46 protein-coding genes are annotated in these 57,671 nt (G+C 68.0%); 25 read left to right on the forward strand and 21 right to left on the reverse strand.

Annotated elements, in window-relative coordinates:
• The first annotated feature begins 120 nt into the window (after positions 1-120).
• A complete protein-coding gene (locus OJA40_RS07110) occupies positions 121-1,011 on the forward strand; it encodes a PASTA domain-containing protein (RefSeq protein WP_263808786.1) in 891 nt (296 codons plus the stop codon).
• Here the strand turns inward: OJA40_RS07110 and pyrR are convergent.
• Both pyrR and OJA40_RS07120 read right to left on the reverse strand, forming a co-directional pair.
• Positions 1,008-1,520: a bifunctional pyr operon transcriptional regulator/uracil phosphoribosyltransferase PyrR gene (gene pyrR, locus OJA40_RS07115; protein ID WP_263789259.1), complete on the reverse strand. Its 513-nt coding sequence runs from the start codon at positions 1,518-1,520 to the stop codon at positions 1,008-1,010. The two genes, OJA40_RS07110 and pyrR, sit on opposite strands and share 4 nt — an antisense overlap.
• Before the next feature lie 277 nt (positions 1,521-1,797).
• Positions 1,798-2,826 (reverse strand): Kelch repeat-containing protein, encoded by a 1,029-nt coding sequence (locus tag OJA40_RS07120; protein ID WP_263808787.1) that lies wholly within the window; start codon positions 2,824-2,826, stop codon positions 1,798-1,800.
• A 291-nt stretch (positions 2,827-3,117) separates the two neighbouring features.
• On the opposite strand from OJA40_RS07120, the gene hemH reads away from it, so the two are divergent.
• Entirely contained in the window at positions 3,118-4,401 is a 1,284-nt protein-coding gene (hemH, locus tag OJA40_RS07125) for a ferrochelatase (RefSeq protein WP_208426166.1), read from the forward strand.
• A 58-nt stretch (positions 4,402-4,459) separates the two neighbouring features.
• Here the strand turns inward: hemH and OJA40_RS07130 are convergent, their stop codons facing one another.
• Entirely contained in the window at positions 4,460-5,536 is a 1,077-nt protein-coding gene (locus OJA40_RS07130) for an endonuclease/exonuclease/phosphatase family protein (RefSeq protein ID WP_263808788.1), read from the reverse strand.
• An 86-nt stretch (positions 5,537-5,622) separates the two neighbouring features.
• On the opposite strand from OJA40_RS07130, the gene OJA40_RS07135 reads away from it, so the two are divergent.
• A complete protein-coding gene (locus OJA40_RS07135; RefSeq protein ID WP_263810216.1) occupies positions 5,623-6,150 on the forward strand; it encodes a hypothetical protein in 528 nt (175 codons plus the stop codon).
• Here OJA40_RS07135 and OJA40_RS07140 read toward each other — a convergent pair.
• The 3 genes from OJA40_RS07140 to OJA40_RS07150 all read right to left on the reverse strand — a co-directional run bounded on the left by OJA40_RS07140 (position 6,120) and on the right by OJA40_RS07150 (position 9,232).
• On the reverse strand, positions 6,120-6,803 hold the full coding sequence (locus tag OJA40_RS07140) for an OmpA/MotB family protein (RefSeq protein WP_263789266.1): 684 nt from the start codon (positions 6,801-6,803) through the stop codon (positions 6,120-6,122). The two genes, OJA40_RS07135 and OJA40_RS07140, sit on opposite strands and share 31 nt — an antisense overlap.
• A gap of 38 nt (positions 6,804-6,841) precedes the next feature.
• Positions 6,842-7,747 carry a DUF368 domain-containing protein gene (locus tag OJA40_RS07145; RefSeq protein ID WP_208426719.1) on the reverse strand — a complete coding sequence of 302 codons (906 nt, stop codon included), beginning with the start codon at positions 7,745-7,747 and terminating at the stop codon, positions 6,842-6,844.
• Positions 7,748-7,822: 75 nt separating this feature from the next.
• Entirely contained in the window at positions 7,823-9,232 is a 1,410-nt protein-coding gene (locus OJA40_RS07150) for a tetratricopeptide repeat protein (protein ID WP_263789271.1), read from the reverse strand.
• A 180-nt stretch (positions 9,233-9,412) separates the two neighbouring features.
• On the opposite strand from OJA40_RS07150, the gene tmk reads away from it, so the two are divergent.
• On the forward strand, positions 9,413-10,078 hold the full coding sequence (gene tmk / locus OJA40_RS07155) for a dTMP kinase (protein ID WP_263808791.1): 666 nt from the start codon (positions 9,413-9,415) through the stop codon (positions 10,076-10,078).
• Positions 10,079-10,166: 88 nt separating this feature from the next.
• Positions 10,167-10,709, forward strand: coding sequence for a Fur family transcriptional regulator (locus tag OJA40_RS07160; RefSeq protein WP_208426717.1), 543 nt, complete (start codon positions 10,167-10,169; stop codon positions 10,707-10,709).
• A 234-nt stretch (positions 10,710-10,943) separates the two neighbouring features.
• Here the strand turns inward: OJA40_RS07160 and OJA40_RS07165 are convergent, their stop codons facing one another.
• The 5 genes from OJA40_RS07165 to OJA40_RS07185 all read right to left on the reverse strand — a co-directional run bounded on the left by OJA40_RS07165 (position 10,944) and on the right by OJA40_RS07185 (position 18,107).
• Positions 10,944-11,441 (reverse strand): protease complex subunit PrcB family protein, encoded by a 498-nt coding sequence (locus tag OJA40_RS07165; RefSeq protein WP_263808792.1) that lies wholly within the window; start codon positions 11,439-11,441, stop codon positions 10,944-10,946.
• 412 nt (positions 11,442-11,853) lie between these two features.
• Complete coding sequence (locus OJA40_RS07170; RefSeq protein ID WP_208426715.1) at positions 11,854-12,819, reverse strand: UDP-glucuronic acid decarboxylase family protein; 966 nt, start codon at positions 12,817-12,819, stop codon at positions 11,854-11,856.
• A 55-nt stretch (positions 12,820-12,874) separates the two neighbouring features.
• Entirely contained in the window at positions 12,875-14,263 is a 1,389-nt protein-coding gene (locus OJA40_RS07175) for a UDP-glucose dehydrogenase family protein (protein WP_263808793.1), read from the reverse strand.
• Positions 14,264-15,131: 868 nt separating this feature from the next.
• Entirely contained in the window at positions 15,132-15,776 is a 645-nt protein-coding gene (locus OJA40_RS07180) for a thioredoxin family protein (protein ID WP_263789280.1), read from the reverse strand.
• 99 nt (positions 15,777-15,875) lie between these two features.
• A complete protein-coding gene (locus OJA40_RS07185; protein WP_263808795.1) occupies positions 15,876-18,107 on the reverse strand; it encodes a protein-disulfide reductase DsbD family protein in 2,232 nt (743 codons plus the stop codon).
• Positions 18,108-18,808: 701 nt separating this feature from the next.
• Here OJA40_RS07185 and OJA40_RS07190 point away from each other — a divergent pair.
• The 3 genes from OJA40_RS07190 (at position 18,809) to OJA40_RS07200 (ending at position 22,720) form a co-directional block, all read left to right on the forward strand.
• On the forward strand, positions 18,809-19,045 hold the full coding sequence (locus tag OJA40_RS07190) for a hypothetical protein (RefSeq protein ID WP_263810219.1): 237 nt from the start codon (positions 18,809-18,811) through the stop codon (positions 19,043-19,045).
• 135 nt (positions 19,046-19,180) lie between these two features.
• Positions 19,181-19,492, forward strand: a complete 312-nt coding sequence (locus tag OJA40_RS07195; protein WP_208426710.1) for a hypothetical protein — start codon at positions 19,181-19,183, stop codon at positions 19,490-19,492.
• Positions 19,493-19,849: 357 nt separating this feature from the next.
• Positions 19,850-22,720, forward strand: coding sequence for a cadherin-like domain-containing protein (locus OJA40_RS07200; RefSeq protein ID WP_263808796.1), 2,871 nt, complete (start codon positions 19,850-19,852; stop codon positions 22,718-22,720).
• Between the two features lie 397 nt (positions 22,721-23,117).
• On the opposite strand, the gene OJA40_RS07205 is transcribed toward OJA40_RS07200, so the two are convergent.
• Together OJA40_RS07205 and OJA40_RS07210 are read right to left on the reverse strand one after the other, a co-directional pair.
• On the reverse strand, positions 23,118-23,888 hold the full coding sequence (locus OJA40_RS07205) for a M14 family metallopeptidase (protein ID WP_208426708.1): 771 nt from the start codon (positions 23,886-23,888) through the stop codon (positions 23,118-23,120).
• Positions 23,889-24,418: 530 nt separating this feature from the next.
• Positions 24,419-25,861 (reverse strand): MATE family efflux transporter, encoded by a 1,443-nt coding sequence (locus tag OJA40_RS07210; protein ID WP_263789291.1) that lies wholly within the window; start codon positions 25,859-25,861, stop codon positions 24,419-24,421.
• Between the two features lie 470 nt (positions 25,862-26,331).
• Here OJA40_RS07210 and OJA40_RS07215 point away from each other — a divergent pair, with 470 nt between their 5' ends.
• Positions 26,332-27,168 carry a hypothetical protein gene (locus tag OJA40_RS07215; RefSeq protein WP_263808798.1) on the forward strand — a complete coding sequence of 279 codons (837 nt, stop codon included), beginning with the start codon at positions 26,332-26,334 and terminating at the stop codon, positions 27,166-27,168.
• 146 nt (positions 27,169-27,314) lie between these two features.
• On the opposite strand, the gene OJA40_RS07220 is transcribed toward OJA40_RS07215, so the two are convergent.
• The 6 genes from OJA40_RS07220 to OJA40_RS07245 form a co-directional block, all read right to left on the reverse strand.
• On the reverse strand, positions 27,315-30,122 hold the full coding sequence (locus OJA40_RS07220; RefSeq protein WP_263808799.1) for an alpha/beta hydrolase family protein: 2,808 nt from the start codon (positions 30,120-30,122) through the stop codon (positions 27,315-27,317).
• A 245-nt stretch (positions 30,123-30,367) separates the two neighbouring features.
• Complete coding sequence (locus OJA40_RS07225) at positions 30,368-31,510, reverse strand: serine hydrolase domain-containing protein (RefSeq protein ID WP_208427330.1); 1,143 nt, start codon at positions 31,508-31,510, stop codon at positions 30,368-30,370.
• Positions 31,511-31,512: 2 nt separating this feature from the next.
• Complete coding sequence (locus tag OJA40_RS07230; protein ID WP_208427331.1) at positions 31,513-31,950, reverse strand: hypothetical protein; 438 nt, start codon at positions 31,948-31,950, stop codon at positions 31,513-31,515.
• A gap of 67 nt (positions 31,951-32,017) precedes the next feature.
• Positions 32,018-32,452 (reverse strand): DUF4019 domain-containing protein, encoded by a 435-nt coding sequence (locus tag OJA40_RS07235; RefSeq protein WP_208427332.1) that lies wholly within the window; start codon positions 32,450-32,452, stop codon positions 32,018-32,020.
• Between the two features lie 73 nt (positions 32,453-32,525).
• A complete protein-coding gene (locus OJA40_RS07240; RefSeq protein WP_263808800.1) occupies positions 32,526-33,917 on the reverse strand; it encodes an alpha/beta hydrolase family protein in 1,392 nt (463 codons plus the stop codon).
• A gap of 324 nt (positions 33,918-34,241) precedes the next feature.
• Positions 34,242-34,775, reverse strand: coding sequence for a hypothetical protein (locus tag OJA40_RS07245; RefSeq protein WP_208425820.1), 534 nt, complete (start codon positions 34,773-34,775; stop codon positions 34,242-34,244).
• Positions 34,776-35,432: 657 nt separating this feature from the next.
• Between OJA40_RS07245 and OJA40_RS07250 the strand changes: the two genes are divergently transcribed.
• The 13 genes from OJA40_RS07250 to OJA40_RS07310 all read left to right on the forward strand — a co-directional run bounded on the left by OJA40_RS07250 (position 35,433) and on the right by OJA40_RS07310 (position 50,585).
• The gene (locus OJA40_RS07250; protein WP_208425819.1) at positions 35,433-36,560 is read left to right on the forward strand and encodes a sensor histidine kinase; all 1,128 of its coding nucleotides are present in this window, start codon (positions 35,433-35,435) and stop codon (positions 36,558-36,560) included.
• Positions 36,553-37,290, forward strand: coding sequence for a LytR/AlgR family response regulator transcription factor (locus OJA40_RS07255; RefSeq protein WP_208425818.1), 738 nt, complete (start codon positions 36,553-36,555; stop codon positions 37,288-37,290). Before OJA40_RS07250 ends, OJA40_RS07255 begins: the two co-directional genes overlap by 8 nt.
• A gap of 131 nt (positions 37,291-37,421) precedes the next feature.
• Positions 37,422-39,542 (forward strand): TonB-dependent receptor plug domain-containing protein, encoded by a 2,121-nt coding sequence (locus tag OJA40_RS07260; RefSeq protein WP_263810222.1) that lies wholly within the window; start codon positions 37,422-37,424, stop codon positions 39,540-39,542.
• 40 nt (positions 39,543-39,582) lie between these two features.
• Positions 39,583-40,254 (forward strand): HmuY family protein, encoded by a 672-nt coding sequence (locus tag OJA40_RS07265; protein ID WP_263810223.1) that lies wholly within the window; start codon positions 39,583-39,585, stop codon positions 40,252-40,254.
• Positions 40,255-40,359: 105 nt separating this feature from the next.
• On the forward strand, positions 40,360-41,250 hold the full coding sequence (locus OJA40_RS07270; protein ID WP_263808804.1) for a heme/hemin ABC transporter substrate-binding protein: 891 nt from the start codon (positions 40,360-40,362) through the stop codon (positions 41,248-41,250).
• 6 nt (positions 41,251-41,256) lie between these two features.
• Complete coding sequence (locus tag OJA40_RS07275; protein ID WP_263810224.1) at positions 41,257-42,414, forward strand: FecCD family ABC transporter permease; 1,158 nt, start codon at positions 41,257-41,259, stop codon at positions 42,412-42,414.
• A gap of 63 nt (positions 42,415-42,477) precedes the next feature.
• On the forward strand, positions 42,478-43,743 hold the full coding sequence (locus tag OJA40_RS07280; protein WP_263810226.1) for a M20/M25/M40 family metallo-hydrolase: 1,266 nt from the start codon (positions 42,478-42,480) through the stop codon (positions 43,741-43,743).
• A 118-nt stretch (positions 43,744-43,861) separates the two neighbouring features.
• Positions 43,862-44,683, forward strand: coding sequence for a heme ABC transporter ATP-binding protein (locus OJA40_RS07285; RefSeq protein ID WP_208425815.1), 822 nt, complete (start codon positions 43,862-43,864; stop codon positions 44,681-44,683).
• A 21-nt stretch (positions 44,684-44,704) separates the two neighbouring features.
• Entirely contained in the window at positions 44,705-45,769 is a 1,065-nt protein-coding gene (locus OJA40_RS07290; RefSeq protein ID WP_208425814.1) for a hemin-degrading factor, read from the forward strand.
• A gap of 69 nt (positions 45,770-45,838) precedes the next feature.
• A complete protein-coding gene (locus OJA40_RS07295; RefSeq protein WP_208425813.1) occupies positions 45,839-46,258 on the forward strand; it encodes a hypothetical protein in 420 nt (139 codons plus the stop codon).
• A 39-nt stretch (positions 46,259-46,297) separates the two neighbouring features.
• Positions 46,298-47,002 (forward strand): class I SAM-dependent methyltransferase, encoded by a 705-nt coding sequence (locus OJA40_RS07300; protein ID WP_208425812.1) that lies wholly within the window; start codon positions 46,298-46,300, stop codon positions 47,000-47,002.
• Positions 47,003-47,410: 408 nt separating this feature from the next.
• Positions 47,411-49,963 (forward strand): S8 family serine peptidase, encoded by a 2,553-nt coding sequence (locus tag OJA40_RS07305; RefSeq protein ID WP_263810228.1) that lies wholly within the window; start codon positions 47,411-47,413, stop codon positions 49,961-49,963.
• Between the two features lie 13 nt (positions 49,964-49,976).
• Positions 49,977-50,585 (forward strand): hypothetical protein, encoded by a 609-nt coding sequence (locus OJA40_RS07310; protein WP_208425810.1) that lies wholly within the window; start codon positions 49,977-49,979, stop codon positions 50,583-50,585.
• A 39-nt stretch (positions 50,586-50,624) separates the two neighbouring features.
• Here OJA40_RS07310 and OJA40_RS07315 read toward each other — a convergent pair whose 3' ends face one another.
• Positions 50,625-52,547, reverse strand: a complete 1,923-nt coding sequence (locus OJA40_RS07315; protein WP_208425809.1) for a TonB-dependent receptor plug domain-containing protein — start codon at positions 52,545-52,547, stop codon at positions 50,625-50,627.
• Positions 52,548-52,757: 210 nt separating this feature from the next.
• Here OJA40_RS07315 and OJA40_RS07320 point away from each other — a divergent pair, with 210 nt between their 5' ends.
• The 3 genes from OJA40_RS07320 to OJA40_RS07330 all read left to right on the forward strand — a co-directional run bounded on the left by OJA40_RS07320 (position 52,758) and on the right by OJA40_RS07330 (position 56,539).
• Positions 52,758-53,099, forward strand: a complete 342-nt coding sequence (locus OJA40_RS07320) for a rhodanese-like domain-containing protein (RefSeq protein WP_208425808.1) — start codon at positions 52,758-52,760, stop codon at positions 53,097-53,099.
• 125 nt (positions 53,100-53,224) lie between these two features.
• Entirely contained in the window at positions 53,225-55,528 is a 2,304-nt protein-coding gene (locus OJA40_RS07325) for a TonB-dependent receptor (RefSeq protein ID WP_263810230.1), read from the forward strand.
• 45 nt (positions 55,529-55,573) lie between these two features.
• Positions 55,574-56,539, forward strand: a complete 966-nt coding sequence (locus OJA40_RS07330) for a DUF4249 domain-containing protein (RefSeq protein WP_208425807.1) — start codon at positions 55,574-55,576, stop codon at positions 56,537-56,539.
• Between the two features lie 37 nt (positions 56,540-56,576).
• On the opposite strand, the gene OJA40_RS07335 is transcribed toward OJA40_RS07330, so the two are convergent.
• Positions 56,577-57,398 carry a hypothetical protein gene (locus tag OJA40_RS07335; RefSeq protein WP_208425806.1) on the reverse strand — a complete coding sequence of 274 codons (822 nt, stop codon included), beginning with the start codon at positions 57,396-57,398 and terminating at the stop codon, positions 56,577-56,579.
• Between the last annotated feature and the right edge of the window lie 273 nt (positions 57,399-57,671).

The following is a 57,671-nucleotide window of genomic DNA, read 5'->3' on the forward strand; positions in this document are numbered from 1 at the left end:
GGAAACTGCAGGGGTGCACTCGTGTTACTCTGCCGTCACGCCGAGTAGGGGCTCCGGCCCGTCGTTCCGGGTCCCTGCCGCCCATTGCCTCCAGTGTCTCTCGCTACTTCCTCCCAAGCGATGCGCCTCCCTCCGTCCCTCCGGGCCCTGCTGTACTGGTTCCGCACCCTCCTCCGAAATACATACTTCTGGGGCGGGCTCGGCGGCCTTCTGCTGCTCGGCGTGGGCGCGTACTTCCTGGTCGACGCCCTCCTCATGCCGACGTACACCCGGCACGGGGTGTCCGTCCAGGTCCCCAACGTGGAGAGTCAATCGTTTCTGAAGGCCAAGAAGCGTATCGAGACCCAAGACCTGCAGGTCAAGCGGGAGGTGGGCCGCTTCAACCCGAACGTTCCCCGGGAGACGGTGGTGGACCAGAATCCTCCTCCCCACGCGGGCGTGAAGCCCGGGCGACGCGTGTACCTGACGGTGAACGCGGGAAAGGCCCCTGTGGTGAGCATCCCCGACCTCAACGGCATCTCGGTGCGGGAGGCCAAAAACCGGGTCTCCGCACTTGGCCTTGCCGTGGGTACGGTCGAGCCCGACTCGCTCCCCTCCCCCTATCCGAATACGATCACCCGGCAGCGCCCGGAACCGGGCGACTCCCTGAAAATGGGCGGCACCGTAGACCTTTGGTACAGCACGGGGCTCGGCACGGACACCGTTCAGGTCCCCAGCATCGCCGGACGGACGGTCGAACGGGCCCGGCGTCTGCTGCGGGCCCGGCAACTCCGGGCCGTCGTTCTGGACCCGCGCACAGCCGACCCGTCCGGCGCCCCCACCCAACCGTCCGACACATCGTCGTCCCGGCGTTTTGTCCAACGTCAGGGCCGCGCCCCAACCACAAAGGTGCGGGCCGGCACCGAAATTCGACTCTTCACGACCGACGACTCGACTGCGGTGCCCGAGCCGGGCTCCATCGCTCAGGACACCACGGCCGCGGGTGATGCCGACGAGGAAAAGGGCCTTTAGTCCTCTACATACACCGCACACTCGCCGTCGGCCTCCACGACCACCTCCTCGTCGTGCTTCGTCTGGAGGCGACGGCCGGTGAAGTCCGGCTGAATGGGATACTCCCGGTGCCCGCGATCAACGAGGACCACGAGCTGAATGCTGCGCGGGCGCCCGTACTGAAGAACAGCGTCGAGCGCGGCCCGCGCCGTACGGCCCGTGAATACGACGTCGTCGACGAGAATCACGTCCCGATCCGTCGCGTCCACGTCGTGGGGCGTCTCCTCAGGGGGGGCCAGATCGGGGCGGTCGTCCCGAAAGGGCGTCACGTCGAGGGCGTAGGGCTCCAGGGCCTGTTCCTCCACCTCCCCAATCTCGTCGGCCACGACCCGGGCCGGCGGCACGCCGCTCCGTCGGATCCCGAATAGCTCAAGCGACTCGGCCCCGCGATTGTGCTCGATAATTTCGTATGCGAGACGCCGGAGCGTGCGGCGGACCCGCTCCGGAGACATGATGCGCGTTCGGCCCATGTGTTGGCTCGACGTGATCGATTTGAGAGCAAAGAAGCACGTGCAGTGTCTGTTCGTCCTGGCTCGAAGGTACGACCTGGCGGACCGAATGTCGAAGGCATGCGGCCAAGCAACGACGGCCCCGTCCGCCCGTCCCACGAGTCGCGGCCCTGCGTCTGCTGTTTCATCGCGGGCGCCCCCGGCATGGCCGCGGCGACAATACAGCCCACGAGCCCCTCTACGCGATGTCGGCATGGACGGCAATGAGCACGGCAGTCGGGGAACGGGGAGGGGCGAATCAGTCGGTGGTCGGGGACAAGCGTTCGACGACGGACGAGGTGGCGGCCCCGATGCCGGCGGCGGGGTTGCCGCCGATGGCGTAGATGTGCCCCCCGAGGGCGACTCCTGCGAGGCCGTGCCGCGGCGTCGGCATGGGGTCGTGTTGGGTCCAGCCGTCTACGTCCGGGTCGTACGCCCATGTGCGTCCGTACACGCCCCCGTCTCCCGAGAAGTACTCGCCCCCGAAGACGTAAAGCATACCATCGAGCGCAGCCCCCGCCAGCCCCCCGGACGGCTGGGGCAACGGGCGCAATTCGGTCCACGTGTCCGTCGCCGGATCGTACCGCTCCACCGCCCCGAGGTTGGTCACCCCGTCATCCGTGCGACGTCCGCCCACGACGTAAAGGCGCCCGTCAATGACCGCCCCTGTGGCACTGCTCCGGCCCGTGGGCACCGGGCGCGCCTCGCTCCAGGCATCGGCGCCGGGGTCGTAGACCAGGTGGGCACGAGAGGCCCCATCCGACGCGCCGTCGTCCGGGTGGAGACTGCCTGTCACGAGATGGACCCGCTCCTCGACCGCGAGCGCAGCCGTCTCGCCGAGCGGCGTGGGCATTGTCCCGATGCGGGCCCACTGGTCTCCGTCGAACGCGTACACGTCGGGCCGGAACTGAAATCCGTCGCGCAGGGTCTCCCCCACGAATCCCCCAAACCCATACACCGTGCCGTTGGCCTCCGCGAGCACGATGTGGTGGCGCGGGGACGGAAGGGCTGGCCCGCGCGTCCACGCCTCCGTGGAAGGATCGAAAAGGGCCGTCTCTTCCAGCGTCGTGAACCGGCGATCGCTGTGGGCCCCGGAGCGGAGTCCGCCCGCAACCACGATCCGCCCGTTCCACGTCGTGCCGTAGACCTCCTGGGTCGCCCAGGGCAGGGCGTCGCTCGCCTCCCACTCGGCCCGGCCGGCCGCGCACAGCAGACGTTCGGGATGCAGGGCACACGTGGCGGCCGCCGCCGCACCAAGGGTGAGGAACCGGCGTCGGGAAAGGGACATGGAGGGGTCTGAACGAGCGCAGGTGCGTGGGCATCTCAACAGGCGTATCCGGCGGCGTATCGAGTGTGTTTGCCCCCAGCACGCCCACGAGGACGTGCGTTTACCGTCTGGCCCCTCAATTGCTTCGAATCTAAATCGACGGAGAATTCGGGACCGAGATGGCCCCTTCCGCGTTGCTACAATCACGAAACGCATTTGCAACAATCGGGGTGCCCGTTGAGTCTTTCGACCGGCGCTTTCGTTCCGTATTTGCCATTGTGACATCCCTTTTCCAAGCGACCGTTGCCCCCAATGACGCCCTACGAGTTTATACAGCGCTACGACCGTGAGGAGTACAACAGTGACCCCCGGTTGGTGGAGGGGGAGTTTTTTCCATCGGCCAAGCTCGGCGTGGAGTCGGGCGATACGGTAGGGGTTGTGCTTCTCAACCTGGGCGGCCCCGACGGCGAGGAGTCCGTGGAGCCGTTTCTCTACAACCTGTTTATGGACCCGGCGATCATCGACTTTTCGGAGGTCGTCTATTTTCAGGCGCGGGGCCGCGTGCGGCAGGCGTTCTCCAAGATTATCTCGTACTTCCGGTCCCAGTCGGTCGCGGAGGACTACAAGGAGATCAGTGACGACGGGGGCTCGCCCATCAATCCCCTCACCCGCGACCAGGCCGACAGCCTGGAACAGACCCTCAACGAGCAGTACGCCGCGGAGACGGGCGCCACGTTTAAAACGTACATGGCGATGCGGTACTGGGAGCCGTTCAGCGAAGACGCGGCGGCACAGATGCAGGAGGACGGCGTCGACAAGGTCGTGCTGCTCCCCCTCTACCCGCAGTACTCCAAGACCACGACCGGCGCCTCGCTCGTGTACTGGCACGAGCTGGAGAAAGCGGGCGAGATTCCGGCCTGGCCCACGACTTCCGTCTTCGAGTACGCCACGTACCCGAAGTACATCGAGGCACTGAGCGACCGGATCGACGAGGGCCTGGAACGCTTCCCGGACGACGTGCGGGACGACGTGCACCTTCTCTTCAGCGCACACGGGACGCCCCTCTCGGAAATGAAAGACCGGGACGACCCGTACTGCTGTCTCGTCCACTCCACGGTGAAGCACTTGATGGAGCACCGCGGGTTCGACCACGACTTCAGCACGGCCTTCCAGAGCAAGGTCGGGCCGTCGGAGTGGCTGACGCCCGCGACGGACGACACCGTGGAGGAGCTGGCCGAGGAGGGCGAAGACGTGCTCGTCATTCCGGTGGCGTTCGTGACGGACCACATCGAGACGAGCTACGAGCTGGCCATCGAGATTCCGGAGGACCTCGAAGAGGAGGGCGCCCCGATCCCGGAGCACTACGAGGTCATGCCGGGCCTGAACAGCCACCCCAAGTTCATCGAGACGCTGGCCGACATGACGGCCGCCCAGCTTCAGTTGCCCAACGTGCAAACCCCGACGCCGGCCTCCGAGCGCCCCTGCTGTCAGGTTCAAAACCGCGACATCCGGTGCCACCAGTGCCAGCACGTGGCCGAGGCCACCGACTGGAGCGCCCCGGAGGAGGAGCAGGCGCGCGAACTGGAGACGGCGTAGGCGTTTGGGGACGGCGCGTGGGGCGTGAGCGGCCGCGGCGTTTCGGACGGAGGTTTGGCTACTCGGTCGGCGGCCCCTCCAGGGGCGGCAGGGCCTCGTGGGAGGGCCATTCGGCCCAGGACGTGAGGCGCAGTGCGGCCGTCACGGCGCAGTGGTCGGACGGGGGCGCAGGCCTGCCGCACCACCGCTGTGTGCCCACCGCCTCGAAGAACTGCGGGGGATAGAAGATGTGATCGATCGTTCGGGCAGGAGCGTCGGCCGGGTACGTAGCGCCCGCCGTGTCGGCCGAAGCGGTATTGGCGGCCGAGCGCAGGTCCGTGCCCTCCAGTATGTGCTGCATCGTCGCGTCCCCCGCCCCGGCGTGCCCCCCCTCCTCGCCGGACGAGAGGGAACTGTTGAAGTCGCCGAGCAGAAGCGTCGGGATGCCCCTGTCGGCGAGGCGGCGATAGCGATCGTTCACGACGCGGGCCTGCGTCTCGCGCGTCTCAACGTCGAAGGCCTCCAGGTGCACGTTGATGACCGCGAGCGGGCGGCCGTCCACGTCGACCACCCCGACCTGTGCCAGGCGGTCGAGGTAGAACGCGTCCCGGAAAAACGGCTGCGGCGGACGCGGGAGCGTCCTCCGCACGTGCCTCCGGACGGGGAAGCGGCTGAGGACGGCCTGCCCGGAGAGGGTGCGCCCGAAATGCACGGCGGGGCGGCCGTACGGAAACGGCAGGTACCGCTCGTCCCAGTTCACGGCCTGCGCCGCCCCCGGGTACCCGAGACGCGCGGCCAGGACATCCAGCTGATGGACGTGCGCGGCCCGAGCCCCGCCGAAGTCGATCTCCTGAAGGGCCGCGATGTCGGGGGCCGCCGCTCGGAGGTAGCCAGCGGCCTGGTCCATGTTCGCGTGGAACAGGCTGTCGGGCCGCACCACCGGCTCGTTGTTCCTCATGCCGGAGAGATAGCCGATGTTGTAGGTTGTCACCGTGAGCGTGTCCGGCCGCGTTGTGTCGGGCTGCGCCGTGTAGGTCCGCACCTGCGCAAGCTCGTCGTCGGGCAGTGCCCCGGAGCTCGCCCAGAAGAACACCCCGGCGACGCCGAGGACCAGCCCGCCGACGGCGAGCCCAATAATTCGAAGTGCTCGTTTCATCACTCTGCTGTTGGCCGATGCGTGTTGGACGGAGCCGGAACAGGCCGGGGCCTGTCGCCGGATGGGACGGTCTGAGGCGGACGGTCGTGACGCTGGGCCTCCTGCTTGTTGCCACCGCGGGACGGCCTGCACAGGCCCAGTCGCCCCGGGCGGCGCTGGAGTCGCTCACCGGCCACTGGACGGGGACGTTCGTGGTGTATGCCCACGACGGGACGCAGGTCGACTCCCTCTCGACGGAGCACCGCTACCGATGGGAGAACGGCGTGCAGGTGGGCACACAGATCGATCGGTATCCGGACGGGCGTGTCGTCCGCAAGACGGCGCGCAACTACGTCACCGACGACGGAACGCTGATCTGCGAGGTTAATCCGCCCGACGGGGCCCCCATCACGTACCGCGGGCGGGTGTCCGACGGCGCCATCGTCTGGCACCGCAAGACCGACGCCGGGATCGTTGAGAGCTTTCGGGAGCGGGTGGTGGACACGCCCACGGGCCCGGAGTACCGGATCAACGGCTTTGGCGTCTATCCGAGCGGGGACGGGGCACGGAGCCACCTCCATTTTGTCGGGCGGTATCGGGCCGTTCACCAGGACGTATCGACGGGGCGGGAGTAGTCTTGCGGGGGCGGGAGGACCGCAATGCGAACCCGCCGGTTCCGACGGCGCCCTCGTGCCGTTGCGTTTGACGCGACCGGGTCGGTGGCCCCGTAGGCGAGGGCGGCAAACTGGGACGGGGCCAGGGCGCTGCGGGCACTGAGGTAGCGCACGACCGCCGTGGCCCGGGCCGCCGAGAGCTCCCAGTTCGACGCAAACCGCTCCTGCAGGGCCTCACTCAGGGGCGTATCGTCGGCGTGCCCCTCAACCCGGACCGCCCGCGTGGGGTAGGCCGTCTCCAGGTGAGCAACCGTGGCCCGGAGCCGCTTCTTTCCCGCGGCCGTAAGGGTGGCCGTGCCGGATTCGAACAACGAGTCGGCCGGGAGCACGCGCACCGCCCGCCCCCCCTGGCGACGCATCTGCACCTCGTAGGCCAGGCGGTTCAGGCGGTCCGTCAGGACGCGCAGGTCGCGGTAGTACTGCCCCGTCGCAAGGTCGTCCCGAAACCGCAGCGAGTCTTCCACGCGGCGAAGCCGGCTCCGCAACGTCGCATTCTCGGCCCGGAGGGAGTCCAGGCGCGGCGGGGCGGACGCCCCTGGAAGCCGCGTCGTGGCGCACCCGACCAGTCCGGGAAGGGCAGCAGCGAGACCGGCGAAGAGAAGAAGAAGGCGCATCGGGGAGGAGCGGCGGCGAGGCGAGCCCGAACGTCACGCTACGAGGCGGAGGCGGTCGTCTCTTTTCCGGCGGTCGAGGGGCTCCAGGCCAGCAGCACGAGCACGGCCCCAAACCCGACCAGAGCAAGGAGCACGACCGACCCGATCGGCTCACCGGCCTCGGGGGCCCGCAGGACGCGCTCGGCCCCGCCGTAGGGCCAGAGGGCCCGGAGCGCCCCGGCGATAAGCCCCACGAGCGCCGCCATCATTGCGTCGTGGCGGTGCCTGAGGAGCAGATCGAGCAGTTTCGCGAACGTGCCGAGCCCGACGGCCGCCCCGGTGCAGAACGTGAGCACGTACCCCCAGTCGAGCGCATTGACCGCTTCGAGCGTGGGGGCGTAGATGCCGAGCGCCTCCAGCAGGAACGCCCCGCTCACGCCGGGGAGAATCATGGCACAAATCGCAATCATGGCCGAGCAGAAGACCCGGATGAGGCTCGGGTCCGACACGGCGAGGGCAGGGAGGCTGGTCAGGAAAAACGCCCCGGCGGCACAGGCGAGGCCGATGCCCACCCGGAGGCCTGTGACCCGCTCGATGCGACGGGCGGGGATCAGAAGCGACGCGGCCACGAGGCCGAAGAAGAGCCCCCGCATGGGGGCCGGGTACGCCTCCATCAGGGGCGGAATCACCCGCGCCCCGCCAAGAATGGCGCCCCCAATCCCGCCCAGGAGGGGGCCGATGAGGCGCCACGGCACCGCGGCCCAGTGTTGCCGAGCGGCCGCGCGGTCGAAGCGTAGCAGCGACAGCCCAAACGACACCGCCGAACTGAGGGCCCCCACGAGCCGCTCGTAGATGCCGACGATGAGGGCCATGGTGCCGCCGCTGACGCCCGGAATCACGTCGGCGCCGCCCATCAACACGCCGTACAGCACGTGGCGGACGAAGGCAAACGGGGCGCGGGGCATGCAGGAGGGCGGATGAGTTCGACAAAAGACCGCCGGTGCGGACGCGGCACTCGGCGCGACGATCCGGGCCGGGGGCTACGAATCGAGGTCGAGAAGCCGCCGGACGCGGTCGTTGTCGTAAAGGGTGGGATAGGCCTTCTGGAACTCCTCCTTCTTCGCGGGATCGAGCCGAAAGGCCGTCTTGAGGGCCCGAATGCTTTCGTCCGCCCGCCCGAGCGCAAGCAGGGCCTTCGCCTGCCGGAAGTACGTGTTGGCGCTTTTCGGGTCGAGCTCCAGGGCCTGTCGGTACGCCTCCAGCGCCTCTTCGGGCTGCTCCTTCTCCAGAAGCGTCTCGGCGTAGCCCGTCCAGGCGTGCTCGTTCGACTCGTCGAGCCGCACGGCGTGCTGGTAGGACTCCAGCGCCTCGTCGAGCTTCCCCACCTTGTACGCGCAGTCGGCCCGGGCCGTCCAGAACTTGGGCACGTTCGCGTCCAGGTTCACGGCGTAGCGGAAGCACTCAAGCGCCTCTTCGGGGCGCTCGTCCGTGTCGAAGCAGCAGCCGAGGCCGTACCACGCCTCCGGATAGTTCGACTTGAGGTCGAGCGTCTTCTCATAGTAGGTGCGCGCGGCGCGGAGGTCGCCCTGCTCCTCGTAGGCGAGCGCAAGGTTGTAGTAGGTCGCCGCATCCGGCCCTTCGAGCTCCAGCACGCGCTCGTAGCTCTCGACGGCCGCCTCTAGGTCCCCCTGGTTCGCCTCCGCGTTGCCTCGATTGTAGTAGGCGGAGGCAAACTCGTCGTGGATTGCAAGGGCCATGTCGTAGCTCTCTACCGCCTCCCCGAAGCGGCCCAGCCGGTTCAGCACAATGCCTCGGTTGTACCACGCGTCTTTCGAGTACGGGTCGATGTCGAGGTGATTGTCGTACGCCTCTACGCTCTTCTCGTCCTCGCCGAGCCGGTCGTAGCAGTAGCCCAGCTCGTACCAGACCTCCGGGTGCTCCGGATAGACGTCCGCACATCGCTGGAAGGCCTCCACGGCCGCCTCCAGTTGCTCGTCCCGTTCCAGCGTTACCCCGAGGTTGAAGAGGGCCTCCCCGTGCAGCGGGTTGATGGAGAGCGCCTCGTCGTAGACCTCCAGGGCCTCGTCCACCCGCCCCAGGCTGTCGAGCGTAATCCCGAGATTGATGAGCGTTTCGGTGTCGGTCGGGTTCACGTCAAGGGCCTGCTCGTAGGCCTCCAGGGCCTCTTCCGGGCGGCCCAAGTTGTTCAGGAGAATGCCGCGCCGCATCCAGGCGTCGGAGGTGTAGGGGTGGAGCTCGATGAGACGGTCGATGACCTCGAGGGCCGTTTCCATCTCCCCCTCCTCAAAGTAGAACGAGGCAATCTCTTCGAGGTCGCCGGAGTCGAAGTACGCAGACGGGTCGTTTTCGTACGCGGCCACGAGATCTTCGAGGGGGTCCTCGTGTGGGGAGTCCTCGGAGTCATCGAAGCCGAAGTCGAACGTGTTCATACCACACCAGTACGTGAGTGAGGAGTGCGCACGGTTGTCACCGAATCGTCGTGCCGACGGTCCCGGCCGGCATTCGCTCCCAAAGTATAACGCCTCCGCGGAGGAACATCCAAAGAGAGCGCCTGCACGGGGCGGCCGTCCGCCGGGCACCGACTTGATTCTCATGCTCTTGGGGTCCCCATGCTGCTTCTCACATTCGAAGGCATTGACGGAAGCGGAAAGAGCACACAGGCCCACCGGCTCAACGAGCACCTGCAGGAGCGCGGGCACGAAACCCTCCTCGTCCGCGAGCCCGGCGGCACCGAGTTGTCCGAGCAGGTCCGCTCCGTCCTGTTGGAGCCTGCCCTAAACGTCCATCCGATGGCAGAGTTGCTTCTGTTCTCGGCCGCCCGGACCCAGCTCGTGACCGAGCGCATCCGGCCGGCATTGGAGGCGGGGCGGATTGTCATCTGCGATCGCTTCTACGACTCGACCACGGCCTATCAGGGGGCCGGCCGCAACGTCGCCGATCTGGAGTGGCTGCAGTCCTTTCACCGTCGCGTGACGGACGGCCTCGTGCCCGACCGCACCTACCTCGTAGAACTCGATCCCGAGACCGCCCGTGCCCGGCGCACCGAGGGCGACGACACGGCCGGCGACCGCATGGAGGCGGAGGACGAGGCGTTTTATCACCGCGTTGCGGCGGCCTACGACACGCTCGCCGACGAGCACTCCGCCCGCATTCATCGGCTCGACGGGCACCGGTCGATCGGGGCCCTGCACGCCGAAATTCGGGGCGACGTGGAGGCACTGCTGGATGCCCCCCCCGGAACCCCCCACGCCGCCACCGGTTCGTCTGATCCGTGAGCAGGCCGGTCGTATCGGGGGCGCATCTGCTCTCTCGCCCGCACAACCTGACGCCCCCGTTGCTGTCGAACACAGGCCCACCAGTGGCATGTCGACCCTTCCCCAACAGAAGATCGACGAGGTTCGCTCCATCTTCCAGGCCTTCCTCAAAAAGCGCAACAAGCGACAAACGCCCGAGCGCTTTGCCGTCCTGGAAGAGATCTACCAGACGGAAGACCACATCGACGCCGACGAGCTGTACGTTCGGCTCAAGCAGGACGGAACCGAGGTAAGCCGGGCCACGGTCTACAACACCCTGGAGCTCCTGCTGGAGTGCGACCTCGTGGTGCGTCACCAGTTCGGGAAGAACCAGGCCAAGTACGAGCGGGCCTACAGCTACTGGCAGCACGACCACCTCATCTGCATGGACTGCAATGAGCTGTTCGAGTTCTGCGACCCGCGGCTGCAGAGCATTCAGGAGATGGTGGCCGACATCTACGAGTTTGAGATTAAGCACCACTCCCTGAACATGTACGGCCACTGCATCCGCGAGAACTGCCCGAACCGGGCCGAAGACTCGGACCGTGACGAAGCGGATTCCGCCGATCAGACAACCGCCAAGAAGGCCGCGACGAGCGAGGCGGAGTCGTAAACGATCCACCTTTCCTGTTTTCCCGAGCGAGATGTGTCTCACCCGGGGAGGCCTTCGCAGGTCCGGACCAGACTGCTTCTCAACTCTCTTCCTCCCCGCCGTTGCGGCGCCTCCTTTCCTTTCTTCAGACTGGCCTCAGCGGCCAGTCCAATTCTCTCCTGGCGCGTTAGCGCCGCCGCGTTAGGAGGGCCGGGGCGGATGCATGCCTCTCCGGACATTGTCTCACCTGCCTGCTCAGCAAGGGTCGTCCTGTTTCGAGCGGACGAACAGGACCTCATCGCCCGAGTCTACCGGCTCGTCCTGTAGGTCCACCGTCGCGAGCACGTACGGGGACGTAAGTGCCTGCGTGACCGCACACGCGTCTCCCGGCACAGTCTCGGTCACCTCGACGCGCATCGTGCCCTCGCTTCCGTTGGCCACTACCTGGTCGACATCCACCGAGTATCCGCCGCTGGACCGTTCGCCCAGCACAACGCCCACGACCACCTGCGTCTCAAAGTCAATCTGAGGCGGATCGGGAGAGGTGTCTCCACCCGCGCTGGTCGATCCGCCATGCAACTCCGCCCAGAAGGCGGCCAGTTCGTCTTCGCTCCGAAGAACGACCTCCGTGCCCTCGACGATCTTGCCGTATGTCCCTGTGTCGATTTCTTCGGTATCCACGGCCCCGGTCGCAACCGTTTGCGTTTCTACTTTAGTGTTGAAGCCCGTCTCGTCGGTCGGGTCGGATCCCATGCTGTTGCATCCTCCCATCAGCAGGAACACCGTTCCTAAAACGAGAGGGGCCTGCAGAAGGGTCCATCGTGCAGTTCGAGGAGCGCCGTCGTGTTGCATCGTGGGAAGGGGAGGGTGGGAAAAGGCCTCGATTGTCTCTGTGCGTGCGTGTATCCTTACACGCATCCGCTCCCCAGACACACAGTTGAGGGCTTGTCGGCCTCGTGTCCTCAATTCCACGCGCCCCCTCCACTCGACCCCTTCGTATTATGAGTGGGATTCCAGTCTAGGGCCTCGTCGTCCTCCTCGTGATCGTCGCGGCGGGATGCCTGGGGCGTCCCGCTTATTTCGTACCCTCCGGTGGCTGAGCCAACAGGCCGACCGGGGACGGTACCGGATCGACGACATGCTGCCTCGGATTTTCGCCGCCCCGTCAGTCGCGGGCGGGAGCGGTCGTGGCCTCTACCTCCGCCCGAAAGTACTCCAGCGTGCGCCGGAGGCCCTCCCGGCGGTCCACCTCCGGCGTCCACCCGAGCTCTTCCCGGGCCCGCGAGATGTCCGGCTGGCGCACCTGCGGGTCGTCGGACGGGAGGGGCTCGTAGGTGATGTCGCTGTCCGAGCCAGTGACCTCGATGATCTCTTCGGCAAACTCCTTGATCGTGATCTCGTCGGGGTTTCCGATGTTGACCGGGTCGGTCGCGTCGCTCATGAGAAGCCGGTAGAGGCCCTCCACGAGGTCGTCGACGTAGCAGAACGCGCGCGTCTGGCTGCCGTCGCCGTAGACGGTGAGGGGATCGCCCCGGAGCGCCTGCGACATGAAGTTGGGGAGCGCCCGGCCGTCGTCGATGCGCATCCGCGGGCCGTACGTGTTGAAGATCCGCGCGATGCGGGTCTCGACCCCGTGGTACCGGTGGTAGGCCATCGTGAGCGCCTCCCCAAACCGTTTGGCCTCGTCGTAGACCCCGCGCTTGCCCACCGGATTCACGTTGCCCCAGTAGTCTTCCGACTGGGGATGGACCTGCGGGTCGCCGTACACCTCGCTCGTGGACGCGATGAGCAGGCGGGCGTCTTTCGCCTTGGCGAGGCCCAGGGCCTTGTGGGTGCCAAGGGCCCCGACCTTTAACGTCTGGATCGGGTACTGCAGGTAGTCGTCCGGCGCGGCGGGGCTCGCGAAGTGCAGGACGTAGTCGAGCTCGCCGTTGACGTGGAGGTAGTCGGTCACGTCGTACTCGACGAACCGGAAGCGGTCCTGTCCGAGCTCGAACAGGTGCTCGATGTTTTCGGTGTCGCCCGTAATGAGGTTGTCCATGCAGATCACCGAGTGGCCCTCCTCGATGAAGCGGTCGCAGAGATGGGAGCCGAGGAAGCCGGCGCCGCCAGTGATAAGGGTGCGGGGCATGAGCGTTGGCGTAGACACGTGGAAAAGAGAACGCGGGGCGCGGCTTGCGCGCGGCTTACGGCTGCCCGTTTTCGACAATGGCCGCCTCGATGGCCTCCTGATTGGTCTCCGGCGCGTAGCTCGGCCGCCCGATGCTGTGGTACTCGAAGCCCATCTCGGCCATCCGGGCGGGATCGTACAGGTTGCGTCCGTCGAGCACGAGCGGGGTCTCCAGGTGCTCCCGCACCGCGCCCAGGTCCGGCCGGCGAAACTCGTGCCATTCCGTGCAAATCAAGAGCGACTCGGCCCCCTCGACCGCCTCGTACATGCCGTCGGCGTACGCGATCTGGTCGCCGAACGTCTCTTTCGTCGTCTCGATGGCTTCGGGGTCGTACCCCACCACGTCGGCGCCCCTCTCCAGGAGATAATCGATGATAACGTGCGAGGGCGCCTCTCGGGTGTCGTCGGTGCCGGGCTTGAACGACAGGCCCCAGACCGCAATCCGCCGCCCGTCCAGGTCGCCGTCGAAGGAGTCCTCCACCTGCTCGGCCAGGCGCCGCCGCTGCTGATCGTTTACGTCGAGGACGGCGTCCAGAATTTGGAAGTCGTACCCCTTCTCCCGACCCTTCCGGGCGAGGGCCTGCACGTCCTTCGGGAAGCAACTGCCCCCGAAGCCGATGCCCGCGTACAAGAAGTGCGGCCCAATGCGGTGGTCCTTGCTAATGCCGAGGCGCACCTTGTCCACGTTGGCCCCGACCCGTTCGCAGACGTTTGCGATTTCGTTCATGAACGAGATGCGCGTGGCCAGGAGCGAGTTGGCCGCGTACTTGATCATTTCCGCCGAACGACGGTCGACGACGAGGACGGGGTTCCCCTGCCGCACGAACGGCTCGTAGAGCCGCTTCATCGTCTCGGCGGCCCGGTCGCTCTCCGTCCCAATCACGACCCGATCCGGCTTCAGGAAATCGTCCACCGCGGACCCCTCCCGCAGAAACTCGGGATTGGAGACAACGTCCACCTCCCCGCCAATGTCGAGGCCGCGATCCGCGAATGCCTCTTCCACCCGGTCGCCGGTGCCGACCGGGACGGTGCTCTTGTTGACGACAATTCGGTGCTCCGGGTCGTCCGCCTCCACGAGCAGATCGGCCACGTCGCCCGCCGCCTCCAGCACATACGAGAGATCGGCCGAGCCGTCCTCCCCCGGCGGCGTCGGAAGGGCAAAAAACACGATCTTCGAGCCCGCGATTCCCTCCGCCAAATCCGTCGTGAAGCGGAGCCGGTCCTCCGCTCGCGCCCGCTCGAAGTACCGATCCAAGTCGGGCTCGTAAATGGGAATCTCGCCGTCGGAAAGCTGGGCGACTTTCTCCTCGTCGACGTCAACACACGTGACGTCGTGGCCCATTTCCGCGAAGCAGGTGCCCGAGACGAGGCCCACGTATCCGGTGCCGATAACTGTGATGTCCATACCAGTGTAATTCGTTTCGAACTGTGGAGATGTGCGGGGTCCGCCCCGGTCGAACAGAAAACTACAGGGGGCATTCGTGACGATTGCAAAGTGAGAACCGCCACGCACAAACGCAACGGGGTTCCGCCCGGTTCACTCTCGGGACGGCGTCTTTGAGAAACCTACGTATTTCCCGCACAAAAATCGGTCCGAGGGACACGTGCGCCGTGGCGTCGCCCCCACGCCCCACCCCAGTTGCGGACGCCACGACCGCCCGGGCCGTTCTGGCGAACGGTTGAGAAGCTGTTTGGCGGACCAACTATGGCCGCCCCGTTGAGTACTCGGTCGCTGCGCGCCCAGCGCAGAACGGGTTCTGCACGCGCCCGGTAGCGCATCAGGGGCACGACCTCGCTTCTGCTCGGCCCCCGCTACAGGGCTCGTTTGGGCCCCGTTCGTGCACGTCGCCCGCTGTGTCTCGGCTAAATATCCATCCACCAAACCGCTTCTGAGCCCCAGAGCCCTTGCGGAACGGAGGCATCTAAAAATAACGGAAGTCTATCGGCAAAAGCGGCGGGGTCCCGCCTCAGCCCCGACCACGGTTATCCACAACGCATCCACAGACTTCTTCTCCGTAAGACAATAACAGAATAAACAGAACAGTCCAGTTACCTCACTGAGCCCCTCCGTCCCGGCGGGGAAACTCTGTTATTGTCCCCAATGAGGGCCCCGTGCACTGTGAAACGGGAAGTTATCCACAATCGGTGCACACTTCGTTCATCCGGACGATGAATCTCGCCCGGCCTCAAAAGGAGAGGAGACACACAGAATCAGAAAATGCCGACCGGCCTGGAACGACCGGTCGGCAAAACGGGAGCGTGGGGACGGCCGCTTACTTCGAGGCGTATTTGATGGTGCACCCGTACGGCTCCGCGCGCTTGGGGCGCACCTCTTCCCCATTCATCGCGGCGTCGAGGGCCATCCGGACGTAGTTCGTCGCCCCCTCGATGTCGGCCTCGTCCGTGGTCGGTTTGTCGTCGATGCCCCCGCGGTAGAGCAGCTCTCCTTCCGGACTAATCACGTACATGTGCGGCGTGACCGTTGCGCCGTACGTCTTTCCGACCTCACCGTCCGGATCCATCAATATGGCCGTCATGTTTCCGGCGTGCTTCTTCTTCTGTTCGACCATCTCGTCGGGCGGATAGTAGCCCTGCTTGCCGGGCGCCGAGGAGACAATCGAGAGCCACACGACGCCCTCTTCGGTGTAGGTGTCCTGGAGCCGCTGCATGTTTCCGCTGCCGTAGTGCTTCCCGACAAACGGGCATCCGAAGTTGAGCCATTCGAGCACGACGTACTGGCCCTCAAAGTCAGCCAGGCTGTGCTCGTCACCGTCGGCGGCCTGCAGGGTAAAGTTGGGCGCGGGCGCGCCGACTTCGGCCTGATGGGTCTGGGCCATGCTCGTGGCGGGAAGCGCAGCGGCCGTTAGCAGTCCGACGACGAGGGCCGCGCAGAGGACTCGGGGATGGCGTGTGGTCATGGGCACACGGGCGGTTGTTTCAAAGAAACGTTTCAAAGAAACGGAGGGGTCCAAATTGGGAACGAGGGCGGAGGTTGCAACCGTCGTGCTACAGTTCAGTCAGTGAGGCTCATGCGTGGCGACCGTCGAGGAGAGGTCGTCCAGCGCGTTGAGGACCGCCTCTTCCGTAAGCACCTCCGGCAACAGTTCGGGCTCGGAGCCGTCGCCCGCGTAGAGCACATAGACCGGGACCCCGCTCCGGCCATGCGATTCGAGGGCACGGGTGATCTCCGGATCGCGGCTCGTCCAGTCGGCCCGCACGAGCGCCACGTCCTTCTCGTCGAACGCATTTTGCACGGATTGGGCCGTCAGTACACGGCGCTTGTTGACCTGGCAGGTCAGGCACCAGGCCGCGGTGAAGTCCACGAAAACAGGGCGGCCTTCAGCCCGGAGCGACTCGATGGTTTCTGGGGCGTAGGAGCGCCACGTCGTGTCTGTCCCCGATACGTCCTGGGTCGTGGCTGTCGCCTGCTCGGCGGGCGCCGAGCCGGCCCCGATGACCGCGACGGCAATGCCGCCCACCAGCGCGGCCCCCGCAAGCCCCCGCGTCACCAGCGTGGCCGTCTGCGAGCGCTGCGGCGCCGACCAGCGGTTCACGATCCAGGCCGCTACGCCCAGCAACAGGAGCCCCGCGAGCAGAAAAGCCACCCCGCCGGTGCTCGTTTGCTGCCCGAAGACCCACACGAGCCAGATGGCGGTCGCAAACATGGGGAAGGCGAAGGCCTGCTTCAGCGTCTCCATCCAGGCGCCCGGATCGGGCAGGCGGTCGAGGAGGGCTGGGGTCGTAGACAGAACAACGTACGGGGCAGCCATGCCGACGCCGAGGGCCGTGAAGATCAGCAGGGCCCCCACCGTCGAGAGCGTGAGGGCCACCCCAAGCGCCGCCCCCATGAATGGCGCCGTGCAGGGCGTCGCGACGACCGTGGCGAGCACGCCGGTGAGGAAGGCGCTCAGGTTGCCGCCCCCGGACGCGGCCGCCTCCATCCGCCCGCCCCAGCCCATGAGGGTCGTGCCGACCTCGAAGGCCCCGAGCAGGTTCAGCCCGATGCCGAAGAAGAGCATCGTCATGAGGGCGATAAAGATGGGCGACTGGAGCTGAAAGCCCCATCCAATCTGGCTGCCTGCGGCCCGCAGGGCCAGAAGCCCCCCGGCCAGGATCCACATTGACCCCAGGACGCCCGCGCCGAAGAGCAATCCATGGCGCCGCATGGCGCCGGCCTCGCCCCCCGCCTCCTCGGCGAACCCGAGGATCTTCACCGACAAGACCGGAAACACGCAGGGCATCAGGTTCAGCAGAACCCCACCGACCAGGGCGAACGCGAGCGCCCACGGGAGCGAGAGTCCGCCCCCGGCCGACGAGGCCCCGGCCCCCATCGCGTCGGCCGCCGAAAGCGTCGAGTCGACCGGCACGTCCACCTGCATCGCGCGCACCCTGCCGTCCGGGTCCCAGCCTGTGCCCTCGGGCGCCACCAGTGCGCCTCGCAGTCGGTCGGCCGGCGCCTGGGCGTATTCCGACTGCCGCAGTGCAATCGTGTAGGTGTCTCCGTTCCGCGTCACGGGCTGGGGCGCGCCCGGATCGACGACGGACTTCTCCGCCGGAAAGAAATAGGCGCCTTCTAGGTCGGGCCGGGCCCCGTCCGGCGCCCCCAAGATCAGGGTATATCGGCCTTCACTGCGCCCCGCCCCTACCGACCAGTCGCCCACACGCTTCGGATGCTTCGCCCGCGCCGCCTCGAAGGCAGCGGCCCGCCCTGGTTTTGGGGAGGCCTCCTCCGCCACAGGGAGCGTCACCGCCACGTCCGAGTGCGCAGGCAGGCAGATTTCCTCGCAGATCAACCACTCGGCGCGCCCGCCGAGGGTCGCCATCGTGCCCGGCGTCAACGTGTCCGGCGGGGTAACGGCGGCAATCAGCAAGACCTCATCGGAGTACCCATAGCTGATGAGGGACCCGAACTCAATTTGATGTGGATAGGGCCATTGGAATCCGCTCGTCTCGTAGCCTTCCGGCAGTGCCCAGTCGATGGACGTCGGCTCCCCGGACGCCCCGGGGTTCTTCCAGTAGCTGTGCCACCCCTCCTCCATGTTCAACCGAAGGCCCACCGTCAACGGCTCGCCCGGCACGATCGCGTCCTGCTCACTGACAAGTGTCGCCTCACTGTGCGGACTCGGGTCGTCGGAGGCCTGCGACTGGGCCTGTAGCGGCGTAGCGGCCCCGCTCCCCCACAGAACCACGAGGAGCCACACGCCAAGAACTGGGCACCGGCGTCCGCTGGACCGCTGAAAGGACGTCATGAGGGGCTGAGGGCGTCGTGCGGGCAGTCGTCGAGCGGACTGTGTGTACCCGAGCTTTCCCAAATGGTTCATTCCTCACCGTCCCTCCATCAGGCCGGCACGCTCGGCCGCTCCCCGCTTCTGGCTGGCCAACACAGCGTCCGCGCCGGCGGAAGACATCCCCGAAAAACGGTAGATTTTCCCCACCTTGCCACGAATTGCCCCGATTGGAGACCGGACACGCCACGATCGGCGGCCGATGCCCCGAGAGTGTGCCGGGGCACAATCGACGAATGCCCCCGGCCTGCTCTTTTCTCTGCGGAAACCCGCAAATCGCCCCCCTACAGCCCCCTCTTTTTGCGAAAGAGATGTATGCTTCTGCAGTGTTCACGGCGTCCTCTCAACGCCTGGAACGGTTTTCGTGGCGTCGGTTTGCCGGCCGCCGTACGGATCCTTCCTGAAAACGCCGACCTCCACAATTGGGCGGAGAGACGGAGCCGGGCGTCGTCACCGGCCCCCATTGCCGACAGGCGGGAAGCAGGGTCGGATGTCGTTGGCCTCCCGCGGGACCCTGTCCACCTGCGCATTTAAGCCCTCGCCGCGGGCCGTCGATACCTAGAAGCGGAGGACCATCTGACAGACACGTTCCGGACGGCTCGTTCTATCGACTGGCTTTCCGGAGCATCCCGAAACGCCATCTTTCGCCCATTGGACCGATCAGAATGTTCCTCAATAACTCCTTCCTTCCGTTCGGATCCGTCGCCGACTCCGACCCTGAGGAGTCGCTCGACGAAGACCTTCCTCCCGATCTGCGCCGGGCCGGTCGAGATGCCTACCGCCGCGGATGGGAGGAGTACCGCGAGGCCGATTGTCCCTTCGGCCCGACGGACCAGGCGATGCTCATCTGGTTCTCGTTCAGCAACGAAACGGAGATGTCCCCCACCGTGGGGCAAAACTGACCGGCCCCGCTCCCAGAACCCACCCATGCGGATCGAGGAGCTCGTCCCCGCACAGGGGCCCCCTCCACGCAAGACGGGACGCGAGGCGTCCCTACTCGGTGCTGCAGTCTCCTCCTCGCAACCCTTCCAGGTGTCATGAATGAACCCGCCTCCACCGTAAACATCACGTTTCAGAGCCCGACCCGGGCCTCACGCCCGACCACGCCCTCGTTCCACCACCGCAACCTCGAAGGCGTACCGGAATCTACGGCCCGGCAGATGGCCCAGGACTTCACGACCTACCAGCACGAGCCGTCTACGATCAGCGAGAAGAAACTGTACACGTATCCGTCTGCGAGCCAGAACGGTGCGCTCGACGACGAGTGTCTCGTCGCGCTCGACTTCGGGGAAATCGTCACCCTAGAGGTCACCCATTCCCCAAACGTACCCGTACGGGAAGAAGCCTAAAGCCCGGTGCGTGCCCCTGCCCCTTGCCGTCCGCACATCAGGGAAGCCCGAGCGTGCCTATTCATCCCTTGAAGCTTTCATCTCTTGAGGCTCCCCAGAAGCACCATCAAGGGGCTGCGGGACGATTCACGACGCTGAGGGCGTCTTTTCTGTGGTGGGGGGCGTCTCCGCTGGCAAGATTCTTGTCCCCTCGTTGGGGCAGGACGACCGACGTTCGTTTGCGGCATCGCCCAAGTCGTCCTCTCTTCCGGTTGTCCCCCACCGGGGGCACCGTCCTTCGATGATGCTTTTGGGAAACAAGGGACCAGAGCGGTCCGGAGCGTTCCCTGCTTCGCTCAGTCGGGCCCCACCCGTACCATGATGGGCATTTCCCTCTTCACTTCTGGCCGGCGGGCGGTCCGTGCGGCCCTCGTCGTTGTACTGCTCGGCGGCCTCGGCCTTCCCCTTCGGGCCGCCCACGCGCAGGACGCCGATCCCCGCATTCCTCTCACTGTACGCAACGGGGAGGGAGGCGTCTTCACCTTGACGCTTGGCCTCGCCCCGGAGGCCACAAACGGCATCGATCCGGCACTTGGGGAGCAGGAGCAGCCCCCCGTTCCCCCCTCCGACGTCTTTGACGTCCGCCTCGTCGACGACGACATCCCTGTGTCCGGGTTCGGGGAGGGGCTTCTGAAAGACATTCGGCCGGGCGGTGCGCAATTCGAGGGGACCACACAACACCAGATTCGCTTCCAGGCGGAGAGCGGGACCGACCTCACCATTGCCTGGGATTTGCCCGAGGGCGTCACCGGCACAATTCAGAATGCCTCGGACGGAGGCACGTACGGCACGGACATGACCGGGCGCGACTCCCTCACGGTGGACGCGGGTGCGCCCGACGCGATCGTCGCCCTGGAGTACGCCCCGAATCAAGCCCCGACCCTCTCCCTCGATCCGCCCAACGCCTCAATCGCGGAAAACAACAGCCCCCCCACCCGGGTCGCCACCGTTTCGGTCGCCGACGATGGCCTCGGCACGAACGAGCGCTCCCTTGGCGGGCCCGACGCAGGCTCATTCGCCCTCACCGACGCGAATGGACTCGTGCTCACCGAATCGGCCGACGCCGAGGCCACGCGCCGCTACTCCGTCACCGTCGCGGTGAACGACCCGGCCGTCGCCCCCAGTCCCAACGATAGCAAAGAGTTTTCGCTTCGGGTCGACGACGCAAACGAGCCGCCCGTTCTTGAGACGAACGCCGGCCTCGCCCTGTCGCCGGGCGGATCCGCAACGCTCACGACCGGCACCCTCAGTGCCTCCGACCCGGACGACGCGTCCACGACACTCACGTACGTGGTCACCCAGGCCCCGACCCGGGGGGAGCTCCTGGTGGGCGGCAGCCCCGCTGCCTCCTTCACCCAGACGGACCTGAGAGAGGGGACCGTCCGGTACACCCACACCGCGTCCGACACCGACAATGACCAGTTCTCCTTCGCCGTTGGGGATGAGGCTGGCGCACGTGGCCCCGAGGCCACATTTCGGATCGCCGTCGACCCGTCCACCCATCGGACCACCATTCGAGGGACGGACGGGACGGGAAACGACACGGGCTGGCGCCTGCTCGCCCCGCCCTCGAACACGACCCGACGCGCCTTCGAGGACGACCTCGCGTTCGATGTCAACTCGGGGCCCCTGCTGTACACCTGGGACGGCGCGGCGTGGACGCCGGCTACGGACTCTTCGGCAGCACTGCCGCGTGGAGAGGGCTTTATCCTGTACTTCTTCGACGACGAGGTGGACCCGATTTTCGCCGACGGGCTGACCCTGGAGATTCCCGACCTCAACGAGGACCAGACGGCGGACGTGACGGTCGACGGCCTCGACGCCAGCCGGTCCCTCCACCTGCTCGGAAACCCGTACGACGTGGCCTTCGACCTCGGCGCCCTGGCCGGGGGCGACCTCTCCGGGCGCGGCTTCCAGAATACGGTGCAGGTCTGGGACCCTTCGGGCGGGGGGCAGTGGACCCTAATCACACAGGGCGGGCCCGACGACACCATTCCGGCCTGGCAGGGCTTTTTCGTGGAGCGGGCCCGAGAGGGCCGCGGCCGGACCCGCCTCACTTTCGATGCGGACGGCCGCCAGTCTGCCCCGGGCGACCTCATCGGGAGCAGGCCCGCGCTGCTCTCGGCCTCCCAGGGCGAACGGGTCCGGCTGGACCTGTCCCTCGTCGTGGCGAGCGCGTCCGACACGCTTTCCCGAAACGACGCCACCCTGCTTTTCCGCGGGGACGCCGACACGGGCTGGGACACGTACGAAGCCACTCAGCTCCCGCCCCCGACCGGGAACGCCTACGCCACGTTGACCAGCCCCCTTCAGCGCAACGGCGCACTGGTCCGCCGCACCCTCGCCAGCGAGCCCCCGCCGGGGCAGAACAAGACCCGCTCGTATCCGCTCTCGGCCCGGTCGGTCGGGACGACGGGCACGGCCACCGTGCGGTGGCCCGAGTCGAAGCGCGCCCTCGTCCCCCGTACGTGGACCGTAGAGCTGATCGACCGCAAGACCGGTGCCGTCGTGGACCTGCGAGAGGCGCCCTACACGTTCAAGCTTACCGAGGAGGCCGGCTCCATCGATGCCCCCAACGACGCCCGGTTTGCCCTCCGTCTTACCCCCAAGGCGGGCTCCGCGGAGATCGTCGACCTATCGGCCGAGTCCACCGAATCGGGCGTCCGCCTGTCCTGGAACACCACCTCCGAGATCAACAACACCGGCTTCTACGTCCAGCGCAGGTCCGCTGGGGCCCAGTGGAAACGAATCGGGTTCGTCGAGAGCGCTCTCGCCAAGAGCGCAACGACCCGGCCTCAATCCTACCAGTTCACCGACGAGAACCCGCCGTACGCAATCGACTCGCTGCGCTATCGCCTCCAGCACGTAGACACGACCGGCACCGCCCACACTGCCAACAGGACGGGCATCCAGTTTAACGCCCCCAAACAGATCACCCTTCGCCCTCCCTTCCCCAATCCCTCCCAACAGCACGCAACGCTTCACTTCGGCCTCTCCGACGCCACGGCGGTGCAGATCACGGTCTACGACCTTCTGGGACGCTCGGTGAAGGCGGTCGTGCGGGGCCAGTTCGAGGCGGGGCGCCACCGGACGCGACTCTCGACGTCGGACCTCGCTCCGGGCATGTACTTCGTGCGGATGCGGGCCGGCGGCACCACCCGGACCCGCAAACTCACGGTCGTCCGGTAGCGCACCGACTCCCACGGGCGTCGACTGGAGGCCCGCCGGAAATGCTCTGCTCTACGGGAGTATTTTGAAGGCCTAAGCTGATCCAGATGTCCACCCCAGTCACTCCGAATCCGTGACGGAGGCGTCCTCAAGCGTGACAAGATTGGAGGTCACGCACTGAGCCCTTCCCACACGGCCCTGCACTGCGATGGGACTGATCAGCACGCTGTTTCTTGCCGCCTCGGTGGCGACGTTCTCGGTCTACTTCCGGCGCCTCTCGGACGAGGCCCCGGCACAAACCTCGTAGCCCTGTCGGCACAGCGGTGCAGCAGGTGCCTCCTCACGTCGGTGCTACCGGATCGAGTCCCTCTCCCCCTGTCCCCTGCTCGCAGGCGGACAGAGCGAGCACGGCGAAGCGTCATTCGGCGACGGGGTCGGCCCGTCGGGCCATGAATCCGATGCGCTCCTCGTACCCGTACGTCGACATGAGCACCGGATAGAAAGACTGCTCCGCCCGCCGCACGCTTCCGTTCTTCGTCGCGAAGATCTCCCCCGCCTCCACGCGCCGAAAGTTTTCGGCGACAAACTCGAAGCCCCGCCCCGACGCGTCCCCGAACACCTCGTACACCGTTGGGGTGGAGCGGACGTAGGGACGGTCGATGAGTCCCTCGGCGGCCAGGAAGTGCAGCAGGATGCGATGCGCGCTGGACGCCGCGCCCTCGTCGTCGTAGTACCCGCACTCGATCGCTATGCCCGTCACGTGCTCCGTCACCCCCCCGCCGACGTAGCTCATGTCGACGAGGCGGTCGAGACCGGTTGACCGCGCGAGTCGACGGGAGGCCGCGTCTCCCCCCGTCGCAATGGCGTAGGGGCAGCCCCGCGACTCGGTAGAGTGGAAGTCGATCACGGTGGTGCCCTCCAGCTCGCGTCGGAGGCGGGCCGCGAGGCGCACCTCGTGCTGATCGCTCGACGCGTCGCCCGGCATGGCCCGGTTCAAATCCGTATCGCAGAACCGGTAGCCGAGCTTGAACGCGCGCTCGTTGGCAAGGACGAACTTGATCGGGGCCTGCAGCGTCACGTCGCCCGCCTTGAGGCGATTGAGGGCGTGCCACCCACAGGTCTCGTCGCCATGGACACAGGCCAGGATGGTATACTCCGGGCGGCCGTCGCCGAGGGTTTCAACGTGCATTGTAGTCTAGGCAGGTGAGTGTAAGGCTCAGAACCTGTTTGTCGGACTGTCTATGGCCTGCGACGTCGCGGATCTCGTGCAGCCCAGGCACTACTCGGTCACTGCGTTCCCAGCGCAGAACGGCTTCTGCACGCGCCCGGTAGCGCATCAGAGGCATGACCTCACTTCTGCTCGCCCTCCGCTACAGGGCTCGTTTGGGCCCCGTTCATGCACGTTGCCCGCTGTGTCTCGGCTGAATATCCATCCGCCAAACAGGTTCTCATTGTTCGCGATTGTGGGCGAACACGTCGCAGTGGGCCGCCTCGTCCTCGAATCGGCGGAGCCGCGCGCGAGCAGCGGGCGGCACGTGGGCCTCCTGCGGATCCGTTCCCACGAAATGCCGGTCCGCGTCGTCCGGGGCCGCCCCCCCGCCACACGCGAGCAATCATGGGACTGTGGGGTTGTGTGAGGGGCAGGAGTGACGCCCACCGTCAGTCAGCCGTTCGTCGCACGCAGGAGGCCTTCCGCCCCCACGACGACACGACGCGGCGTTATCCCGACCGCGTCTCCCCTTCCGCCGGCACTTCTACCGCCGACGCCGGGGGCGCCGCCCCGTTCGCATCGGTCGGCACGGCCTCTTTTCTAACGGCCCGCCCTACCTGGCGGTGGAAGCGCGCGAGCAGGAGGACGGACGCCGCGGCGAGCCCCGTTACCAGCCCCCACCAGAGGGCCTCGGGGCCGCCCCCGCCGCGCACCCCCCACAGGTAGCCCGTCACCAGCCCGATGCCCCAGTACGTCCCGACCGCAATGCCCATCGGCACCCGCGTGTCCTTGAGGCCCTGGAGGGCCCCGTGGGCCGCCACCTGCAGGCCGTCGAACAGCTGAAAGACCGCCGCCACCCCCAGCAGCTGCACCGCCAGCGCGATCACCTCGGTGTTGCCGGGATCGGAGAGGTCCAGGTACAGCCCCACGATGGGCCGCGGCAGGGTCCAGAAGAGCGTGGCCGTGCCCGCCATGAACAGGGTCGCGAGCCCCATCGCCATTCCGCCGGCCCGACGCGCCCCCGCCTCGTCCTGCGCCCCGGCCGCCTGCCCCACCCGCACCGTGCCCGCCATGCCGATGCCGAGCGGCACCATGAACGCGAACGCCGCACACTGCAGGGCCACCTGGTGGGCCGCAAGCGCCGTCGTCCCCAGCGTGCCCATCATCACCGTCGTGACCATGAAGAGGCTTGACTCCACGCCCCGCGACGCCCCCATCGGCGCCCCCACCCACACGAGCTCGCGCAGATACGCCGCGTCCGGCTCCCGAAGGCGCGTGAACACCTCGTAGTCCGCAAACGGCGCCGTGCGGTGCACGAACAGGGCCAGCAGCCCGAACAGGACCGAGAAGACGATGGTGCTCGCCCACCCCGTTCCCGCCAGCCCGAGCGCCGGCAGGCCCCAGTAGCCAAACATCAGCACCTCGTTGGCCGCGATGTTCACCCCCACGCCGATGAACGCGATGATCGTCACGGGCAGGGGGCGCGACAAGCCCTCCACGAAGCTCCGTAGTGCAGCGAACCCGAGAAACGGAAGGATGCCCCACCGGATGGCGTCGAGGTACGCCGTGGCACCGTCAATCGTCGCCGGCTCCTGTCCCGTCCACCTCAGCACCGGCTCAATAGCGCTCAGGATCAGGAGAACGACCGCGCCCAGCCCCCCGGCCAGCCAGAGCCCCTGCCGCACGCTCCGTCCCGCGGCCGCCGGGGCCTCCGCCCCCACTGCCTGCGACACCATCGGCCCCACGGCCCGGACCATCCCCATGCCCATGATCGCGAAGAAGAAAAAGACCGTGTGCCCGAGCGCCACGCCCGCCAGCGCCTCCGGCCCCAGGCGCCCCACCATCACCGTGTCCACGAAGCTCATCGAGATGTGCGCCAGCTGGGCCGCCACCACGGGGCCCGCCAGGCGGAGGGTGGCGCGAAATTCACGGGACAGGGCAGCAGAAAACACGGAGGTGGCGGACAGCGAAAACGCTTGGTTGATCACTCCATCCAACGCGGGACCGGAACTGCCGTTCGTCACACCGGCGGGGAGACGTGCCCGTTTCGGGAGAACTTCCCGTTCGCAATCGGCCCCCTCGGTGGTGCCGGAGCGGACGTCATGACGGCGCTCTGGTGTGTCAACACGATCCGCCCTGAGACACCGGTGAAACAGGCGTGCTACACCCCATGGCAAACTGGAGCGTCGTCGTGCCCTCCTTCTTCGCTCCCCCCCTTCGTCCCTCGCCAGTGGAAGTGCATATTGTGCCCATACTGTGAACTACTGCGGCGCAGCGGGGCCCGGTATGCGCTTTGTATTTCGTAAAGGGCAGACACACCCGACGCAATGAAGGCCCGCAGGCTTCCCAAACGGGCGCACGGCTTTGTACCGGACGAGCTCGACCGCGCGCCGAAATATTCTCACCAAGCAGACCACACGCCATGACACGATCCGCACTCCTACGCTCCCGACTCGCTCCGCTGGCCCTCGCCGTCGCCCTGGTCGTTGCCGTCACCGGCTGCGATTCCACCGGCCCGTCTACCAGCGGGGGCGGCGGGGAGGTACAGGTGGGCTTTTCAACCGCCTCTTCCTCCTCTCCATCATCGACCCCCGCGCTCGCCAAGGCCGAGTCCGACTCCCTGGTGCTGTCCGGAGCAAATGGCGACACCCTGAACATCCACGACATCCGCCTGATCGTCGACACGGTGAAGCTGGAGCAGGACGGGGAGGACCAGGACGGCGACGATGACGGAAACGACAGCACGGAAGTGGAAATCGAGCGCGAAGTCGAAGTCGAGCGCCCCAGCTTTCTGGACCTCCCGCTGCAGGGATCCGAAATCTCGCCCGTGGCGGCCGGAGACGTGCCCGAAGGCACCTACAACGGGTTCGAGTTTGAGGTCGACGACCTCGACGATGACGAGGGCAACGCTCGAGCCCTGCTGTCGGAGATCCGGAACGGAGACGAATTCCCGAACTGGCCCGAGGAGGCAAGCATGGTCGTCGTCGGCACCTTCACGCCCGCCGACGGCACGCCGACCGCCTTCACGACGTACTTCGCAGCCGAAATTGAGGTTGAGCGGGAGTTGCAAACGCCCCTCGAGGTGACCGGCGACGGGTTCTCCCGCGAGCTCGTCGTGCGGCTCGATCCAGCACGATGGTTCAAGGGCACAGACGGCTCTCCCAAGGACCTCTCGCGGTCCGACTTCGAACAGACCGACACCGTTGTCGAATTTGAGGCTGAGTTCGAAGAGGGCGTTTCGGAAATTGAGTTTGACTAAACTGAGGCCCCCACCAGAGAACCAAGCACGGCGGCCTGGCCGGATGGGGACAATGCCCATCCCGGTCAGGCATTGCTTTTTGTCCCCCTCATCGTCCTGCTCAACGGCCTTCCCGATGACACTCGGCCACGAGCGAGCACGTGGGATCAGCGGCGGGCGGGAGCGCCATTTTCCTCCTGCCGCTCCACCTGCTCCAGGAACGGCACGCCGTCTTGAATCCACGCCGGGCCCTCCTCGCCCTTCAAGTAGTGGCCGAACCACTCGAGCACCCGGTTCCGGTAGTCCACCGTGTTTTTCTCCTGGCGGCTGATGCCGTGATTCTCGCCGTCATACACCAGGAAGGCGAGCTCCTTGTCCGCCCGGCGGGCGGCGTTGTAGAACTCCACGCCCTGGTTGAACTCCACGGCGCCGTCGTCGGTGCCGAAGGCCATGAGGAAGGGCGTGTTGAGCGATTCGATGTGGTGGAGGGGCGAGTTTGCCACGTAGGCGTCCATGTCCTCCCACGGCGGCACGCCCATCCGGCCCTGGCTGATCTCAAAGATGCGGGCGTCGGTGGCGCCGCTCCGCCAGTAGATGGAGTTGTACATCGAGACCATGTTGGTGAGCGGGGCCCCCGCCACCGCCGTCGCGAAGATGTCGGTCTGGGTGGCGGTAAACGTGGTCTGGTAGCCGCCCCAGGAGTGCCCCACCAGTCCGATCCGCGAGGGGTCCACGGCGGCCGCTTCGGCCGCGGCCTTCACGCCCGGCACGATGGCGTCGACCGCCGAGTTGCCCGGGTCGCGCGGGCGGTACGTGATGTCGGGCTGAAAGACGATGTAGCCCTCCTGCGTGAACGTGGTGGTGTTGTACGGGTGCTCGCGGGTGGGCACCACGTAGCTGCGGGCCTCCGGCGAGCGGGTCTCGTAGATGTAGGTAATCATCGGGTAGGTCTTCTCCGGGTCGTAGTCCGCCGGGTAGAAGAGCGCGCCCTGCAGCTTCTGGCCGTTCGCGCTGCGGAAGGCGACGAGATCGGAGCGGCCCCAGGCGTAGTCGTTCTGGAACGGGTTGGTGTTCGTGACCTGGCGGGCGTCGGCGAGCCGGGGCCCGGCCCGAAAATAGTCGGGCGAGTCCTCAAAGTCCTCGACGCGGTAGGCGTAGACATCAGCGGAGTCGGCCTTCGTGAGGCCGGTTACCCTCTTCGGTTTCCATACGCGGCGCTCCGGGGTGCCCGTGAGGACGGACGCCCGGGCGTAGCCGTGCTCCTCCGTCCACTCGTCGTAGAGGTCCCAGTAAATTGGCTCGTTGCGCGGGATCACGTCGGGCTCGCCCGGCGCCTCGTCCGTCAGGTCGACGTAGCGGTGCCGCACCGAGTCGGGCCGGCCCGTGGTGAGGCGCTCCGTGGACGAGCCATCCGGCGCGATCCGCCACACGTCGTACTCGCTGTAGACGAGCACCGACCGGTCGCCCGCCGTCCAGCCGGCGATGCCGAAGGGCGGCTTCTGCTCCACGGTGTGGTCGTCGTCCACGTCCACGACGGGCACAGGCACATCCGCAGTGATCGTATTGGTGGTCTCCTGCTGGAGGTCGTAGGCGTGATACTGATCGTTCTTGAGCCAGAGCAGGTAGCGGCCGTTCGCGCTCGGGCCTTCGAAGAACTGCACCTTCTCGGCCACCCGCTCGCGCTCGCCCGTCGCCACGTCGATCGCGTAGAGGTCGTGGTAGACGGGGCCGAACATGCGCTCCTCGCGGTAGGGCGTCTGGTCGAGGCCCACGGCCCGGGCGCCGCCGTGGAGCACCTGCACGTCTTCCGTGAGATCGGTGCCGAGGCGCGTCCAGCGGGCGTCGCCGCCGCGGCCGAGGTGCCACGCGGTGAGGGAATTGTCTTCTCGATCCTGCTCGGCCTGCACCTCCTGGCGCGGGATGATCTCGACATCGCTCGTGTGCCACACCTTCACGCCGGCGGGGCCGTAGTCCTCCAGGGAATCGGCGGCCGCGGAGTCGGCCGGGGCCGCGTCCGGCGTGACGGCCTCCCGCTTCTGGACGCCAAAGAAGAGGCGCTCGCGCTCGGTGGCCCACTCCGGTGTGCGGTGGTCCACGATGCGGAGCGAGTCGGGGAAGGAGGCCGTGTCCGCTGGGTCAAACTCGCGCTGCTCGGGCGCGCCGTCGTTCAGGCCGGTCCAGGCCAGCACCACGTGGGTCTCGTGCTGCCAGTCGTCGTCCTCGCGGGCCCGGAGCGCGGCGAGGTCGTCCTCGGCCGGGCGCCAGGAGAGGCCGGTGTAGTCGCCCGGCGTGGAGGCGAGGGTCTGGAGCCGTCCGGTGGCCGCGTCGTAGAGGCGCACGCCGTTTCCAGTCTCGGTCCGGCCGTCGATGGTGAGGGCGAGGTGCGGGGCCTCGTGCTGCCACGCCATGTCGGCCACGTTGCCGAAGCTGGTGTACGATTCGGCCTGCAGGTCGCGGACCAGCAGGTCGGCCCCGCGCAGGTCGTCCGGCGCCTCCTGCGGCGGGTAGCGGCGCATGGCGAGGTAGCGCCCGCCGTCGCTGAAGGCAAAGCCCGACACCGCGGGCACGACGGTCGTGTCGCCGGTCGCCAGATTCAGCAGGCCCAGCCTGCGGCGGACGGGCTGTTCTTGTTTCCGGCGCTTCTTGCGCTGCTCCTCCGACATCCCAATCGAATACGCGAGCCACTGCCCGTCGGCCGAGAAGGCGGGGCTGCGCCCGAAGGCGACGGTGCGCGTGGTGTCGCGCCGGGTGTGGTGGATGCGCAGCTCGTGATTGCCGTTCACGCGGCGGATGGGGGTCGCCATCCAGGTGCCCTCGGGCGAAAGGGAGCCGCCGCCCAGGCGCTCCCACTGCCCGTAGTCGGCTTCATCGAGCGTGGCGTCGGCCGGCTGGGCCCGGCCCGGCCCGGAGGCGATCGTGAGCAGAAGGGCGAACAGAACGGCGAGGGAAGGGCGCAGGACTCCAAGACGAGACATCATCGGGCGGCGGATCGATGGGCAGACGCGAGCAGTCGTCGATTGAAGCGAGGGGGCGGGCGAGACTGTTCCCGGCACTCAGGACCGGAAGACGGGCGTGCAGCCCTCGTTGTTACAGGGACGCGTGGAGCATGTCGTTGCGGACGAGAAAGCGGCCGTTGAGGGGGACGGGGACGGGGACGGGCCGGGCGTCCGCTAGTATATACGTGAGCACCGTGAAGAGCATAGCGCGGCCCTCATTGCGTTCAGTCGGATCGCAGAGCGTGGAGGAGTGCCATTCCCGTTTCAGTCACCCGTCGAGACGAGAGGGCGGTACTCACGAGCACCACGACGCCGTGGCCGGTGTCCCGGTCGAGCGCCACGAGACTCCGGAAGCCCCCGGTGCCGCCGTTGTGCCAGAGCACGGCGTGCCCCTCGCGGGTCGATTGGTGCCAGCCGAGGCCGACGCGAGTGCTCTCGCGGTCGGTGGGAGCGTGAACCGTGGTCGCCCGCCGCATCGCCCGGTGTAGCGCCGGCGTCGTATCCGGACCCACCGTGAGGGCGCGACGGTGCGCCCGGAGGTAGGCCAGGAGGTCGGCGGCGGTGGAGCGCAGGGCCCCGGCCCCGGCCAGCGCGTCGAAGTGCCAGGGCGAGGTGGGGGCCCCGGCGCGGGTGTGGCCCTGCGCAAAGCGCGACTGCTGGGCATCCGTGAGATGGACGCGCGTATCGGAAAGGCCCAGCGGGGCGGCGATGCGCTGGCGGACGAGCGCCGCGTAGGGGGTGTCTGCCTGGCGGGCGAGCAGGTGGCCGAGCAGCCCCATCCCGAGGTTCGAGTACTCATACGTTGTGCCCGGCGCCCGCGGGAGGACGTAGCCGTCGAGAAAGGCGTAGAGCGCGCTGTCGCCGTAGGCGGCATACGGATCCCGCGGACGGGCCGTCGCGCCCAGGTTCGCCGGCAGGCGGGGCAGGCCGGAGCGGTGCGTGGCGAGGTGCTCCAGTGTCACGGTCGTCGAATCGGCCGGGCCGATGGTCACCGAGTCCGGCAAAAGCGTCGTCACCGGCGTCGACCGCTCCACCTCGCCCCGCTCAATGGCATCGGCCAGGAGCAGTCCGGTAACCGTCTTGGTGATGGAGCCAATCTCGAAGAGGGTCCGGGCCGTCGGGATCTGCCCGGTGGAGTCGACGGCCCCGAACGCGTGGACGGCCGTCGTGTCCCCACGCAACAGCCCGATCACCGCCCCCCCTGGATGATTCGCCACGAGGGCCTGCCCGATCGAGTCGACGGCCGGCGCCGGCTGCCCGCATGCAACCTGGGAGCTCTTCCCCACGAGGACCAGTCCCAGTACGGTCGCGCACAGACCGCACACCACAGCACGACCCGTGCTCAGAAGGATGCGTGCGCGAGGCATGGCTACCGGGCGGTTACTTCTTCCAAGGCCTGCTTCAGGGCCTCGGGCTCGTCCGTTCCGATGCGGAGCTGTTCCTGCCCGCGGATCGTCACCTCCACGGCCCGCAGCCCAGACACGTTGTAGAGCCAGCCGTGGGGCGTGTAGCGGATGCCCCAGCCGTAGAGCGCCGAATTCCGGACAACCTCTACGCTGATGATGTCGTCGAGCGCAAAGCGCCGGGTCCAGAATCCGGGGCCGAAGTAAAACATTAACTCTCGATCGGTCACCTGCACCGTCAGGCTGGAAAACAGGATCGCAAGGACGCCGACCCCACCGAGCATCATGTAGGCGAACAGCCCGAGTTCTCCGTCCTCCACCATGAAGGCGTAGTAAATGAGAGGCAGGGCGGCAATCGTAACGCCGCCCGTCACGTAGCCAACCTGCGTGTGCCTGTACTGCATCGTGTTGAGAGGCTCTGTTTGGCGGAGCAGAATGTTACTGCCGTCCCGGTCGATGCACGATTTCCTGCTACGGTCCCGCCGGCTTTACGAAGTACCCGGCCACCCGCCACGTCCCGTCGTCCTTCTTCAGGTACATGGTTTCGACGGTGTTCTTCTCCCCGTATATCGATTTGTACTGTGCCACGACGTACTCTCCCTTCGGCGCGTTTGGGATGCCCTTCGTATAGCGGGCCGTTACGAGCGAGCGCGAGCGCAGACTGTCCAGAGCCATGTGCGCCTGTCGGATCTGAGCGGCCCACTGCTCCGCGGTCGTTTTCGACTTGATCAATGTTGCGCCCTCCTCCCAGGTCGCTTTGTATTTGTCGGCGTCGAGGAGCGCGAACCACTCCTGCGCCGCCTCCTTGGCGGCTTCTACGGCCTGCTCGTTCGACTGGGCGGCAAGGGGGCGCGGGACGACGAGAACGAAGGCGAGAAGTCCACCGATGAGAAGTGATGATCGCATGGGACTGAGTCGTTGCGAAGAGGAATACGAGAGTCGCCTTGATTCACGCAAAGGGAAAGCATTCTGCCTGCAGCTAGCGCGTTCGCGCCCGGATCCACGCCGAGATGGTCTCCAGAGCTGTCGGCGCCATCGTCGTGTCGATCTGGGCGTACTCGCTCGGCAGGCCGGTCTCGGCGGGCTGGAAGAGATGATTGAGGCCGTCCAGCACGCGCACCGTCGCGTCGTCGCTCGGGCTGGCCTGGAGGGCCGCGCGCATCGGGCCGACGTTCTGCCCGGCGGGCACCTGGAGGTCCTTGCTCCCGTAGAGCGCCAGGACGGGCACGTCCACCTGCCGCAGCGTGGGCGCCGGGTCGTAGCCCACGAAGAACCGGAACCAGGGATCGGTCGCCTGCTCGATCTGGGACCGGACGCGGTCCGCGCCCACCCCCTCGTCCTCGAGCACAGTGCGGAGGTGCTCGGCGGCCGCGGCCGAGTCGGCCGCCGTGGCCACCCCCTCTAGGGTCCGGCGCTGCACGGCCCGGATCGAGTCGACGGCCCCAGACGGAGCCCCCTGCGCGGCGGCGATCCGGGCGGTCTGCTCCACCAGAATCTCGTGTCCCGGAACGCTCGGCCCGGCCATCAGCACGAGAAAATCGACCGGCTCGAACCGGGTGTGGACCATCGGGGCCACCAGGCCGCCCTCGCTCATGCCGACCAGGCCCACGGCACCGGGGTCGACGTCAGAATGACTCCTCAGGAAGCGAACGGCCGCGGCCGCGTCCCCGGAAAAGTCCTCGGAGGTGGCGCCCTCAAAGGTGCCCTCGGACGCCCCCACGCCGCGCTCGTCGTAGCGGAGCACGGCGATGCCCTGGCGGGTCAGGTGGTCGGCCAGCACGTGGAACAGCTTGTGGTTGAACACTTCGGAGTTGCGGTCCTGCGGCCCGGAGCCGGAGACGAGCACCACGGCGGGGTGCGGCCCCTCGCCCTCGGGACGGGTCAGGGTGCCCGCCAGCCTGAGGCCCGCCGCCTCATTCCGAAAGGTCACACTGTCTGCGGCGTACGGGTACGGCGGCTCGGGATGCTGGGGCCGGGGCGGTGGTCCCGTGTCTGCCTCCGCCGTGGGCGTGAGTGTCAGCGGAAACGATTGTCCCCCCTGCGTCCACTGCCCATCGATCTTGGTGTCGCCGTCGGCCAACGCCCCGGTGTAGACGCCACCGATGCGGTCAACCGCGAGCGTCACGCTATCGCCCACTACGGCCACGTCGGACACCGGAATCCCGGTCGCGCCCTGATCGGGGCTGTCCATCGTGGCGGTCAGCCCGTCTTCGCCCGGCTCGATGTGGAAGACGATTCGTAGCTCCGTCCCTCCAACCTTCAAAGGCCCCGACCACGCCCCCACAACGGCCTCCTGCGCGGCGGCCGTCGTGAGGCCGAAAAGCGCGAGACCAAGTCCGAGAAAGAGTGCGATGCGATCCCCGTCCGGCATGCGTTCAGAAGCGGATTGTGGCAGAATGATGCGAAACGAACCAGGTTTGCCCCCACCTCCGCGTGCCTGCCCACCCTCCCTACCCCCCGTTTGTCCATTCTCGCACTCGCCCCCGTCCTCATTCTCCTTGGACAGATCGGCCCTCCAGAGTGTGGAAGACCCGCCGGCAGAGGACTCACCTGAATGATACAGCCATCCTCTCGACGAGATGGCCCGCTCACCAACGATGACGACCGCTCACAAATTTCCCGGCGGTCTCGTTGCAACGACACACCGGATCCGTCCGTCTGTCCGGCACCCTCTGCCCTCCGAATTCCAGGGCCCCTAAATGCCACTTGGCTGAATGTACCCGCACCCGTCGACACGTCGATGAGGATCCTGCGGGCCGCGGTCGGTATCACCATCCCGCGCACTATCGGGAACAACGATGTCGACGCAGTTCTGCATGGCAGTGACCCAGCACTCCTCGTAGACGGAACAGTAGCAAAGCGTAATGTCGAGATTGCCAACCCATATAGAATTGGACAAGGCTCGGGTCGAATCCCTGATGGCAAACACTTCGATTTCGGAGTCCGGCGAGGGGACCCGCTGATTGAGCAATGAGGTGGATACGCTCCCCTGAATGTCGAGACGCTCCATCATTGCTCTCCATCCAGCGACGTGCTCCCCGTTGTGTTCGACCGCTGCGGCTCGTACCCGGGCGGGACCAATTCCGCTATTCTCGACGATCACTTTGACCGAATCCCCACTTAGGCTCGGCGCCACCGATGCGCGCGGCCAGACCGACGCGCGTTGCTCCTGGCGTTCGAGGGAGGTTTCGTAGATCGACACGAACAGCCCGCAGAGGCTGAGCAGCACGGCCGCGAGCCCAATCATCGTCTGCGGTTCCGACAGCTACTCCCCGAAGGACTGGGGATCGGCGCGGGACGATTGAGGTGTATCGGGGACATCGACCTCTTCCGGCTCCATGACACGCTTGACATCGGCTCGCGCGAATCAGCGTTCGATTCTCGTGGGGAAGAATCTAACGTGCGTGCCATATACACGAAAATTACCGCCCACCCGTATGTCCTCCACAAGTCCCATTCTCCCACGCCGGGCATACCGTTCGTTTTCTATCCCCCGCTTTTGGCCATCAATGTACACTTTCAACCGGTCTCTTGTGGATCGCTCTTGTGGATCGCAGGAATGGAGCGGTTTCTGTTCGACAAGCGAGAAGAGCCCCAATTTCCCCGCCAAAGTCCTTCTTTGAAGAGAGACGTTCATTTTTGCCTAGATGCAAAAACGAACCAAAAAGATCACGGCTGCGATGACTCGGACTGACATCGGCTCCCACTTCGCTAAAATCATCGAAACTCGCTCGCAGGCTCGCTCAGACACCGATGATTTTGGCCGCTTCGTGATCGCCTCTGTCCGGGCGTCCGACTCATCGAGGCCGGGAGAAACGCCTCCAGGAGGACGGCGCTGAGGCCAGGATCTGCGTGATCATCCCAAAAGGACCGGCTGGTTTTGCAAATGATGGAGAACCCCGCCTCTTCCATCACCGCTGCCTCGTCCTCGTCCGCCCCACCGTTGCGGCCTGCGACCATCGGAGGCCTGCAGGGGGCCGTGTGGCTCATCTACGGCGTCGCGTACTGCCTCACGCTCCGTCCCCATCAGCCGTTCGCGGACCTCCTGTGGAAGCAGACCCTCATCGCGGCGGGGAGTGGCCTGCTCCTGAGCACCGCCCTCGGCACCCTCTACTGGACCGCTGGTCTGCGCCGACGGACGCTCCTGTGGCAGGGGCTGGCAATCGTCGCGGGGGGCGTGGCGACGGGACTGCTCTGGTATCAGGCCAAGACATGGGGCGTCGACTGGGTCAACCCGTTCATCGCGCCCGTCGTGGGCGTCACGGCCCTTCGCCCCGGCGAGGGCTCCATCCTGTCCGGTGTCGCAGCGTTCCCCATTGTTATGCTCGCCTGGAGCGGCCTCTACCTCGGCCTTGCGCAGTGGTACGCGCAGCAGCGGCAGGAGCGGCGTCTGCTGCGGGCCGACGCGGCGGCGCAGCGCGCCCGGCTGCGCATGCTGCGCTACCAGCTGAACCCCCACTTCTTCTTCAATGCCCTCAACACCATCGGCGCCCTGGCCGACGAGAATCCGCAGCGCGTGAAGACGGCGGTACGCGAGCTGTCGGGCTTCCTCCGCTACACGCTGCTCGACGAGGAGGCCCTGAACGTCCCCCTCCGCGACGAAGTGGAGGCCGCCGAACACTACCTCGCCGTCGAGAAGATTCGCTTCGAAGACGACTTGCACGTGGCGGTGGACCTGGACGCCGAGGCGGGGCGTCGCGTCGTGCCGTCGTTTCTGGTGCTGCCGCTCGTGGAGAACGCCGTGAAGCACGGTCCCTACACAAGCCCGACGCCGCTGCGCGTCCGCGTCGCCGGCACGGTTACGGAGGACGTCCTCGCGGTGGAGGTGGCCAACACGGGACACTGGCGCGAGGCGGCCTCCGACGCGGACGGCACTGGGACCGGCCTCGACAACGTCCGGCGCCGACTGGCCACGCAGCACCCGGACCGGCACCGGCTGGCCGTCACCGAGGAGGACGGCTGGGTCCGCGTCCGCATCGAGATCGACACGGCGGCCCTCAACCCTCATGCCTGATCCCCTCCAGATTCTGATCGTCGACGACGAGCGGCTGGCGCGCCGCTCCATCCGCAGTGCCCTCCACGGCGTGGCGGGCGTCGCGGTGACGGGGGAGGCCGGGAGCGTAGACGCGGCCGCCGAGCAAATCCGCACCGAGGCGCCGGACGTGGTGCTGCTCGACATTCAGCTGCGAGGCGAGACGGGCTTCGACCTGCTCGACCGCGTGGAGGCCCCCGTGCAGGTGGTCTTTATCACCGCCCACGACGAGTACGCCGTGCGGGCCTTCGAGGTGAACGCGCTCGACTACCTCCTCAAGCCCGTCGACCCGGACCGCCTCGCCGAGGCCCTCCAGCGCACCCGCACGGCGGAGACGGCCCTTCCCGAGGATGACGCGACCGACCCCGAAGGCTTCCGGTACGACGACCTCTTCTTCTACGAGGATGGGCGCCGCCCCCGCTTCATCCAGGTCCGCGAGATCATTTGTATCGAGGCGGCCGGCAACTACACCGAGCTCTACGTTGCGGACGGCACCACGGCCCTCACCTCCACGACCCTCTCGACGTGGACCGACCGACTGCCCGATGCTCACTTCGCCCGGATCCACCGCTCCACGATCGTCAACGTCGAGCGCGTGGCCACCGTAGAGCAGGGAGACGGCCGGACCTACAGCGTCCACGTTGAGGGCCGGGACGACCCGCTCTCGATGAGCCGACGACGGGCCCGTGCGCTCCGCGACCGACTCGCCTAGCGCCACACGTCCACGCGATCTTCACGCCCAGAGGCCGGACGCGGCCTTGCAAGTGCGCCCCACGACCAATACCGTTGGGGTGCAGTGCTAGTTTAGAACTAGTCTAAATAAGGCTTATCGACAGAATCACGATGCGCTCCCCCGCCCTTTTGCTCCTTCTCATCGGCCTTCTGCCCCTTCTCAACGCCCCCACGCAGGCCCAGCCGGCCCCGGCGCGACCGGTCGCCGACACGACGGCCCGCGCCGATTCGCTCTGGCAGCTCGACATGGAGCAGGTCGTGGTCACCGCCACCCGCGCCGAGCGGCCGGCCGACGACGTGGGCGTGCCGGTGTCGGTCATTAGCCGGCAGGAAATCGAGGCGCAGGGCGCCGCCCGGGCCACGGACCTGCTGGCCAGCCAGCCCGGCCTCTCCATCAACAACGACCACGGCTCGGGCCTCCAGATGCGGGGGCTCGGTCCCGAGTACACGTTGATCCTGCTGGATGGAGAGCCCATCGTCGGGCGCACCGCCGGCACGCTCGACCTTGGCCGGCTCACCACGGCCAACATCGAGCGTGTGGAGGTGGTGCGGGGCCCGACCTCCTCGCTGTACGGCAGTGAGGCCCTGGCGGGGGTCGTCAACTTCATCACCGGCGCCCCGACCGGGGGCTTGGGGGGCGAGGTGCGCACCCGGTACGGGACGCACGGGACTGTCGACCTGAGTGCCCGGCTGGAGGGGACGAGCGGGCCGTGGCAGGGATCGGTCTTCGTGGATCGGTACCGAACGGGCGGCTACGACCTGTCTTCCGCGAGCCTCGCCCCCACCCGCCCCGGCTACGTCGACTACACGGCCCAGGCCCGGGGGCAGTATGAAGCCAGCCCGAGCACCACATTTTCTCTGCGCGGCCGCTTCGCCACGCAGTCGCAGAACTACGACGTCGGCATCAGCGCGGACGGAACCCAGGGCGACATCCGCCACGCGCAGCAAAACGACCGGCACGACTGGAACGCGTCCGCCGAGGTCGAGCAGCAACTGGGCGCGGGGTGGCGGCTCACCGGCACGCTCTACGGCGCGGGCTACCACACCGACCAGTCGCTCCGCCGCGTCGACGACGGCACGATCCGCAGCGAATCGGCACTCGACCAGTACCACGGGGAGGCCGAGGCGGTGCTCCGCGGGGCCCTCGGCAACAATCACCTGCTGACCGTCGGGGCGGGCACGACCGTCGAGACCATCGACGCCGACCGCAAGACCGGGACCCGGCGCGGGGGCTTTGGCTTCGTGCAGGACGAGTGGAGCCCCCTAGAGACGCTCGACGTGACGGGCAGCCTCCGGCTTGACGGCAACAGCGACTACGCCTCCCGCCTGAGCCCCAAGATGGCCGTCCGCTACGCGCCCTTCGAGCGCGTGTCGTTCCACGCCTCCGTAGGCAGCGGCTACAAGGCGCCGGCCTTCCGACAGCTCTACCTCAACTTTACCAACCCGCAGGCCGGATACAGCGTCCTCGGCGCGACGGAGGCGCAGCGCGGCCTCCGGCAGTTCGAGGACCAGGGCCAGATCGACACCTTCTTCCGCAGCCCGAGCGCGCTGGGCGCGCCGCTGGCCCCCGAAACCTCGTGGGCCTTCAACGCCGGCTTCACCGCGTCGCTCTGGGGCGACGCCACACTCCGCCTCGATGCCTACCACAACGAGGTGGACAACCTGATTGACGCCGAGGCGGTGGCGCGCAAGACCAATGGGCAGAGCGTGTTCACCTACGTCAACCGCAACGAGATATACACCCGGGGCGTGGAGGCCCGGCTTACCCTTCGCCCAACCTCTGCCCTTCGCGTGCAGCTCGGCTACGACTACCTGGAGGCCAAGGACCGGCAGGTGCTCGACGAGCTGGAGGCCGGCGACGTCTACCGGCGGGAAGACGGACGGGACGTGCAGGTCTCCCCCGACGACTACGCCGGCCTGCCCGGACGACCGGCCCACACCGGCACCGTGCAGCTCCGGCACATGGCCCTGCCGTTTGGACTCACCGCCAACGTGCAGGGGACGCTCCGCGGCCGCGCCGGCTACGCCGACCGCAACGGCAACGGCATCGTCGATGTCGACCGCGAATACGTGGAGGCCCGCACGCGCTGGGACGCCACGCTCTCCAAGACCGTCCGAAACACCTACACGCTGCGGGCCGGCGGCGAAAACCTCCTCGGCTACACCAACCCGCGCCGCGTCCCCTCCATCCCGGGGCGGCAGTGGTTCGTATCGCTCCAGGCCCAGTTTTAAGCAATTACGCACTACGCAACACGCAATACGCACTACGAGAATGAGCATTCTCTTTCACAGTCGACGACTGCACCACACCATGCGACGCATCTCCTCCCTTCTTTCGATTCTACTTCTCGGCGGCGCCCTCGCCCTCACCGGCTGCGACAGCACCGGCGTGTCCGGCGGCGACGGAGGAAACGACGCCCCCCTCACCATGACCCGTGTCGAGAACCTCCCTGGCGACCCCGACACCACCGGCAGCGGGGGGTACCCACAGGGGCACAACCGGTTTGCCTTCTTCAGTCTTCGGGACAGCTCTGTCGTCCTGCACTCCGACGAGAAGGCCCGCACTGATTCGGCCTCCACCACGTGGGACCTCGCCTTCCGGGGCACCGACATTATTGTGAACGGCGGCCCGAACGGTCCCGGACAAGGCGCAGCCCACGTCGCCGAGAACGCCTTTCAGGAGGTCTCCGAGGTGACTCCCGATAGCCTCACCCATCACGCCGTAGAGGACTGGTACAACTACAACGAAAACGGCAACCACGTCGTCCGCCCAACGCCGGGCCACACCATCGTCGTCCGTACCGCCGATGGGGACTCGTACGCCAAGCTCCGCATCCTCAGCTACTACGAGGGCGCCCCCGACAATCCGGCCGAGAGCGGCGCCGAGTCGCGCTACTACACGTTCGAGTACGTCCTTCAGGACGACGGCACGAGCTTCGAGTGACGCGTGACACGTGCGACTTGAATCCTGAATCGAGGACGTGGCACAGGCTCACTGACGGCAGCGCCACTCTCCTCACGCATCACCGCTCACGCACCCCGCCCCCCCATGTCTCGACTCCTCCTCAGCCTCCTTGCCGGCGCACTTTTCCTCGCGCCTCCCGCCGACGGCCAATCCCCCGCCGACCCCAGCCGCATCGTCACGCTCGGCGGCTCCGTTACCGAGATCGTGTACGCGCTGGGAGCCGGCGACCAGGTCGTGGGGGTCGACGCGTCGAGCGTCTACCCGGACGCGGCCACCGAGACCCCCAGCGTGGGCTACTTCCGACAGGTGCCCGCAGAGGGCGTCCTCTCGCTCGACCCGTCGCTGATTTTGGCGCTGGACGGCACCGGGCCGCCCGCCGTCCTCGACCAGTTTCGGAGTGCGGGCGTCCGCACTGTGCTGGTGCCTGACACGTCGAGCGTCGCAGGGGCGAAGCAGAAGATTCGGCGGATCGCCGGGCTGCTCGGGCGCGAGGCGAGGGCCGACTCGCTGATCCGGAACATGGAGGAGGACCTGGAGGCGGCCCGCGCGCTCCGTCGGCGGGCCGAGTCGACGCCGGAGGTGCTCTTCATCTACGCCCGGGGCAGCGGGTCGATGAGCGTAGCGGGCCAGGGGAGCTCGGCGGAGGCGATGATCGAGCTGGCCGGGGGCGAAAACGCCATCACCGGCTTCGACGGCTTCAAGCCGATGTCCGCCGAGGCGGTGGTGGGCGCCGAGCCGGACGTGATTCTCATGCTCACGCGGGGGCTGGAGAGCATCGGCGGCGTGGAGGGGCTGATGGAGCAGCCGGGCATTCCGCTTACGCCCGCCGGCGAGAACCGACGCGTGGTGGCGATGGACGACCTGCTTCTGCTCGGGTTTGGCCCCCGGCTCGGAACGGCGGTGAAGGGGCTCACGGAGAAGCTGCACCCCGCCCTGGAGTCGGCCGCGCCTTCGTCGTCTGCATCCCAACAGTAGCGCGGCATGGATTTCTCCGCGGTTACGACGGATTCTGGGACGGACACGCGCACCGATGCGCGGGAGGGCCCTCGCCCGTCCGGCGCCGCGTCGTCGAGACGGGCCCGGCAGCGGGGCCGTGCGTGGCGGATGTTGACGGGCCTCGTCGCGCTGCTGCTCGGGGCCATCGCGGCGGGCCTGGCCGTGGGGGCCGTGGCTATTTCGCCGGGGCAGGTGCTGGCCATCCTTGGCGACCAGGTCGGCCTCGCGCTGCCGTGGTCCTACGAGCACCGACAGGCCCTCGTGCTCACGGCCATCCGGCTGCCGCGGGTCCTGCTGGGGGTGGGCGTGGGCGGCGGGCTTGCCGTGAGCGGGGCGGTGATGCAGGGCCTCTTCCGCAACCCGCTGGCGGACCCGAGCCTCATCGGGGTGTCGAGCGGGGCCGCGCTGGCGGCGGTGGTCACGATCGTGCTGGGGAGCACGCTGTTCGGCGCCTGGGGCAACACCCTGGGGGCCGTGCTGCTGCCGGCGGCGGCCTTCGTAGGGGGGGTGGGGGCCACGGTGGTCGTCTACCGCCTCGGCACGCGGAACGGGCAGACCTCCGTGGCGACCATGCTCCTGGCGGGCATCGCCATCAACGCGCTGGCCGGGGCGGGGACCGGCCTCATGACGTTCATCGCGGACGACGACCAGCTCCGCGACCTCACGTTCTGGACGCTGGGCAGCCTCGGCGGGGCCACCTGGACGCAGCTCGCCGTCGTGGGGCCGTGCCTCCTCGGCGGCATGATTGCGGCGCCCTTCCTGGCACGCCCGCTCAACGCCCTGCTGCTGGGGGAAGGGGAGGCCTACCACCTCGGCATCAACATCGAGCGGACGAAGAAACTCGTCGTCACGCTGGCGGCCCTCGTGGTGGGCGCCGCCGTGGCGGTGAGCGGCGTCATCGGCTTCATCGGGCTCGTGGTGCCGCACCTGCTGCGCCTGGCCGTGGGGCCGGACCACCGGGTCCTCATCCCCGGCTCGGCGCTCCTCGGGGGCGCGCTTCTCCTGGGGGCCGACGTGCTGGCCCGCACCATCGTGGCGCCCGCCGAGTTGCCGATCGGCATCGTGACGGCCCTCGTAGGGGCGCCCTTCTTCCTGTGGCTCCTCCTGCGCGACCGCACCCGGGGGGCCGGATACTCGTTCTGACCACAGCCCCCCACCTGCACACTGCCTCGCCGTTCTCACTCCGCACCCGCCCCGCGCACCCTTATGCTCCGGCTCGCCCGCTTCCCCATCGCCCTCACATTGCTGCTTCTGGGCGCCTGCTCGACCGATGCCGGGCGTGCCCAGCCCGCGCCGTCCGCTGCTCCCCCCGCGCTCCACGACCTGCGGGTCGACGTGGGCTACCTCTCGGCCGATCTGCTGCGGGGCCGCGCGACGGGGACCAAAGGGGCGCGCCTCGCCGCCCAGTACCTCGTGCAGCGCTTTCGGGAGCTGGGGCTCGCGCCGGGGCTCGACAGCACCTGGACGCAGCCGTTTGACTTCACGTACAGCCCAAATCCGCACGCGCCGTCGGGACACGGGACGCCGCGCACCGGCCGCAACGTCGTGGCGCACCTCGACCGCGGGGCCAAGCGCACCGTCGTCATCGGCGCGCACTACGACGGGCTCGGCTACGGCGGCCCGGGCTCCCGGGCACCGGGCGACTCGCTCATCCACAACGGCGCCGACGACAACGCGAGCGGCGTGGCGGCCCTGCTGGAAATCGCCCGCCAGCTCAAAGCGTCCGACCCCCTGAACAGCAACGTCCTCTTCGTCGCCTTCTCGGGGGAGGAGCTGGGGCTCTACGGCTCGAAGCACTTCGTCGACGCGATGCCGGTGCCCACCCCACAGGTCCGCTACATGCTCAACCTCGACATGGTGGGCCGCCTCGGCGATTCGCGGCGGCTGGTGGTGAGCGGCACCGGCACCTCGCCCGCCTGGCCCCCCGCCCTCGACGCGGCGGCCAGCGCGACCAACATCACGCTCGCCGAAGACCCGTCCGGCCTCGGCGCCTCCGACCACTCCTCGTTCTACCTGGAGGAGATCCCCGCGGTGCACTTTTTCACCGGCAGCCACGACGACTACCACACGCCCGCCGACGACAGCCACCGGATCGACTACGATGGGCTGCGCGACGTCGCCACGTTCGCCGTCCGCGTCGTCGAGGCCCTGGAGGACGACGGGGCCCTCTCATTCACCGAGACCGACAATGAGCCCCAGGGCCGCCGGACGTCGTTCGACGTGACCCTGGGCGTGATGCCCGACTACACCTTCGAGGGCGAGGGGATGCGCATCGACGCGGTGACCGAAGACGATGGCCCCGCGGCCCGTGCGGGACTCCGGGCGGGCGACGTGGTGGTGCGCGTCGGCGACGTGACGGTCGACGACATTTATGCCTACATGGACGCCCTCGGCGAGCTGGCGCCGGGAGACGCGACCCCCGTGGTTGTGAGGCGCGGCGATCAGACGCTGACAAGCGAAGTCCGGTTCTGACGCCCACATCGCCCCGACGGTCTCCCTCGGTGGGGGCCTCCGTGCTCCGCGATCCATCATACGAACCCCTACAGACACGCGTCGTGGGGAATGAGCGACGCGCCTGTGCGGTCTTGCCATGATTACTCTCAACGATGTTGCGGTCCAAATCGGGGACGCCACGCTCATCGAGCGTGTGTCCGCCGCCGTGCGGCCCGGCCAGATGACGGCGGTCGTGGGCCCGAACGGGGCGGGCAAGACGACGCTCCTGCGCGTGGCCAGCGGCGAGCTCACGCCATCCGAAGGGGCCGTTCAGCTGGACGGCCGTCCGCTCGCCGCGCTCCCCGAGCAGGCGCAGGCGCGACGGCGGGCCGTGCTGCCCCAGGCCTCCCGGCTTCACTTCGCCTTTTCGGTGCTGGAGGTCGTGCTCATGGGCCGCACGCCGCACGTGCAGGGCCGGGAGGGCCCGGAAGACTGGGCCATCGCCGAGGATGCCCTCGCCGCCGTGGCAATGGCCGGCTTCGCGGATCGCGACGTCCCGACCCTGTCCGGCGGCGAGCAGCAGCGCGTCCACCTCGCGCGGGCGCTGGCGCAGATCTGGACGCCCCCGGCCGACGGACACCGATACCTGCTGCTCGACGAGCCCACCGCCAGCCTCGACCTCGCCCACCAGCAGAATGTGCTGCGCACGGCCCGCGCCTTCGCGGACCAGGGGGCCGGCGTGCTCGCCATCCTGCACGACCTGAACCTCGCGGCGCAGTTTGCCGATCACGTCGTCGTGATGGCAAACGGGACGGTTCACGATCAGGGCCCCCCCGCATCGGTACTCACGCCCCCGTGCATCCGCGACGTGTTCGGGTGGCCCGTGTGCGTCCTCGCGCACCCCACGCAGTCGTGCCCCCTCATCGTCCCCGACGGCGCCGAGGCCGAGGCGACGACGCCCACTCCCAACTCGCTCTAACATCCTCAGTCCACCACTGCCATGCCTACGCCCCCCTCTGCCCCCGACCTCAAACAGCGCTGGGAAGCCTTCCAGGAGAAGCACCCCGATGTTCGCCTCCGCACCGCCGCGGCCCGGATGGGCGCAAGCGAGGCCGAGCTCGTCGCCACCGGCTGCGGGGAGCACGTCACGCGCCTCCGCGGCGGCTGGCGCGGCCTCCTCAACCGCCTCGACGCCCTCGGCCCGGTGATGGCACGCACCCGCAACGACGCCGCCGTCCACGAAAAGACGGGGGTCTACCGCGACGTTGAGTTCACCGACCCCCACGGCCTGGGCCTCGTGCTGGAGGACAACATCGACCTTCGCCTGTTCATGGACCACTGGCACCTCGGCTTCGCCGTCGAGACGCCCCTGGACGGGGAGCGAGACGGCGGGCGCCGCAGCCTCCAGTTCTTCGACCGCGACGGCACGGCGGTCCACAAGGTCTTCCTGACGCGCAAGAGCGACCGCGACGCCTACGATGCGCTCGTCAACGCGTACCGCCACGACGACCAGTCCACGGAGCAGTCCGTCACGCCCGTTGAGGCCGATACGGCCGAGACGCCCGATGCAGCCATCGACGTGGAGGGGTTTCTGCACGCGTGGGGCGAACTGGAGGACACGCACGACTTCTTTCCGCTCCTGAGCGAGCACGATGTCTCGCGGGAGCAGGCCCTACGGCTGGGCGAAGGGCGCTTCACCCGCCGCGTGCCGGACACGGCCCTGCGCCACACGCTCCGGGCCGCCGCCGAGCAGGAGACCCCCATCATGGTGTTCGTGGGGAGCCCGGGCTGCCTCCAGATCCACACCGGGCCCGTTCAGACGCTCAAGGCCACGCCGCCGTGGTACAACGTGCACGACCCGGACTTCCGGCTCCGCCTCAACGAGGAGCGGATCGACCAGGCCTGGGTGGTACGGAAGCCCACGACCGACGGCCGGGTTACGTCCCTGGAATTGATGGGCGCGGACGGCGACGTCATCGCCCGCCTCTTCGGCGAGCGCAAGAGCGGCCAGTCGGAGCGCGAGGACTGGCGATCCATCCTCGAAAGCCTGCCCTCGGAGTCGTAGCCCGTTTCCCACGCGTTCTTCGCACCCGCGCCCCACACTCCCACGCTCTCCACACCCACGCTCAACACCATGCACAACCTCCACGGCCCCGACCGCCTGTTCGAAACCCGCTACGGCGACGTCCTGCAATGCGCATGCTGCGATCGCATCCAGATCACCTTCCGCGAGCACACGCTGCTGGTGGACGCGGACGAGCTGGAGGTGCTGACCGATACAATCAAGCACGCCTGGCAAAACGTACAGGATACCGACGGGCCGGACCAGTGGCAGCTCCAGGCCGGCACCGACGCCGGGCCCGTCTCCATCACGCTCTCTGAACCGGCGCTCCGCACCCTCCACGCCCTGCTTCAAGGGGCCTGGTCGATGTATACGCTGCGGGAGCGGGTGGGCGCCGTGGCGTCGGGCGAACAAGGAGAGGCCCGAGACGTGCTGCGAGACCACGCCCCGACGCCCCGATCGCGGTGGGATGGCGTGGACCGGTCGCATTAGGTCGCCCCTCGACGCCGATCACGAACAGTTCCAGGCCGCATGTCCGACGCGCCCTCCGTTCAGCAGTTCGGCCCCGATCGCGCCGCCGGGTACGACGATCGCATCCGGCGCCTCTGTCCCGGCTACGATGTGCTCCAGGACACCGTCGCGTCCGTCCTGGCGGCCCGGCTGCCGGAGCGGGCCCACCTGCTCGTGGCGGGCGCCGGCACCGGCGCGGAAATTGTGCGGATGGGACAGGCACACTCGGGGTGGCGGTTCACCGCCGTCGACCCGTCGCCCGCGATGCTGGACCGGTGCCGGTCCAACGTGTCGGACGCCGGGCTTGAGAACCGAGTCGAGTACCTCGACGCGGCCGTCGAGGAAATGCCCGGTGCCCGGTCGTTCGACGCCGCCACGTCGCTCCTCGTCACGCACTTCATCAACGGGAGGGCGGCCACGCAGCGCTACGTTCGGGGCCTCGCCGAGCGGCTGCCCCCCGGCGCGCCCCTCGTGTGGGCCGACCTTCACCGTCCGGCGTCCGACGAGGCGTTCCGCACGCTCTGGGCCGCGTGGCGGACACAGATGCGCGCCCGCCTGGACGCCGACACGGTGGAGGATGCGTTTGAGGAAATTGAAGAAGGCATCTCATTCGTCCGTCCAGCGGCCTTGACGCACATTGTCACCGACGCCGGCTTCACCCCGCCGACACCGATCTATCGGCAGCTTCTGTGGGGCGGGTGGATCGCCTCCCGACGCGCTGACTGACCGCAGCGCCGACCTGGACAGTTTCCCCCTGACGTCCCCACGGAATGTGTCCGGGCCCGGCCTCCCTCCCGCTCGGCTGGGCGCCCTCCCCGAAGGCCCACCGAGCCCCCATCCGCCCACGAAGCACCCGTCCCCGGAGCCGTCTCGCCCCCGCTCCGATGCCCCGACCGGCGGCCACGGGCCGATGTCGCTCTGGCCGCTTCGCCTTCGCCCGGGAGGCCGCCCGTACGGTATGTCCTGACGTCGCCAGGGACGGGAGCGGTATTTGCCATTTCCGGACGAGGCCCCCGGGAAAAAGATCACGTTGGACCCAGACATCCTCCGTTTGTAAAATGGTAGTCCTGCCAAGGCGGCTTGCAGGGGCGTCCGTGCCCCCGTCCCGGCCCCCTTCACGTTCCCCACCCCGTCGTGCAACGATCCTGGCTTGTCCGGCCCTGGTGGGCCGCCCTCTTCCTTGGCGGCCTCATTGCGGGCGTCCCCGGGACGGCCGGGGCACAGGCCCCGCAGGCGTCCTCCGCAATCGCCCCCCGACTCCAGGACGCGACCCCGCAGGCCCAGCAACGGGTCCGACGCGCACTGCGGAACCGATCCGCTTCCAAGAGGAACGGTGCACTCGCTCCGCTCGGGCCGCACCTCGCCACGCTTTACTACCAGCACGAGGCGGCCGGCCCCGCGGGGGTGCGTCGCCTGTTCGGGAGCACAAAGCGCACGCACCAGGCCCAAAACGCCCGCTACCACCGGCCCGTCTCGCGGGACGGCCGGTCCGTCACGGTCACCGCCGTCGCCACGAACACGGGCGCTCTCCTGTCTGACCTGCGGGCCCTCGGCTTGGAACGGGGCACCCGGGCCGGCCCGGCGGTGTCGGGACGCCTGCCGATCGCGGCCCTCGACGACGCCGCCCGGCTGGCGTCCCTCCGGGGCATGGTGCCCGCCTACGCCCAGACGCACGTCGGACGCGTCGGGTCGGAGGCCGATACGGCCCACCGCGCCTTCGAGGGGCGGGCCGACCTCAACGTGGACGGCAGTGGGCAGAAGGTGTGTGCGTTGTCGGACAGCTACGACCGGAGCGCCACCGCCGCCACCACCGCCCGGGACGACATCGCGTCGGGCGACCTCCCGGGCCCCGGCAACCCGGCGGGTCGCACCACACCCGTGGACGTGCTCGACGACAGCGAGCCGGGGAGCGACGAGGGGCGCGCGATGCTGCAGCTCATCCACGACATCGCCCCCGGCGCCGAGCTGGGCTTCCACACGGCCTTCGGCGGCATTGCCGCCTTTGTGCAGGGCATCCGTGCCCTTGCCGACCCCAACGAAGGCAACTGCGACATCCTCGTCGACGACGTCCGCTACAACACCGAGCCCTTCTTCCAGGACGGCCCCGTCGCGAACGTCGTGGACAGTGTCGCTGCGGAGGGGGTCGCGTACGTCTCCGCCGCCGGCAACGACGGCCAAAACGCCTACCAGGACGGCTTCCGCGACTCCGGGAAGCAGGGCGTCGTCAGCAGCGGGGCCGTGGCCCACGACTTCGCCCCGTCCGGCGGCGCGGTCGACACCCTGCAGCGCATCACGATTCGGCCGGGCGGCACCTTCCGCATCTTTACGATGCAGTGGACGGACCCCTCGTCGTTGGTCGACGGGTCGAGGGAGGCGGACACGGACCTCGACGTGGCCCTCGTGAACGACACGCTCGGCATCGTCGCCCAGTCCGCCCGCGACAGCGACGCCCTCGGCCTCCCGGTGGAGGGGGTGCTGGACTACACAAACCTCGGGGCCGTGGACGCCAACCAGGACGGCGCGGCGGACTCGACGTATCACCTCGTGATCGAGAAGGCCGCCGGGCCCTCCCCCGACGGCGTAAAGTACATCCACTCCGGGTTCAACTACGAGATTGAGGAGCACGCCCCGTCCGGCCCCACCCTCTACGGCCACCCCATGGCCGAGGGCGCACTGGCGGTCGCCGCGGCCCCATTCTTCAACACCGCGGCGTACAACGCGAACGTCGACCCGGCGGTGCTGGAGCCGTTCTCTTCGAAGGGGGGCATCAAAGTTCGGTTCGACGAGACCGGGATCCCCATCCTGGCCCCGGAGGCCCGCGAGAAGCCCGACCTCACCGCGACCGACGGCGTCGACAATACGTTCTTCGGCACTGACTCGGCGTACGACACGGACACGCACCCCAACTTCTTCGGCACGTCGGCGGCCGCCCCGAACGCCGCCGCCATCGCGGCCCTCGTCTGGGAGGCCAATCCCGGGTTCACCCCCACGGAGGTGTACGACCACCTCAAATCGAGTGCTCAGGACGTGACGGACCGCCAGACCCGGAACGGGGCGTTCGTGTCTGTCCCGTCGGGCGTCGACGCGTGGAGCGGGCACGGGTTCATGCGGGCGACCGCCGCGGCCCTGCCCGTGACGCTGGCCGACTTTGGGGCGGTGGTGGAGGAGAAGCGCGCGGTGCTCACCTGGACGACGACCCGCGAGACCAACAACGCCGGGTTCGGGATCGAGCACAAGCGCGGCGACGGCACCTTCGAGACAATCGGGTACGAGGCCGGGGGCGGCACGACCGCCGAGTCACGGACGTACCGCCACCGCACGGCGCCGCTCGGCCCCGGCCTCCACACCTTTCGGCTCCGGCAGGAAGACCTCGACGGGTCGACGACCTACAGCAAGGAGATTACGCTCACACGCGCCCTCTCCACGACGCACAGCGTGTCTGCGGTCACCCCGAATCCAATCACCGACGAAGGCGCTGTGTCGGTCGTCGTGGGAAAGCCCCAGGATGTGCGGGTCGAGGTCTACAACGTGCTCGGCCAGCGGGTGGCGCTTCTCCACGATGGTCCGCTGAGCGCCGACGACCCCAAGACCCTGGCGCTGGGGGACAATCTGCGGAGCGGCGTGTATTTCCTTCGCGTCACCGGCCCCTCCTTCACCGCCACCCGACAGTTCGTTCGCGTCCGATAGTGGGCCCTCCCCTATGCCGTCCTCGTCGCTGTTGCCAACCGGTCTGATCCTCCTGCTCGCCACGGTTCTCATTCCGGCCCCGAGCCCGGCCCAGCCCCGGTCCGATAGCCTCCGGGCGGAGGCGCTCCGGGACTTTCACGGGCCCGACCGGACGGGCAAAGACGGACCGCTTGCCAAGGCCGGCCTGGACCTGCTGCTGCTCTACCACGAGTACCGCGCGTTTCGGCGAGAGGGCGGCGATTCCTTCGCACCGAGCGTGCCCGGGGCCCGTGTGACCGACGGGCACGTCTCTATCGATGCCATCGCAAAAGCGTCGGCGGCCCAAGAGCTACGGGCGGATCTGTGCGCGCTCGGCCTCACGGACGCGGCGGCGGCCGGCCGGGTGGTGTCGGGCCGGCTGCCCATCAATCAGGTGCCCGCACTGGCCCGTGTGGAGTCGCTGCGAGGCGTCGTCCTCCCGCGTGCAAAGACGCAGCGCGACCTGTCCCCGCCGGGCGCGCCAATGGCCGCCCCCGTGTCCCCATCGGCCAGCACCCCGTCGCCGTCCGGGGGCCCCACCGATACGGGGATGCTCGGCTTCCTCGGCGGCGTGCTCGGAGTGCTCGTGCTCACCGAGCTGTAGGGCCCTGTGCATCCTCCGGCCGGCGCCCCGTCGCCCGTTTTACAGCGCCACCTCCGCCCCGACCAGGAGCGTACGGCCCGGCATCGGCGCGTCGAAGATCTCGCTGTACTGCCGGTCGAAGGCATTGCGGAGCTCGACGGACAGCGTGGTGCGGGCGCCGGAGAGGCGCGTGCCGTAGGCCAGCCGGCCGTGCACCACCCCGTAGCGGTCGGTCGCCAGGGGCGCGTCGCGGAGCCGATCCTTCCACAGCCCCTGCAGCCCCAGCGTCACGGCCCCGGCCCGCACCGACGCACTGCCCTGTAGTTGGTGGCGCGCCGCATCGAGGCCGTACTTGTAAGCGGAGGGGCGCTTTTGCCCATCCAGGCTAGCGTCGAGGAGCGTGTAGGCCGCGTCGAGGCTGACGCCCACGGCACCGAGGGTCCGGTCGAACGACAGCTCCGTTTCGAGCCCCGTGGTGGTAGTGCGGTCCAGATTTTGGGCCTCGAACACCGGTTCCGCCTCGTTCCGGAGGTAATCGATGGCGTTATCGGTGGTGCGGTGGAAGCCCGTCACGGAGAGCGACAGATTCGCCGGCAGGCGCACGTCCACGCCAACCTCCCCGGACCAGGCGGTCTCGGCCGTGAGGTCGGCGTTGCCCTGGTTGCTGGGCGAATCGATGAAGCGCTCCAGGAAGTTGGGCGCCCGCACCACGCGCCCCCCACCCGCACGGAGCGTCGCCGGCCCGAGGTTGTAGGCCACGTAGAGCTGCGGGGTCGGCTCCGTCCCGTACGTCGGGTCGTAGTCGACGCGCGTGCTCTGGTTGACCGTGAGGCGAGGGGTGGCGCGCCAGCGCAGGCTCACGAAGGCCCCGACGGACTGGTCGCCGTGCACCCCATCCCGATTGCTGTCGACCCCACGAAGCCCGGCGGAGGCGCCGCCGGTCACCCGGACGCCATTCCACGTGTGGGCCCCCTGCCCCTGCACCCGAAGGCGACGGCTGATGTGGGTGTTGGCACCCACGTCGGGATTGTACGTGTACCGGTCGCGGTGCTGCTTGCCGAAGAGTTGCACCTGCCAGGGCGTGTTCGTCGCGTCGGAACTTGACAGACGGCTCTGGAGCCAGAACGTGGAGGTTGCCTCCCGGGCCCGATCCGTGGCAAAATCCGAGTAGAAGTGGTAGGCCCCGAACTCGCGATCGTCCACCCCGGCTCGGGTATAGAGCGTCGCGCCCTCAAGGTCCTGCGACACGGCCGCCGTGGCCGTCCGCCGCTCAAAGTCCGTCTGCACGGTGCTTGAGAGATTGCGTCCCTCCGGCGGCGGGGACGCCGACACACGCCGGCCGTCGCTTCCCTGCACCGCGGCCGCCGCGCTCACGGTCGTCCGGTCCCCCGCGGTACGGGCCGCGGCGCCCATGTCGTAGAAATTGTTCTTTCCGTACCGGCTGTCAACCCGCGCCGCGGGGCCGTCCTGCCGGACGTCCTCCCTGCGGAGGGCCGTCTTCGTAATGAGGTGGACCACCCCGCCGAGGGCGTCGGGGCCGTAGAGGGCCGTCGCCGGGCCGTGGAGCACCTCCACGCGGGCAATTTCCGAGAGGGGCACCGGCAGGTCCATCAAGAAGTGGCCCGTGTACGGGTCGTTGATGCGGGCGCCGTCCAGCAGCAGCAGGACGCCGTTGAAGGTGGAGCCCCGCATCGTGAGGTCGCTCTGCACGCCAAACCCGCCCCGGCTCTTCACGTCGAGCCCCGCCGCGACGTTGAGCAGCTGATCCACGCTGTTGACGGAGAGGGACTGGATGTCTTGCTGCGTGTACACGCTCACGCGGCGCCCCGTCTCCCGCACCGCCGAGGCCACGCGGGAGGCCGTCACCACGACGCTATCGGCCATCTGCACGCGAAACGCCACGTCGGACGTGTCCTGGGCCCGGACGGGCACGGCGAGCAGCAGAACAAGAAGGCACGGAAGAAACAGTCGAACGGAACGCATACCAGGGCAAGGATGAGTGCAACGATGAACCGGCGGCGCCCAACGACTGCCCTGGCGGGCGGATCCGCCCCCCCTCCGGAAATTCGTTGAAGACGTGTAACGCCTCCTCTCCCTGCGATTACGGAGGATCCTACGCCGAACGCCGCTAATTTTGAAGCACTGCGTACAGATACACTTTCGTCGCTTTCTTGTCCCACCGGTTCGTAAAACATGTCCGATACGCTGGCCACCATTTCCGCCGACGACCTCAAAGGCAAACTTGAAGGGGAGCACCCGCCGGTTCTCATCAATACCCTGCCGCGAAAGGCCCACGCGGCGACTCACATTCCAGGCTCCGTCAACGTTCCGGTGGATGAGATCGACCGGATGGAGGCACTCGTCCCCAACAAGGACGAGCCCGTCGTCGTGTACTGCGCCAACGCGGGGTGCGACGTCTCCCTCAAGGCGGCCCACGCCCTGGAGGACAAGGGCTACACGAACGTGATCGACTTCGAGGACGGCTACGCCGGGTGGCGGCAGGCGGGCTACCCGCTGGTCGGCGAGAAGCGCTAGCCGCACGTCCGGCGGCGTCACAGCCCTCATGGACGGGGACGGCCGCCCCCGGCGGGCCCGCGGCACCACACGCCGGACTGATCTGTTGGGACGGCCGGACTCTCCCTCCCAAATTCCCCGTGCGCATGCGCCACGTTCGTGTCGCCGTCCTGCTCGGCCTCTGCGCCGTCGCCCTGCGCCTCGCGCCCCCCGTGCTGGCCCAAGAGCGTGCCGCCCTAAACGGGTACGTGCGCGACGCCGAGACCGGGGAAACCCTGCTCCAGGCCAACGTCGTGGTCGAGGGCACCGGCCGCGGCGCCGCCACCAACAACGACGGCTACTATACGCTCCAGGGCCTCCCGCCCGGCCCGCAGACCATCGTATTCTCCTACCTCGGCTACCAGACCCGCACGGAGACGGTCCCCCTCACGGCCGGCGAGACGACGCGCCTCGACGTGGAGCTCGCGCCCGCCGACCTGCAGACGGAGGAGGTCGTCGTGACCGGCGAGCAGGACGATGCCGGCGAGCAACGCATGGGGGTGGACAAGCTCCCCGTCGCGACGATCACCGAACTGCCGTCCGTCCTGACGCCGGATGTCTTCCGCTCCCTCGCCCTCCTGCCGGGCGTCACCACGGCCTCGGACTACTCCAGCAACCTGTACATCCGGGGCGGCGGGCCGGCCCAGACCCTCATCCAGCTCGACCGCACGACCGTCTACAACCCGACCCACTTCTTCGGGTTCTTCTCCACGTTCAACCCCGACGCCATCAAGGACGTGCAGCTCTACAAGGGCACCTACCCGGCCGAGTACGGGGGGCGGCTGGGGAGCGTGGTCGACATCTACAACAAGGACGGAAACCGGCGCGAGACCACCGGGGGCCTCAGCCTCAGCAGCCTGGCGACCCGGGGCTACATCGAAGGGCCCTACGGCGGCAGCGACGACGACCCGGCGGGCTCCTACATGGTGGCCGTGCGCCGCTCCACCCTCGAGCCGCTGCTCGCGGTCCTGGACGACGTGGACGGCCTCCCCGACACCTTCTACTTCTACGACGTGAACGCGAAGGCGACCTACGACGCGGGCCCCGACGACGACCTCTCGCTGGCCGTGTATGGGGGGCAGGACCAGCTCTTCCTGCGGCCCGGCGACGGGCAGGAGTTCGACGTGGACTACGGCAACCGGACCCTCAGCGCCGACTGGACGCACCTCTTCTCCGACCGGCTGTTCTCGACGCTCACGGTCGCGGGCTCCCGCTACGAAAGCACGCCGGTGTTCGAGCTCGGCGGGACCCGCTTCACCCAGACGAACGAGGTGCGCGACGCGTCCCTCAAGGCGGGCGTGGAGTACGTGCCCGGGGACCAGCACACCGTGGAGGCCGGGCTGCACGCCAGCCGCCTCACGTTCCAGTTGCGGAGCACGTTCGACGGGGACGAAACCTTCAACCAGCGCCTACAGGGCGAGCAGGCCGCCCTGTACCTGAAGGACACCTACACCCCGACTTCGGACTGGACGATCCGGGGGGGCCTCAGGGCGACCTACTTTTCGGAGGGGGACTACCTGCGGCTTGCCCCCCGGCTCTCGGTCGAGCACGACCTGACGTCGTCGGTCCAGCTGCAGGCCGCCTACGGCCGCTACCACCAGTTCCTGACGCTGGAGACGAGTCAGCTCTTCACGGCCTTCGACTCCTGGCTCATGACCGACGAGGGCCTGCTCCCCTCCTACGGAGACCAGATTGCATTGGGCGTCAACGCCCAGGTGGGCGACGCGTGGCGGCTGGACGTGGAGGGCTACGCCCGCACCATGCGGGACCTGTTCGAGCTGGATCCCTTTCTGCCCGACCCGGCGGGCGTCCCGTACGCCGATCGGTTTCAGGGGGGCGACGGGCGGGCCTACGGCACGGAGGTGCTCATCCGACGCCCGGAGGGCCGCCTGAACGGCTTTCTGAGCTACACCCTCAGCCGCACCGAGCGGCGCTTCCCAAACATCAACCGGTCCGAGGCGGGCACCCCGCAGTACTACCCGCCCAACTTCGACCGCACGCACGAGCTTACGCTCGCCCTGAACTACCACCTCACCGACCAGTGGCGGGTGTCCGGCACCTTCAACTACGCCACCGGCCAGGCCTACACGCGGCCCGAGCAGCGCTACGAGCTGGTGGACAGTCCCTTTTCGTTCAGTCCGGGGGTGGGAGGGGCCCAAAACGTACTCGTGAGTCCCTTCAACAACGCGCGCCTGCCCCCTTATCACCGGCTCGACGTGGGCGTGGCCCGGACGGGGCAATTTTTGGGGATTGCCGAGTATGAACTGCAACTGCAGGCCATCAACGCCTATGCGCGGCGCAACGTCTGGTTTTACCAGTTCGAGAACGAGTCGGACGGCACGCTCGACCGAAACGTAACGCCCCAGATTCCCATTCCGGTGCCGAATGTGTCGTTCTCCCTCACGTTCTGACCCGGCGCGTCCTGTCTCGTGCCCCCCAATTGCCCATTCGCATTCATGCGCCGTCTGGTGTTTCCCCTTCTGCCCGTGCTCTTTGCGGCCGGGCTCATCGGCTGCGACACGGCCGCCCCCACCCCCGAGACGCAGGTCGTCGTGGAGGCCTATCTGCAGGGCGGGGCCGCGATGCCCCCGATTCGCCTCACCCGTAGCGTCGGCACGAACGAGGCCTATGGGGCATCCGAGACGGCCGTGCGCGGGGCCACCGTGGAGGTACACCGCCTGAGCGACGGGGGGACGCCCACCGACACGATCGGCTTTACCGAACAGGAGCCGGGCCTATACCGGCCCGACACTTCGTCACGAGTGCGGCCCCGCGCGACCTACGAGCTGTCCGTCACCACGCCGGACGGAACGGGCCTTTCCGCCACCACCACCGTGCCGGACACGATCTCGATCGTGGACGCCACGAACACGACGGCGGTGCACGGGGCCCCCACCCGACAGCCCGCCTTCACCATCACCCCCCCGATGAGCGACCGCGAGCAGCAGGCTGTGCTCGTCATCACGGCCACCTCGCTGGCCGACTTCGGGCGGCCGGCGTCCCAGTTGGCCCGCGGCCTGACGCCGTTTTACGCAGACCTCTACACCCCGGACGAGGACAGCATTCGCACCTACCGCACCACCTCCTCGGGCGTCCGGAACGAAGCGAACTTCACCCGCGACGCGAACGGCCGAATCACGACGGACCTGCCGTGGATCTCCGTGGCGTTTTACGGCCCGAACGAGATCGGCGTCCACGTCATCGACGACAACCTGTTCAACCTCATCCGCTCCCAGCAGGCCCAGTCGCCGGGCGGGCCGGGCGGCGGGCTCGGCCCCGGGGAAATTCCGAACGTCATCGAGGACGTGGAGGGCGGCACCGGCGTCTTTGCCAGCTACGCAAAGGCCACCCGGGACGTCACGATTCAGTGCCCGCCCTCGCTCGCCCCGGACGAGTGCCCGGCCTTCGCGGCGTTCCCGTAGCCGCTCGGCCCCGACGAGGGCCGCCGGCCCGGTGCGGCTACGCCTCGGACGGGCGCCCCGACTCCACCTGCGCCTGCTTCCGCTCCCCAATGTACCCCCCCACGAGGGACGCGACGAGGCCGATGACGAGGACGAGGGCCATGCGCCCGTAGGAGAGGATGTTGGCCCCGCCGAGCGCGACGACGAAGACATCGATCAGGAGAACGAGCGTGATGAGGCCCGCGACGGCCGCCTCGTACGACGTGTCGCCCGGCGAGCGGAACGCACAGACGTACCCGGTGGCCTCCAGCCCCAGAAAGACGACGAGCAGCATCACCCAGGCGTAGGGCGCGTCGATGGCGGCCGCCGGGTTGCCGAAGAGGCCGAAGCCCCAGATTACGAAGTTCACCAGGAACAGGCTCACGGCGAACCCGAGGATGGTGCCGGCCATGACCCAGTCCCAGGACAGCGCCGCGGACTCCGATTCGGCGTAGGTCCGCTGCAGCGTCTCCCCGGCCCACGCCCCCCCAAACGTCAGGACGAGCCCGTTGAGGAAGGCAACGACCATCGTGTACGTGAACGCCCCGTCGCTCACCAGGGGATCGAACGCCTGCAGGCCGAGTGCCGAGATGATGAAGTAGGCCGCCACGGCCACCAGCACCGCGGCCAGGGCCGGCTCCAGCACCGTCTCGCCCTCGCTCAGGGCCCCGTAGGTCGCCCCCGCGAGGATGAAGCCGGAGATCATGGCGAGCAGGGGAAAGGTGGGCGCGCCCAGCGCATTTCCGGTCATCCAGGTGAAGAGGACGACGAACACCACACCGGTAAGGAAGGACCCGACGATGGCCCGGGGATCAAAGCGAAAGGCAGAACGGGTAGACATTGCGTATCGGAATTCAGCTCATGAAGGGTCGGGTGAGAGAGCATACGGAGCCGGGAGCACGCACTTGGCCCGACCGGTGCTCCGTCACCCCCCAATATAAGAATGCAAAGTTCAGAAGAAAGCCGAGTGAACGCTTGGGGGCCAGCCGGTTCGACGGCCGCCGCCGCCCGCGTCTGCCCCCCGATCCACTTGGTTAAATCCGCATGACCCCATCGGAACCCCTTGTTTCGGAGCAGGTGGGACGATACACTACACAGTTCCGAGGGCAAAAGC

The organism is Salinibacter pepae, from assembly GCF_947077775.1.
GTDB lineage: Bacteria > Bacteroidota > Rhodothermia > Rhodothermales > Salinibacteraceae > Salinibacter > Salinibacter pepae.

Coding starts and splice junctions, on each gene's coding strand:
- OJA40_RS07110 (WP_263808786.1), top strand. CDS start 121: ATGCGCCTCCCTCCGTCCCTCCGGGCCCTGCTGTACTGGTTCCGCACC.
- pyrR (WP_263789259.1), bottom strand. CDS start 1,520: ATGGGCCGAACGCGCATCATGTCTCCGGAGCGGGTCCGCCGCACGCTC.
- OJA40_RS07120 (WP_263808787.1), bottom strand. CDS start 2,826: ATGTCCCTTTCCCGACGCCGGTTCCTCACCCTTGGTGCGGCGGCGGCC.
- hemH (WP_208426166.1), top strand. CDS start 3,118: ATGACGCCCTACGAGTTTATACAGCGCTACGACCGTGAGGAGTACAAC.
- OJA40_RS07130 (WP_263808788.1), bottom strand. CDS start 5,536: ATGAAACGAGCACTTCGAATTATTGGGCTCGCCGTCGGCGGGCTGGTC.
- OJA40_RS07140 (WP_263789266.1), bottom strand. CDS start 6,803: ATGCGCCTTCTTCTTCTCTTCGCCGGTCTCGCTGCTGCCCTTCCCGGA.
- OJA40_RS07145 (WP_208426719.1), bottom strand. CDS start 7,747: ATGCCCCGCGCCCCGTTTGCCTTCGTCCGCCACGTGCTGTACGGCGTG.
- OJA40_RS07150 (WP_263789271.1), bottom strand. CDS start 9,232: ATGAACACGTTCGACTTCGGCTTCGATGACTCCGAGGACTCCCCACAC.
- tmk (WP_263808791.1), top strand. CDS start 9,413: ATGCTGCTTCTCACATTCGAAGGCATTGACGGAAGCGGAAAGAGCACA.
- OJA40_RS07160 (WP_208426717.1), top strand. CDS start 10,167: ATGTCGACCCTTCCCCAACAGAAGATCGACGAGGTTCGCTCCATCTTC.
- OJA40_RS07165 (WP_263808792.1), bottom strand. CDS start 11,441: ATGGGATCCGACCCGACCGACGAGACGGGCTTCAACACTAAAGTAGAA.
- OJA40_RS07170 (WP_208426715.1), bottom strand. CDS start 12,819: ATGCCCCGCACCCTTATCACTGGCGGCGCCGGCTTCCTCGGCTCCCAT.
- OJA40_RS07175 (WP_263808793.1), bottom strand. CDS start 14,263: ATGGACATCACAGTTATCGGCACCGGATACGTGGGCCTCGTCTCGGGC.
- OJA40_RS07180 (WP_263789280.1), bottom strand. CDS start 15,776: ATGACCACACGCCATCCCCGAGTCCTCTGCGCGGCCCTCGTCGTCGGA.
- OJA40_RS07185 (WP_263808795.1), bottom strand. CDS start 18,107: ATGACGTCCTTTCAGCGGTCCAGCGGACGCCGGTGCCCAGTTCTTGGC.
- OJA40_RS07190 (WP_263810219.1), top strand. CDS start 18,809: ATGTTCCTCAATAACTCCTTCCTTCCGTTCGGATCCGTCGCCGACTCC.
- OJA40_RS07195 (WP_208426710.1), top strand. CDS start 19,181: ATGAATGAACCCGCCTCCACCGTAAACATCACGTTTCAGAGCCCGACC.
- OJA40_RS07200 (WP_263808796.1), top strand. CDS start 19,850: ATGATGGGCATTTCCCTCTTCACTTCTGGCCGGCGGGCGGTCCGTGCG.
- OJA40_RS07205 (WP_208426708.1), bottom strand. CDS start 23,888: ATGCACGTTGAAACCCTCGGCGACGGCCGCCCGGAGTATACCATCCTG.
- OJA40_RS07215 (WP_263808798.1), top strand. CDS start 26,332: ATGACACGATCCGCACTCCTACGCTCCCGACTCGCTCCGCTGGCCCTC.
- OJA40_RS07220 (WP_263808799.1), bottom strand. CDS start 30,122: ATGTCTCGTCTTGGAGTCCTGCGCCCTTCCCTCGCCGTTCTGTTCGCC.
- OJA40_RS07225 (WP_208427330.1), bottom strand. CDS start 31,510: ATGCCTCGCGCACGCATCCTTCTGAGCACGGGTCGTGCTGTGGTGTGC.
- OJA40_RS07230 (WP_208427331.1), bottom strand. CDS start 31,950: ATGCAGTACAGGCACACGCAGGTTGGCTACGTGACGGGCGGCGTTACG.
- OJA40_RS07235 (WP_208427332.1), bottom strand. CDS start 32,452: ATGCGATCATCACTTCTCATCGGTGGACTTCTCGCCTTCGTTCTCGTC.
- OJA40_RS07240 (WP_263808800.1), bottom strand. CDS start 33,917: ATGCCGGACGGGGATCGCATCGCACTCTTTCTCGGACTTGGTCTCGCG.
- OJA40_RS07250 (WP_208425819.1), top strand. CDS start 35,433: ATGATGGAGAACCCCGCCTCTTCCATCACCGCTGCCTCGTCCTCGTCC.
- OJA40_RS07255 (WP_208425818.1), top strand. CDS start 36,553: ATGCCTGATCCCCTCCAGATTCTGATCGTCGACGACGAGCGGCTGGCG.
- OJA40_RS07260 (WP_263810222.1), top strand. CDS start 37,422: ATGCGCTCCCCCGCCCTTTTGCTCCTTCTCATCGGCCTTCTGCCCCTT.
- OJA40_RS07265 (WP_263810223.1), top strand. CDS start 39,583: ATGAGCATTCTCTTTCACAGTCGACGACTGCACCACACCATGCGACGC.
- OJA40_RS07270 (WP_263808804.1), top strand. CDS start 40,360: ATGTCTCGACTCCTCCTCAGCCTCCTTGCCGGCGCACTTTTCCTCGCG.
- OJA40_RS07275 (WP_263810224.1), top strand. CDS start 41,257: ATGGATTTCTCCGCGGTTACGACGGATTCTGGGACGGACACGCGCACC.
- OJA40_RS07280 (WP_263810226.1), top strand. CDS start 42,478: ATGCTCCGGCTCGCCCGCTTCCCCATCGCCCTCACATTGCTGCTTCTG.
- OJA40_RS07285 (WP_208425815.1), top strand. CDS start 43,862: ATGATTACTCTCAACGATGTTGCGGTCCAAATCGGGGACGCCACGCTC.
- OJA40_RS07290 (WP_208425814.1), top strand. CDS start 44,705: ATGCCTACGCCCCCCTCTGCCCCCGACCTCAAACAGCGCTGGGAAGCC.
- OJA40_RS07295 (WP_208425813.1), top strand. CDS start 45,839: ATGCACAACCTCCACGGCCCCGACCGCCTGTTCGAAACCCGCTACGGC.
- OJA40_RS07300 (WP_208425812.1), top strand. CDS start 46,298: ATGTCCGACGCGCCCTCCGTTCAGCAGTTCGGCCCCGATCGCGCCGCC.
- OJA40_RS07310 (WP_208425810.1), top strand. CDS start 49,977: ATGCCGTCCTCGTCGCTGTTGCCAACCGGTCTGATCCTCCTGCTCGCC.
- OJA40_RS07315 (WP_208425809.1), bottom strand. CDS start 52,547: ATGCGTTCCGTTCGACTGTTTCTTCCGTGCCTTCTTGTTCTGCTGCTC.
- OJA40_RS07320 (WP_208425808.1), top strand. CDS start 52,758: ATGTCCGATACGCTGGCCACCATTTCCGCCGACGACCTCAAAGGCAAA.
- OJA40_RS07325 (WP_263810230.1), top strand. CDS start 53,225: ATGCGCCACGTTCGTGTCGCCGTCCTGCTCGGCCTCTGCGCCGTCGCC.
- OJA40_RS07330 (WP_208425807.1), top strand. CDS start 55,574: ATGCGCCGTCTGGTGTTTCCCCTTCTGCCCGTGCTCTTTGCGGCCGGG.
- OJA40_RS07335 (WP_208425806.1), bottom strand. CDS start 57,398: ATGTCTACCCGTTCTGCCTTTCGCTTTGATCCCCGGGCCATCGTCGGG.